Origin of the sequence: Pseudomonas jessenii (assembly GCF_002236115.1) — a bacterium.
In the GTDB taxonomy this organism is placed as follows: domain Bacteria; phylum Pseudomonadota; class Gammaproteobacteria; order Pseudomonadales; family Pseudomonadaceae; genus Aquipseudomonas; species Aquipseudomonas jessenii.
Genome location: NZ_NIWT01000003.1, coordinates 1 through 57671, shown reverse-complemented (window position 1 = coordinate 57671; position 57671 = coordinate 1). Strand labels below are relative to the sequence as shown.

Annotated in this window: 48 protein-coding genes; 18 read left to right on the top strand and 30 right to left on the bottom strand. The window is 61.5% G+C overall.

What is annotated here, in order from left to right; all coding sequences use genetic code 11:
- Positions 1-19: 19 nt before the first annotated feature.
- Positions 20-334 (bottom strand): hypothetical protein, encoded by a 315-nt coding sequence (locus PSJE_RS31575; RefSeq protein WP_224795438.1) that lies wholly within the window; start codon positions 332-334, stop codon positions 20-22.
- A 208-nt stretch (positions 335-542) separates the two neighbouring features.
- Here PSJE_RS31575 and yegS point away from each other — a divergent pair, with 208 nt between their 5' ends.
- Positions 543-1460, top strand: a complete 918-nt coding sequence (yegS, locus tag PSJE_RS09345; protein WP_090457034.1) for a lipid kinase YegS — start codon at positions 543-545, stop codon at positions 1458-1460.
- Here the strand turns inward: yegS and PSJE_RS09340 are convergent.
- The 3 genes from PSJE_RS09340 to PSJE_RS09330 all read right to left on the bottom strand — a co-directional run bounded on the left by PSJE_RS09340 (position 1444) and on the right by PSJE_RS09330 (position 3862).
- Positions 1444-2103 (bottom strand): response regulator transcription factor, encoded by a 660-nt coding sequence (locus PSJE_RS09340; RefSeq protein WP_057713845.1) that lies wholly within the window; start codon positions 2101-2103, stop codon positions 1444-1446. The two genes, yegS and PSJE_RS09340, sit on opposite strands and share 17 nt — an antisense overlap.
- On the bottom strand, positions 2100-2993 hold the full coding sequence (locus PSJE_RS09335) for a sensor histidine kinase (protein ID WP_057713846.1): 894 nt from the start codon (positions 2991-2993) through the stop codon (positions 2100-2102). Before PSJE_RS09335 ends, PSJE_RS09340 begins: the two co-directional genes overlap by 4 nt.
- Before the next feature lie 398 nt (positions 2994-3391).
- Entirely contained in the window at positions 3392-3862 is a 471-nt protein-coding gene (locus tag PSJE_RS09330) for a hypothetical protein (protein ID WP_057713847.1), read from the bottom strand.
- 463 nt (positions 3863-4325) lie between these two features.
- On the opposite strand from PSJE_RS09330, the gene PSJE_RS09325 reads away from it, so the two are divergent.
- Positions 4326-5261: a chemotaxis protein CheV gene (locus PSJE_RS09325; RefSeq protein WP_007973464.1), complete on the top strand. Its 936-nt coding sequence runs from the start codon at positions 4326-4328 to the stop codon at positions 5259-5261.
- Between the two features lie 194 nt (positions 5262-5455).
- Positions 5456-6262, top strand: a complete 807-nt coding sequence (locus PSJE_RS09320; RefSeq protein ID WP_090457032.1) for an MOSC domain-containing protein — start codon at positions 5456-5458, stop codon at positions 6260-6262.
- 71 nt (positions 6263-6333) lie between these two features.
- Here PSJE_RS09320 and ppnP read toward each other — a convergent pair whose 3' ends face one another.
- The 8 genes from ppnP to PSJE_RS09280 all read right to left on the bottom strand — a co-directional run bounded on the left by ppnP (position 6334) and on the right by PSJE_RS09280 (position 15663).
- Positions 6334-6618 carry a pyrimidine/purine nucleoside phosphorylase gene (gene ppnP, locus PSJE_RS09315; protein WP_007940055.1) on the bottom strand — a complete coding sequence of 95 codons (285 nt, stop codon included), beginning with the start codon at positions 6616-6618 and terminating at the stop codon, positions 6334-6336.
- Between the two features lie 69 nt (positions 6619-6687).
- Positions 6688-7230 carry a 3'-5' exonuclease gene (locus tag PSJE_RS09310; RefSeq protein ID WP_057713849.1) on the bottom strand — a complete coding sequence of 181 codons (543 nt, stop codon included), beginning with the start codon at positions 7228-7230 and terminating at the stop codon, positions 6688-6690.
- 70 nt (positions 7231-7300) lie between these two features.
- Positions 7301-9262, bottom strand: a complete 1962-nt coding sequence (locus PSJE_RS09305) for an acetyl-CoA carboxylase biotin carboxylase subunit (RefSeq protein ID WP_090457030.1) — start codon at positions 9260-9262, stop codon at positions 7301-7303.
- 119 nt (positions 9263-9381) lie between these two features.
- Entirely contained in the window at positions 9382-10179 is a 798-nt protein-coding gene (locus tag PSJE_RS09300) for an enoyl-CoA hydratase/isomerase family protein (protein ID WP_090457028.1), read from the bottom strand.
- Entirely contained in the window at positions 10176-11333 is a 1158-nt protein-coding gene (gene atuD, locus PSJE_RS09295) for a citronellyl-CoA dehydrogenase (RefSeq protein WP_057713852.1), read from the bottom strand. The genes PSJE_RS09300 and atuD overlap by 4 nt, the downstream gene beginning before the upstream one ends.
- 25 nt (positions 11334-11358) lie before the next feature.
- Positions 11359-12975, bottom strand: coding sequence for a geranyl-CoA carboxylase subunit beta (gene atuC / locus PSJE_RS09290; protein ID WP_057713853.1), 1617 nt, complete (start codon positions 12973-12975; stop codon positions 11359-11361).
- A gap of 3 nt (positions 12976-12978) precedes the next feature.
- Positions 12979-13848 carry an SDR family oxidoreductase gene (locus PSJE_RS09285; protein WP_057713854.1) on the bottom strand — a complete coding sequence of 290 codons (870 nt, stop codon included), beginning with the start codon at positions 13846-13848 and terminating at the stop codon, positions 12979-12981.
- Between the two features lie 12 nt (positions 13849-13860).
- Entirely contained in the window at positions 13861-15663 is a 1803-nt protein-coding gene (locus PSJE_RS09280) for an acyclic terpene utilization AtuA family protein (protein WP_090457026.1), read from the bottom strand.
- Positions 15664-15841: 178 nt separating this feature from the next.
- Between PSJE_RS09280 and PSJE_RS09275 the strand changes: the two genes are divergently transcribed.
- The 3 genes from PSJE_RS09275 to PSJE_RS09265 all read left to right on the top strand — a co-directional run bounded on the left by PSJE_RS09275 (position 15842) and on the right by PSJE_RS09265 (position 18470).
- Positions 15842-16468: a TetR/AcrR family transcriptional regulator gene (locus PSJE_RS09275; protein ID WP_090457024.1), complete on the top strand. Its 627-nt coding sequence runs from the start codon at positions 15842-15844 to the stop codon at positions 16466-16468.
- A 94-nt stretch (positions 16469-16562) separates the two neighbouring features.
- Complete coding sequence (locus PSJE_RS09270) at positions 16563-17381, top strand: substrate-binding periplasmic protein (protein ID WP_090457022.1); 819 nt, start codon at positions 16563-16565, stop codon at positions 17379-17381.
- A 75-nt stretch (positions 17382-17456) separates the two neighbouring features.
- Positions 17457-18470, top strand: a complete 1014-nt coding sequence (locus PSJE_RS09265) for a GNAT family N-acetyltransferase (protein ID WP_090457021.1) — start codon at positions 17457-17459, stop codon at positions 18468-18470.
- Between the two features lie 131 nt (positions 18471-18601).
- On the opposite strand, the gene PSJE_RS09260 is transcribed toward PSJE_RS09265, so the two are convergent.
- Positions 18602-19150, bottom strand: coding sequence for an RNA polymerase factor sigma-70 (locus PSJE_RS09260; protein ID WP_057713859.1), 549 nt, complete (start codon positions 19148-19150; stop codon positions 18602-18604).
- 377 nt (positions 19151-19527) lie between these two features.
- On the opposite strand from PSJE_RS09260, the gene PSJE_RS09255 reads away from it, so the two are divergent.
- Positions 19528-32526, top strand: a complete 12999-nt coding sequence (locus tag PSJE_RS09255; protein ID WP_090457019.1) for a non-ribosomal peptide synthetase — start codon at positions 19528-19530, stop codon at positions 32524-32526.
- Positions 32527-32745: 219 nt separating this feature from the next.
- Positions 32746-33558, top strand: coding sequence for an alpha/beta fold hydrolase (locus PSJE_RS09250; RefSeq protein WP_090457017.1), 813 nt, complete (start codon positions 32746-32748; stop codon positions 33556-33558).
- A 94-nt stretch (positions 33559-33652) separates the two neighbouring features.
- On the opposite strand, the gene dsbG is transcribed toward PSJE_RS09250, so the two are convergent.
- The 3 genes from dsbG to dsbD are packed head-to-tail and all read right to left on the bottom strand — an operon-like array spanning position 33653 to position 36986.
- Positions 33653-34420 carry a thiol:disulfide interchange protein DsbG gene (gene dsbG, locus PSJE_RS09245; protein WP_057713862.1) on the bottom strand — a complete coding sequence of 256 codons (768 nt, stop codon included), beginning with the start codon at positions 34418-34420 and terminating at the stop codon, positions 33653-33655.
- On the bottom strand, positions 34396-35250 hold the full coding sequence (locus PSJE_RS09240) for a TlpA disulfide reductase family protein (protein ID WP_090457015.1): 855 nt from the start codon (positions 35248-35250) through the stop codon (positions 34396-34398). The genes dsbG and PSJE_RS09240 overlap by 25 nt, the downstream gene beginning before the upstream one ends.
- The gene (gene dsbD, locus PSJE_RS09235; protein WP_090457013.1) at positions 35250-36986 is read right to left on the bottom strand and encodes a protein-disulfide reductase DsbD; all 1737 of its coding nucleotides are present in this window, start codon (positions 36984-36986) and stop codon (positions 35250-35252) included. Before dsbD ends, PSJE_RS09240 begins: the two co-directional genes overlap by 1 nt.
- 154 nt (positions 36987-37140) lie before the next feature.
- Between dsbD and PSJE_RS09230 the strand changes: the two genes are divergently transcribed.
- From PSJE_RS09230 to PSJE_RS09215, 4 genes are all read left to right on the top strand, one after another.
- Positions 37141-37821, top strand: coding sequence for a response regulator (locus tag PSJE_RS09230; RefSeq protein WP_057713866.1), 681 nt, complete (start codon positions 37141-37143; stop codon positions 37819-37821).
- The gene (locus PSJE_RS09225; protein WP_090457011.1) at positions 37818-39143 is read left to right on the top strand and encodes an ATP-binding protein; all 1326 of its coding nucleotides are present in this window, start codon (positions 37818-37820) and stop codon (positions 39141-39143) included. The genes PSJE_RS09230 and PSJE_RS09225 overlap by 4 nt, the downstream gene beginning before the upstream one ends.
- 197 nt (positions 39144-39340) lie before the next feature.
- Entirely contained in the window at positions 39341-40741 is a 1401-nt protein-coding gene (locus PSJE_RS09220; RefSeq protein ID WP_090457010.1) for an aspartate aminotransferase family protein, read from the top strand.
- An 81-nt stretch (positions 40742-40822) separates the two neighbouring features.
- The gene (locus tag PSJE_RS09215; RefSeq protein WP_057713869.1) at positions 40823-41050 is read left to right on the top strand and encodes an MbtH family protein; all 228 of its coding nucleotides are present in this window, start codon (positions 40823-40825) and stop codon (positions 41048-41050) included.
- A gap of 185 nt (positions 41051-41235) precedes the next feature.
- Here PSJE_RS09215 and PSJE_RS09210 read toward each other — a convergent pair whose 3' ends face one another.
- The 10 genes from PSJE_RS09210 to soxR all read right to left on the bottom strand — a co-directional run bounded on the left by PSJE_RS09210 (position 41236) and on the right by soxR (position 48811).
- Positions 41236-42138 (bottom strand): metal ABC transporter substrate-binding protein, encoded by a 903-nt coding sequence (locus PSJE_RS09210; RefSeq protein ID WP_090457008.1) that lies wholly within the window; start codon positions 42136-42138, stop codon positions 41236-41238.
- Positions 42139-43038, bottom strand: a complete 900-nt coding sequence (locus tag PSJE_RS09205) for a metal ABC transporter permease (RefSeq protein WP_003226663.1) — start codon at positions 43036-43038, stop codon at positions 42139-42141. It lies immediately after the preceding gene.
- A complete protein-coding gene (locus tag PSJE_RS09200; protein ID WP_167362898.1) occupies positions 43038-43796 on the bottom strand; it encodes a metal ABC transporter ATP-binding protein in 759 nt (252 codons plus the stop codon). Before PSJE_RS09200 ends, PSJE_RS09205 begins: the two co-directional genes overlap by 1 nt.
- Before the next feature lie 83 nt (positions 43797-43879).
- Positions 43880-44806 carry a metal ABC transporter substrate-binding protein gene (locus PSJE_RS09195; RefSeq protein ID WP_090457004.1) on the bottom strand — a complete coding sequence of 309 codons (927 nt, stop codon included), beginning with the start codon at positions 44804-44806 and terminating at the stop codon, positions 43880-43882.
- 35 nt (positions 44807-44841) lie between these two features.
- The gene (locus tag PSJE_RS09190; RefSeq protein WP_090457002.1) at positions 44842-45417 is read right to left on the bottom strand and encodes a DUF6162 family protein; all 576 of its coding nucleotides are present in this window, start codon (positions 45415-45417) and stop codon (positions 44842-44844) included.
- Positions 45414-45743: a hypothetical protein gene (locus PSJE_RS09185; RefSeq protein WP_057713874.1), complete on the bottom strand. Its 330-nt coding sequence runs from the start codon at positions 45741-45743 to the stop codon at positions 45414-45416. The genes PSJE_RS09190 and PSJE_RS09185 overlap by 4 nt, the downstream gene beginning before the upstream one ends.
- The gene (locus tag PSJE_RS09180) at positions 45740-46282 is read right to left on the bottom strand and encodes a thiamine pyrophosphate-binding protein (RefSeq protein WP_090457000.1); all 543 of its coding nucleotides are present in this window, start codon (positions 46280-46282) and stop codon (positions 45740-45742) included. The genes PSJE_RS09185 and PSJE_RS09180 overlap by 4 nt, the downstream gene beginning before the upstream one ends.
- Positions 46279-47481 carry a PepSY-associated TM helix domain-containing protein gene (locus PSJE_RS09175; protein ID WP_090456998.1) on the bottom strand — a complete coding sequence of 401 codons (1203 nt, stop codon included), beginning with the start codon at positions 47479-47481 and terminating at the stop codon, positions 46279-46281. The genes PSJE_RS09180 and PSJE_RS09175 overlap by 4 nt, the downstream gene beginning before the upstream one ends.
- Before the next feature lie 289 nt (positions 47482-47770).
- Positions 47771-48229, bottom strand: a complete 459-nt coding sequence (locus PSJE_RS09170) for a VOC family protein (protein ID WP_057713877.1) — start codon at positions 48227-48229, stop codon at positions 47771-47773.
- A gap of 126 nt (positions 48230-48355) precedes the next feature.
- Positions 48356-48811, bottom strand: a complete 456-nt coding sequence (gene soxR, locus PSJE_RS09165) for a redox-sensitive transcriptional activator SoxR (protein WP_090456997.1) — start codon at positions 48809-48811, stop codon at positions 48356-48358.
- A 96-nt stretch (positions 48812-48907) separates the two neighbouring features.
- On the opposite strand from soxR, the gene PSJE_RS09160 reads away from it, so the two are divergent.
- From PSJE_RS09160 to PSJE_RS09140, 5 genes are all read left to right on the top strand, one after another.
- Positions 48908-49279 carry an antibiotic biosynthesis monooxygenase gene (locus PSJE_RS09160; protein ID WP_090456995.1) on the top strand — a complete coding sequence of 124 codons (372 nt, stop codon included), beginning with the start codon at positions 48908-48910 and terminating at the stop codon, positions 49277-49279.
- A gap of 117 nt (positions 49280-49396) precedes the next feature.
- Positions 49397-49666 (top strand): hypothetical protein, encoded by a 270-nt coding sequence (locus PSJE_RS09155; protein WP_057713880.1) that lies wholly within the window; start codon positions 49397-49399, stop codon positions 49664-49666.
- 101 nt (positions 49667-49767) lie between these two features.
- Positions 49768-50382, top strand: coding sequence for a LysE family translocator (locus PSJE_RS09150; protein ID WP_090456994.1), 615 nt, complete (start codon positions 49768-49770; stop codon positions 50380-50382).
- Positions 50383-50588: 206 nt separating this feature from the next.
- On the top strand, positions 50589-51746 hold the full coding sequence (locus PSJE_RS09145) for a cysteine desulfurase family protein (RefSeq protein WP_090456992.1): 1158 nt from the start codon (positions 50589-50591) through the stop codon (positions 51744-51746).
- 65 nt (positions 51747-51811) lie between these two features.
- Positions 51812-53620, top strand: coding sequence for an aminopeptidase P family protein (locus PSJE_RS09140; RefSeq protein ID WP_090456990.1), 1809 nt, complete (start codon positions 51812-51814; stop codon positions 53618-53620).
- A gap of 108 nt (positions 53621-53728) precedes the next feature.
- Here PSJE_RS09140 and PSJE_RS09135 read toward each other — a convergent pair whose 3' ends face one another.
- Complete coding sequence (locus PSJE_RS09135; protein WP_057713884.1) at positions 53729-54319, bottom strand: 2-hydroxychromene-2-carboxylate isomerase; 591 nt, start codon at positions 54317-54319, stop codon at positions 53729-53731.
- A 38-nt stretch (positions 54320-54357) separates the two neighbouring features.
- Positions 54358-55086, bottom strand: a complete 729-nt coding sequence (locus tag PSJE_RS09130) for an SDR family oxidoreductase (RefSeq protein WP_057713885.1) — start codon at positions 55084-55086, stop codon at positions 54358-54360.
- Between the two features lie 93 nt (positions 55087-55179).
- On the opposite strand from PSJE_RS09130, the gene PSJE_RS09125 reads away from it, so the two are divergent.
- Entirely contained in the window at positions 55180-55740 is a 561-nt protein-coding gene (locus PSJE_RS09125; RefSeq protein WP_090456989.1) for a TetR/AcrR family transcriptional regulator, read from the top strand.
- Between the two features lie 14 nt (positions 55741-55754).
- Here the strand turns inward: PSJE_RS09125 and PSJE_RS09120 are convergent, their stop codons facing one another.
- Together PSJE_RS09120 and rhtA are read right to left on the bottom strand one after the other, a co-directional pair.
- Positions 55755-56036, bottom strand: coding sequence for a hypothetical protein (locus tag PSJE_RS09120; protein WP_090456987.1), 282 nt, complete (start codon positions 56034-56036; stop codon positions 55755-55757).
- A 169-nt stretch (positions 56037-56205) separates the two neighbouring features.
- The gene (gene rhtA / locus PSJE_RS09115) at positions 56206-57093 is read right to left on the bottom strand and encodes a threonine/homoserine exporter RhtA (protein ID WP_090456985.1); all 888 of its coding nucleotides are present in this window, start codon (positions 57091-57093) and stop codon (positions 56206-56208) included.
- Between the last annotated feature and the right edge of the window lie 578 nt (positions 57094-57671).

The window sequence follows — 57671 nt, the reverse complement described above, 5'->3', positions numbered from 1 at the left end:
TCTTGTGTGGGGGGGCCACTCAATGGGCCAGAAGCAATGAAATGACCTGCTCGAAACGGCTATTGGCGATCCAGCCAAGGAGACAGAGGATCACGGCTGTTCCGCAGGCGGAATAGACAAGCCGGTGCCTGATGGACTTGACGTCATCCCGGGCTTCTTCAATGTCCCGGCGTATGCACTTGAGGTGTGTCTCCAGCTCGGTGACGCGAGGTTCCATATCAATTTCTCCCGTGGCTTTTGTGCTGTTGCGGCATTCAGCTCGATGGCCTGTATTTTTGTTATCTGCGAGCGGCAAGACCAGGATGGCCGGTGATGCGAGGTTTTGGTGTTGCATGGCACGTCCTTGTGATGTCCAGCTGGATCCTCAAAGTCTACCAATTCAGATTTTCGGTCAATTGAGCCGATTCCTAACGTTTTGTAAGAAAAGTCCTGCCGTGTGGGGGCCAAGGCTTTCCGACTGGAAATAATTCGATTTCTGGCGACTTTTACCGGAGCCTTCGCGGTCAACATCTCCCAGATGCCATTCAAACCGGGAGTGAGTAATGAGCGATCGCAAGGCGCTATTGATTCTGCATGGCAAGCAAGCGCTCAACGAGGCGGTTCGCACCGCCGTCGAAAGCCAGCGTGAGCGAGGTCGGGAGCTGGCTGTTCGATTGACCTGGGAAGCCGGCGATGCGCAAAGGCTGGTGGGCGAAGCGTTGGCGGCCGGGTATCGATACATCATTGCCGGCGGTGGCGATGGCACCTTGCGCGATATTGCCGAGGCTATGGCGCAGCATTCGATAAAAGCCAGCCTGGTATTGATGCCGCTAGGTACCGCCAATGATTTTGCGCGTGCGGCGGGTGTGTCCCTGGAACCCGATCAGGCGCTGGAGCTGCTCGATAGCGTGCCGACTGCCATTGATCTGGGGGAGGTTGATGGGCAGATATTCTTGAACATGGCGACCGGTGGGTTCGGCAGTCATGTCACAGCGAACACCCCGGAGGATCTGAAGAAAATCCTCGGCGGTGCGGCGTATCTGTTCACCGGCTTGTCACGCTTCAATGAGCTGCATACCGCGTACGGTGAATTGCAGGGGCCGGACTTTCACTGGCGCGGCGATCTGCTGGCACTGGGCATCGGCAATGGTCGGCAGGCCGGAGGCGGGCGGGAATTGTGCCCGCAGGCACTGGTTGATGACGGTTTGCTGGATATCAGCATCCTGCCGGCACCGCAGGAGGTGGTCAGTACTTTGAAAAACCTGCTGACCGAAGGCTTTGGCATCGACAGCATGTTTGTTCGGGCGCGCCTGCCCTGGGTCGAGATCAAGGTTTCGGAAGGGCTGTACATCAACCTTGATGGTGAACCGCTGGAAGGGGACAGCCTGCGTTTCTCGGTTCGCCCGGCGGCTTTACTCGTGCATCTACCTGAGAATTCGCCGTTGTTACGCGACAGTGAAGTGCCTAGTCATCGAGGCTGATGATTTGTTCACGTACGGCAAACAGCACCAGGCCGGCCACATCGTAGATCTGCAAGCGCTTCATGATCTGCGAGCGGTGGGTTTCGACGGTCTTGACGCTCAACCCCAGGCCGTTGGCGATCTCTCGGGTGGATTTTCCGCGAACGATCAACCGCAGGATTTCCAGCTGACGTGCCGTCAGGTTGTGCGAGTCGGCAGGTTCGGGTCGGTGCTTCTGGTTTCGGGTCAGTGCCTGAGTGATCACTGTGTGGGCAATGGCCGGGCTCAGATAGCGCTCGTTGTTGCGCAAGGCTTCCAGCGCGTGCTCGAGTTCGGTCGCCGTGGTGTCCTTGAGCAGGTAGCCATGGGCTCCGGACTCCAGCGCCTGCATGATCAGGGCAGGGTCGGTGTGCATCGAGAGGATCAGGACCTTGCTCTGCGGGCGCACCCGCTTGAGTTGCTGCAAGGCTTCGAGGCCGCCGGTCTGGCGCATCGAAATATCCAGCAGGATAATATCCGGGGAGAGACGCCCAACCATTTCGAGCAGCTGCGAGCCGTCACTGGCCTCACCGATGACGGCATAGCCGGGCAGATCCATTACCAGGGCGCGCACGCCAGCCCTGATCAGCGAGTGGTCATCCACCAGTAGTAAGTTACAAGTCAATGCATAACCTTATTCGAACTGGCCCGTTCGAGCGCACGGGGCGCCCAGGGAAAAAGAGCTTCGATTTGAGTGCCTTTGCCCGGCTCGCTGGTAACGGTCAGTGTGCCGCCCAGTTGATCGATCCGTTCCGACATCCCGGCCATACCGCGCTGCCCTTCACGACCAGGGTCTGTTGCGGGCGCGAAACCCTGACCATCATCGCTGATCTGCAACTTCAGGCCTTGAGGCAGGCGCTGCAGGCATACCAGCAGGTTCTTGGCCTGGGCATGTCGCAGGATGTTGGTGACCGCTTCCTGGGTAATACGGAAAGCTGCCACGGCCATTTCCTCCGGTATGCCGGTCAGGCGCTGCTGGCATTCCAGGCTCCAGTGCACCGGGGTGTTGGCCAGGGTCTTGAGCAGGTGTGCCCGCAGACTGGCTTCCAGCCCAAGGCTGGTCAACTGCCGGGGATTGAGAATGGCGGATACGTCACGAACTTTGGCCAGGGTTTCTTCCAGCGTGTCGCAGAGGACCGCGCATTGTCCCTGGAGCTCTTCGGGCATCCGGCGTTTGAGCCAGTCGCTTTGCAGTTTGGCGGCGGTCAGCAATTGACCGATGTCGTCATGCAGTTCGCGGCTCAGCCGGTGACGCTCGTTTTCCTGGACCTGCAACAGCCGGTCCGCCAGTTCCTGAGGCTGGAATTTGATCGATTTGCGCGAGAGGCAGTACTGCACGGCAACACTGGTCAGCGCCGCAACGTTGAGCACCAGCAATGACAGGGGCAACGGAATGGACAAGCCATGGACCAGCAAGCTGCCGAGGGTCGAGCAGGCACATAGCAACAGCGTGAATAGGCGTGCATTTGCTCGGGAGGGTGGCCACGTGGCGATTGACTTGAGGCTGGCGTGCATAGCGGATGGAGCCAATGGATGTTCGCTGCGGGCTGACCGGTCATGCTGGCTGACAGGCCCCTGTTTTTTTATGTGGAGCGCCGACGAGTTCAGCTGCGAACTGCAGCGACCTGTATTCGGCTGCGATCACACTGCCATTAATTGGCGTCAACTAACAGGCGGCATAGTAGCACCTAAGATACCGTTGGTCGCGTCCGTATGTATGTCCGAAAAGTCAGGAATCCAGTCGTTTTGACGATGCTTCCATAATGGAACAAGTGGGTTGTTGCCGTCGCAAAATGCCAGTTGTTTAAAAGTGTCGCTTATAGCTACGAAGTATTCATTTGCGACGTGTGCGCACTCAAGTTACAGCGCGGTATTGATAACCAAAACACGCCATGCGGCATGGTGTGGAAAGTTCAGGCCTGTCGCTCTGAATAGGATACGAGGGTGAAGGGCCTGGAGTTGACAGGTGGTTGAAACCGGCTTTGCCCGACCTGAAAGGCAAAGGCTTCGATCAGGGTGACCTGCTCGCTGTCGTCGAGACTGAGCTGTCCGGTGGTCTGGTCGATGAGCTCGAGTTGCCAGGCAACCAGGGTCAGGCAGTCTTTCAGGGCACTCAGCGCCTCGTCGTGCAGACACATGGTGTTCTGTGCGTGGTTCAGCAGGCCATGAATATGCAGAGAAAATTCAGACACGGCCGCCAACGCCAGGGCATCAGCCTTGTTGGCCAGCTTGAGCAGTGTGCTGAGCAAACAGTCGATGGCGTCCTTGTCATTGCTGATCAACTGCAGATGACTCAGGCATTCCTCGGTTTTAGCCAGGAGTGTTTCAGCCTCGACAAGAAACCCCGTGAGACGCTGGGCCCACTCTTTACGGTCGTTCGGCATACTTATCTCCACAACGTCATGTCAAATGAGGGGATATCGTGTGTGTCGACGAGGGCGGTCGGAACTCCGGCATTACCGAGTCGTCGGATGAACGAGTAGCGGCTGGCCCGGAAACAGGCTGGGGGACACGAGAGGGTGGTTGGCCACTGACTTGCGATCGCACACAAAAGCCTGACTCCGTTCATGCAATGAGAATGGCGTCACATTAATGGCTATCGGATATTGCGAATATCAGGTTGCGCCTGATTATTGATAGGGGAATCCCTTACGCAGTGGAACTTTTCGCTCGAACAATGGTCGCGGGGCGCAGAAGTGCAGCAGATGTAATCACCGCGCCAGTAAAGCATGATGTTAATGTGACATCAATGGCCGGGCGTGGCATTTTAGAGAGGGTCAAGCTTCGGCAAAAACAGCCGATAACCTTCCTTGAGTGAATTCATCCGAACAAGACCTGGAGTCATTGATGGCCGGCATTCTCGACACGGTAGACCAACGCACGCAACTGGTGGGTGAGAATCGCCTGGAAATTCTCATGTTCCGGCTCGCCGGACGGCAATTGTTCGCGATCAACGTCTTTAAAGTACAGGAAGTCCTGCAGCTGCCAAAGTTGACGCTGATGCCGCAGCGGCATCCTTTTGTGTGCGGCGTGGTCAACCTGCGTGGCCAGACCCTGCCGGTGATCGACCTTTCCCAGGCCATTGGCATGCGCCCGCTGGTGCCGGGGCCTGGCAGCACGATTATCGTCACCGAATACAACCGTTCGGTTCAGGCCTTCCTGGTCGGTGGCGTGGACCGGATCGTCAACATGAACTGGGAAGCCATCCTGCCGCCCCCGAGCAGCGCCGGCCGCCAGCACTACCTGACGGCCATCAGCAAGGTCGATGATCAACTGGTGGAAATCATCGACGTCGAAAAGGTTCTGGCCGAAATCGTCCCGTACAACGCCAAAGTCTCCCGCGACAAGCTCGAAGATCCGGTGCTGGAACGTGCCCGTGGCCGTGAGGTGCTGCTGGTGGATGACTCGAACGTGGCCCTGGCGCAATTGCGCGATACCCTGGGACAGCTGGGCGTGAAGATGCATATTGCCAGCGACGGGTTGAAGGCCTTGAACATGCTCAAGGCCTGGGCTGATACCGGCGTGGACATGACCGAAAAACTGCTGATGGTCTTCACCGATGCGGAAATGCCGGAAATGGATGGCTATCGCCTGACCACCGAGATCCGTAACGACCCGCGCCTGCGCGGCTTGTACGTGGTGCTGCACACCTCGCTGTCCGGCAGCTTCAACGACTCGATGGTGAAGAAGGTCGGCTGCGACAATTTCCTCTCCAAATTCCAGCCGGACAAACTCGTCGACGTGGTGCGCCAGCGTTTGATGCTCGACGAAGTACCGGCCTGATCAGGCCATGGTCAACCTGTAGGATGTAGGAGCGAGCTCGCTCGCGATGGTCTTGAACGATAACGCGTAAAACCAGATGCCCGGCGGCGTCCTTGGGTTTTTCGCGAGCGAGCTCGCTCCTGCAGGGTTTTTGCACTTTGATTCGCTGACCAAGCTCGTATAGGGTGGCGTTTTTACCTACCAGGGAGCTGGCCATGTTGCGTCTGAGCGCGCTGTATCGTTATCCGTTGAAATCCGGCAAAGGCGAGGTCTTGCAGCAAGTCGGCCTCGACAAGCTGGGGCTGGACGGCGATCGACGCTGGATGCTGGTGGATGAGGCCAGCGGGCGTTTCCTGACCCAGCGTGCGGTGGCGCAGATGAGCCAGTTGTCGGCGCTGTGGAATGCCGAAGGTGGCTTGACCCTCAGCGCGCCCGGCCAATCGCCGATCGACATTGCTGTGCCCGGTAACGATGCAGAACTGCGTGGCGTGACGATCTGGCGCGATACCTTGCGCGTCCCCGATGCAGGCGATGAAGCAGGGGCCTGGGTCAGCCAGTTCATCGGCAAACCGACACGCCTGGTGCAAGTGCCACTGGATCGGGCGCGGATGACGGAAGCTGGCTACGGCAAGGATGACGACCAGGTGGCGTTCGCCGACGGCTATCCGCTGTTGCTGATTGGTCAGGCCTCCCTCGAGGACTTGTCGCAACGGGTCGGGCGTCCGTTGGAGATGCTGCGTTTCCGGCCAAATCTGGTGATCGAAGGCAGTGCAGCCTTCGCCGAGGACGGCTGGAAGCGTATCCGTATCGGCGAGGTCGAGTTCCGCGTGGTCAAGTCCTGTTCACGCTGCATCCTGACCACCATTGACCCGCAAACCGGGGAGCGCAGCGATGATCGCGAACCCTTGGCCACGTTGCAGAAGTATCGCTCGCAGGCAGACGGTGCAATGTTCGGCCAGAACCTGGTCAACGACGGCAACGGACGACTCGAAGTCGGCATGCCGGTGGAGATCCTCGAGTAATTTTGCGCAGAATAAAAAATGCCCGTGTCGAAAAACACGGGCATTTTTTATTGCAGTGAAGCCTGCGGGTTTTAGCCGCGGTATTCGCACAGGTAAGCGGTGTCGACGGCGACTTTCAGCTGGAACTTGCTGTTGGCCGGCACGTTGAACTGGCTGCCGGCGGCGAAGGTTTCCCAGTCGCTGCTGTCGGGCAGTTTGACGGTCAATGCGCCGCTGACCACGTGCATGATTTCACGCTGGCTGGTGCCGAATTCGTACTCGCCCGGAGCCATGACGCCGATGGTCGCTGGACCTTCTGCGGTGCCAAAGGCGATCGACTTGACGGTGCCGTCGAAGTACTCGTTGACTTTAAACATGGGCGATTCCTCGAAAAGGGCTAAAAAGGGCTGGCCAGTATGCACAAGGCCCTTGGCGTCGTCACCTGTCTAAAGCGGCAGAACCAGCGGCAGCAGGCGTGCGGTATTGCGCGCATCTTCCAGCGCCCGGTGTTGTTGGCCGTTGAACTGCAAGCCGGCCAGTTGCAACGCGCCGTTTAATCCCAACGGACGTTCCAGGCGCCTGGCCTTGGCAAAACGCTGTTTGAGGTTCATGTGCGGTACGTTGGCCAGCATGCTGGCGAGTCCCAGTTGCTGCCAATCCTGAAGCAGTTGCTTGCGATCGTAATCGCCCCAACTGGCCCAGCCCTCAAGTCGCGTGTGGTGTTGGCCGAGCCAACGTTCGAACGCCGGCCAGACTTCGCCCAGCGGTTGCGCGGCATCGATGTTGGCTTGGGTGATGTGCGTCAGCTCGCGGCAAAACGGCGTCAGCAACGGCCGCCGAACAGGGCGGACGAAGCGCTGGAACTGGTCCAGTTCACGCCCCTTGCGGTCCACCAGAGTGGCGCCGATTTCAATGATTTCCATATCTGTTACGGGCCATCCACCCTCATCGGTGGTGGCCTCCAGATCAATGACCAGCCAATGAGGCATTGCAGGGTTCCTGGTATCCGCATCCTGATAGCTTTGAGCGTAGCCAAACCCGGCGGTTCCGCCTAGCGCCTTATTCGACCTCCAATAGAATCTGCCGGTTTTTCACCTGATCCCCGACTTTCACTTGCAAGCGCTTGAGAACACCGTCGATGCCCGATTTCAATGGGTGCTCCATTTTCATCGCCTCCAGTACCACCAGCAGTTGGCCCTTGGTCACCTGGCTGCCTTCGTTGACCAGGACGTCGACAATCGCCCCGTCCATCGGTGCCTTGAGGGTGCCGGAGCTGACACTGGCCTGGCCGGTAACCTGCACCTGGGTGCGATCCACGAACTGCAGACTGCCCGGTCGGGTGAACAGCCAAAGACGCCCGGCCTCCAGGCGATAAGCGTGGCGTTGGCGAACGCCTTCGATATCCAGGGTGGCCCAGCGTCCGTCGCTGTGGATGATCTTCAGTTCGAGGCTGCGCTCGGCGACCTGAATGCGTAACGGCTCGCCCGGGATCGCCTGCAACGCTACCGGCCAGTCCTGATCCTCAAGGCCGATGCGATAGTGCAGCGGCACGCTGGCGTTGTTGCGCCAACCGCCAAGCGGGGACAGGTGAGCCTGCGCCGCAGCCTGATAGAACAGGGCGGCGGCGATGGCCAAGTGGTGCGCGCCAGGGGTTTCGGGATGCAGGCAGGCGTGATCGGTGAAGTGCTGCGCGATGAACCCGGTACTGAAATCACCGCTGGCGAACTGCGGATGTTCCAGCAGGCTGGCAAGCAGGCGTTGATTGCTTTTCAGCCCCAGCAGCACGCTGTCTTGGACCGCCCGCAACAATTTGCGACGGGCTTCTTCGCGGGTGGCACCGTGAGCGATGAGCTTGCCGAGCATCGGGTCGTAGAAAGGGCTGATGACCTGGCCTTCGATCAGGCCGTGGTCGATCCGCACGCCGTCCTGCAATGCCGGTTCCCAGGCCACGACGCGCCCGGTTTGCGGCAGGAAACCCTGGGCCGGGTCTTCGGCATACAGGCGCACTTCCATGGCGTGGCCCGTGAGTTGCACCTGTTCCTGACGCAAAGGCAGCGGTTGCCCTTCGGCGATGCTCAACTGCCAGGCCACCAGATCCAGCCCGGTGATCAGTTCGGTCACCGGGTGCTCCACTTGCAGCCGGGTGTTCATCTCCAGGAAGTAGAACTGCCCGCGCGCATCCAGCAAAAACTCCACGGTGCCCGCGCCGACGTACTTTACCGCTCGCCCGGCCTTGAGCGCCGCTTCGCCCATGGCCTGGCGCAGCTCGGCGGTCATCACCGGGCAGGGCGCTTCCTCGATGACTTTCTGATGCCGGCGCTGCACTGAACAATCGCGCTCGCCGAGGTAAATCAGGTTGCCATGCCGGTCACCGAACAGCTGGACCTCGACGTGACGGGGTTCGACCAGTGCCTGTTCGAGGATCAGTTCACCGCTGCCAAAACCGTTCAGGGCTTCGGAGCGCGCGGTGCGAATCTGCTCCAGCAAGTCGCTGGCGTCGTGCACCAGGCGCATACCGCGTCCCCCGCCGCCGGCGCTGGCCTTGATCATCAACGGATAGCCGATGCGCTCGGCTTCACGGCCCAGGGTGGCATCGTCCTGCCCGGCGCCTTGATAGCCGTTGATGCACGGCACACCGGCTTCGATCATGGCGATTTTCGACAGGCGCTTGCTGCCCATCAGTTCAATGGCCTCGGGGCTGGGGCCGATGAAGGTGATGCCAGCGTCCCTGCACGCGAGGGCAAACCCGGCGTTTTCCGAAAGGAAACCGTAGCCCGGATGGATCGCATCCGCGCCCGTGCGCCGGGCTGCGTCGAGGATGGCCTGGATGTTCAGGTAAGACTGTTGCACCGGGGCCGGACCGATGTTGACCGCCTCGTCGGCTATCCGCACGTGCAGTGCATCGGCGTCAGCGTCGCTGAACACGGCGACCGTGCGATAGCCCAGCGTCTGGGCCGTGCGCTGGATGCGGCAGGCGATTTCACCGCGGTTGGCGATGAGGATTTTTTTGAGTCCGGGCATGGGTAGGCTCTCTGATTTTTAGCGGTGTCTGGTCGGGCCTCATCGCGAGCAAGCTCGCTCCCACAGGGTTTATGAACGGCATAAATCCAAGGTGGGAGCGAGCTTGCTCGCGATGCTTTTCAGGAGGCCCACCCCGGTTTGCGTTTTTGCACGAAGGCCATCGTTCCCTCGATGCCTTCGGCTCCGGTCACCGCTTCGCTGAACCATTCGGCAGCCTGATCCAGTAGGGCATCGGAGGGCTGACCCGCACTTGCGAGCAAGAGTTTCTTGGTCGCCGCATTCGCCCCCGGCGCGCAACACAACACATGGGCCAACACCTCATCGAGACGTTCGGCCAGGGCCTGCGGATCATGTTCGACAAAATGCACCAGGCCCATGCGCCGTGCCTGGTGGCCATCAAAACGCGCCGCCGTCAGGGCCAGGCGCCGGGTCTGGGTCAAGCCGATGCGTTGCACCACGAACGGTACGATCTGGGCCGGCAACAGGCCGAGACTGGTTTCCGGCAGGCCGAATTGCGCCTGGTGATCGGCCAGGGCGATATCGCTGACACAGGCCAGGCCGAGACCGCCGCCGAGCACCGCGCCCTGCAGCACGGTAATCACCACTTGCGGAGCGTGTTGCACTTCTTGCAATAGCGTGCCGAACACCCGGTTCAGATCCCGGTGCGCAGTTGGGCCTTGAGCGCGGGCGTTGGCCATGTCCTTGATGTCACCGCCGGCACAGAAGTGCCCGCCGACGCCGCCGATCACCAGTGCGCGAACCCCTGGTTTATCGCGTACCGCGGCCAGCACCGAGCGCAACTCGGCGACCATTTGCAAGCTCATCGCATTGCGGCTTTCGGGGCGGTTGAGGGTGATGTGCAACACGCCGTTGTGCAGCTCCAGCAGCAAAGTCTGGCAAACCGGCAGGCTGTTCATTTCTTTTTCCCCGGCAGAATGCCCATGAGTTTGCAGATGATCCCCAGCATGATTTCGTCGGCGCCGCCGCCGATCGACACCAGCCGTACATCGCGGTAAGCCCGGGCCACCGGGTTGTCCCACATGAAGCCCATGCCGCCCCAGTATTGCAGGCAACTGTCACTGACTTCGCGGCCCAGCCGCCCGGCCTTGAGCTTGGCCATGGAGGCCAGGCGCGTGACGTCCTGGCCTTTGATGTATTGCTCGGTGGCTTGATAGACCAGCGCCCGCAGGCATTCGATTTCGGTTTGCAGTTCCGCCAGGCGGAAGTGGATCACCTGATTGTCGATCAGCGCGTTGCCGAAGGTTTTGCGCTCCTTGCAGTATTCAATGGTGCTGTCGACGCAGTACTCCAGGCCCTTGATCATGTTGGCCGCGCCGAACAGGCGTTCCTCCTGGAACTGCAGCATCTGCATCATGAACCCCGCGCCTTCATGGCCGATGCGGTTGCGCTGCGGTACGCGCACGTTGTCGAAAAACACCTGGGCGGTTTCCGAGCTGCGCATGCCGAGCTTGTCCAGGTGCGAGCTCAAGCTGATGCCCGGTGTGTTCATCGGCACCATGATCAGCGACTTGTTGATGTGCGGTTTGTCGTCCGAGGTGTTGGCTAGCAGACAGATGAAGTCGGCGCTCGGCGAGTTGGTGATCCACATCTTGCTGCCGTTGATCACGTAGTCGTCGCCGTCCTTGCGCGCCGTGGTTTTAAGCCCGGCAACGTCAGAGCCGGCGCCGACTTCGGAGACGCCGATGCAGCCGACCTGCTCACCGCTGATGGCCGGGCGCAGGAACTCCTCGCGCAGTTCATCGGAACCGAACCGAGCCAGCGCAGGCGTGCACATGTCGGTCTGCACGCCGATGGACATCGGAATGCCACCGCAATGGATGGTGCCGAACTCTTCGGCGGCGACGATCGAATAGCTGTAGTCGAGCCCCATGCCGCCGAATTTTTCCGGTTTCGAAATACCCAGCAATCCGAGGTCGCCGGCCTTGCGGAAGATATCGTGGATGGGGAAGCGCCCGGCCTTTTCCCATTCCTCGACATGCGGGTTGATCTCGTGCTCGACGAACTGGCGAACGGTGCGGCGCAGTGCTTCGTGTTCCTGGGTGAAGATCATTTTTATTGTTCTCCTGATAGTCGGCTTAGAACCGCGCCACACCGAAACTGTTGGCTTGCAATGGCCGCACCTCGGCCTCGTGACAGATATCCAGCAGGTAACCCAGCAAGGTCCGGGTATCGCGCGGGTCGATCAAACCATCGTCCCAGAGGTTGGCGCTGCCATAGAGCGCCGTGGATTGGCTGTCGAGTTTCTGCGCGGTGACCTGTTCGAGCATGTCGAGCATTTTCGGATCGGGCACCAGGCCGTCCTTGGCCTGTTTGGCCTCGGTGACGATGCGCAGCACCTTGCCCGCTTGCGCGCCGCCCATCACGGCGGTACGGCTGTTGGGCCAGGCGAAGATGAAACGCGGGTCGAGACCGCGACCGCACATCGCATAGTTGCCCGCGCCGTAGGAGCCGCCAACCACGATGGTCAGCTTCGGCACCCGGGCGTTGGCCACCGCCTGAATCATCTTCGCTCCGTGCTTGATCACGCCTTGCTGTTCCGATTCGGTGCCGACCATGAACCCGGTGGTGTTGTGGAAAAACAGTAGCGGCGTCTGGCTCTGGTCGCACAGCTGGATGAACTGGGCGGCCTTGCTCGCGCCTTTTGGCGTGATCGGGCCGTTGTTGCCGATGAAGCCACAGGCGCGGCCCTGAATTTTCAGATGACCGCACAGGGTCTGCTGATCGAACTCGCCCTTGAATTCAAGAAAGTTCGAAGCGTCGGCGAGGCGGGCGATGATTTCGCGCGCGTCGTAGGGTTTTTTCGGATCATCCGGGATCAGGCCCAGCAGTTCGTCGATGGGGTAGAGCGGCTCCTCCCAGCGACGTTCGGGTAGTGGAGGCAACTGCTCGTTCCACGGCAGCAGGCTGATAATCTCGCGTACTTGTCGCACGCCATCGGCGTCGTTTTCAGCCAGGTATTCGGCGGTGCCGGCGGTTTGTGCGTGCATCTCGGCACCGCCCAATTCTTCATCGGTGGCGACTTCGCCGGTCGCGGCTTTGAGCAGTGGCGGGCCGGCGAGAAACAGCTTGGCCTTGCCGCGCACCACCACCACGTAATCCGACAGCCCCGGCTGATAGGCGCCACCCGCCGTGGCGGAGCCGTGCACCACGGTGACCTGCGGCAACCCCATGGCCGACATCCGCGCCTGATTGGCAAAGCTGCGCGCGCCTTCGACGAAAATTTCCGCCGCGTAATTGAGGTTGGCGCCGCCGCTTTCGGCGAGGGTGATCACTGGCAGTTTGTTTTCCATGGCGATCTGTTGCAGGCGCAGGGATTTCTTCAAGCCGCTGGGGGAGATGGTCCCGCCCCTGATCGCGCTGTTGTTCGCCACCACCAGCACGCGCACGCCGGACACGTAGCCGATACCGGCGATCAAGCCGCCACCGGCGGAGCTGCCATCCTTGTCGTCGTGCAGCTTGTAGCCGGCCAGGCTCGCCAGTTCGAGAAACGGTGCGCCGGGGTCCAGCAGCAGGTTGAGGCGCTCGCGAGGCAACAATTGGCCGCGTTTTTCGAACTTCGGCCTGGCTTCGGCAGCCTTGTTCAGCAGGTTCTGTTCGAGCACGCGAACTTGCTCGATGGCGCTCAGCATCGCCGCACGGTTCTGGGCGAACGACTCGCTGTGGGGGTCGAGTTGCGACTGAATCACCGGCATGGGTTATTCCTTGTCCTTCAATACGTCTGGTATGTAGGCGCGGTGGAAACCGTTGTACGACTCGCTGTTGGTCGCCTTGTGGATCGGCCAGGCGCGGCCGCCGAGGCTGGCGGCGCCGTCGATGCGCAAGGTGCTGCCGCTGACAAACGCCGCTGCCGGGCTGAGCAGGAAAACTATCGCCGCGCTGACTTCCGATTCGGTGCCGATGCGCTTGAGCGGCACGTGTTCGCGCAGGGTCGGGATCACGGCCTTGAAGGCGCCTTCGTAGGTGTCCATGCCGCTGGAGGCAATCCAGCCCGGCGCCACGGCATTGACCCGCACCCCGGCATGACCCCATTCGTACGCGGCGGTCTTGGTCAGGTTGTCCATGCCCGAACGTGCCGCGCCGGAGTGGCCCATACCGGGCATGCCGCCCCACATGTCGGCGAGCATGTTGACGATGGCCCCGCCGTGCTTGCTCATGGACTGGTTGAACACTTCCCGGGCCATCAGGAAGCCGCCCACCAGATTGGTACGCATCACGGTTTCGAAACCCTTCTGATTGATCGAGGCCAGGGGCGAGGGGTATTGCCCGCCAGCATTGTTGACCAGGCCGTGGATCGGACCGTGCTTGCGGATAAGCTCGCTGACCAGATGCGTCACCGCTTCTTCCTCGCGGATATCACAGGTGCTCCAGTCGGCCTTGCCGCCGTCGTCGGCGATCTCCGCCGCAACGGTTTTCAGCTTGTCGGCATTGCGCCCGACCAGCAGCACATGGGCGCCGAGGGCCGCCAGTTCGTGGGCAGTACAGCGGCCGATACCACTGCCGCCACCGGTGACGATGATGTTTTGGCCAGCAAACAAATCGGCTTTGAAAATCGAATCGTAGGCCATGGCGGCAATCCTCTAATTGAACTGGTCGGCGATGCGCTGCGGCACCGGGATCTGGATTTCCAGCAGCTGCTGGGCGAAGGCCTTGCCTTGCGGATCGATTCGCAGGCTGGCGACACCGCCGCCGCCGAGGGCGTTTTCCAGCAGGAAATTCAGGCTGTGGCTGGCAGGCAAGTACCAGCGCTCAACCCGTCCGTGGATTGGATCGAGGACGTGGCCCATCCAGTCGACGATCACTTCCGGGGTCAGGGCTTCGGCGATCCATGGCAGGAATTCGGGCTCGCGGGCCATGACGCCGATATTGCTGTGGTTGCCCTTGTCGCCAGAGCGGGCGACCGCCAGTTTGACCAGGGCCACACTGGCGTCGGCCAGGCCATCCGGTTTCGGTGGCGCGAGCAGGGCTGGCAGGTCCAGCGGGTCGAGCACATCGAGGGCGGGCAGGGCACACGGGTGGCGCTGGCCCATGAAATCAATGTCCAGCGTGCAGGCGGTTTTGTCGATCAGGAACGAGAACAGCCGGATCAGCGGGTACACCGTCGGCCGGCCACCGACAATGCCGGTCAGCCCCGGCGCCATGCCGGTGGCGGCCTGGGCGATTTCCCGGGAGAACACGATCAAAGCCTGCTTGTCCGGATGGCGTACCGCGAGTTTGATCACCACTTCGCGGCTGTCCTGACGCTGGCCGTGGGGGCCGTAGGTGGCCTCGCTGCCCAGCAACTCGATACTCACGTCGCTGTACGGTGCCCAGCCGCGCTGGCGGAACATTTCCGAGGTCTTGTTGATGATCGCATCGCCGACACGCCGCGCCTTGGCGACGGCATCGATGCCGGCGATCAGGCAACTGGCGGTGCAGCGAAAACCATCGGGGTATGTGGCGCTGACTTTGTATTGAGCCGTCGGCGGCAAGCCTTTGGCGCCGTGCACCTGCACCGCGTTCTTGCCTTGTTGCAGCAGTTTGACCTGAGTGAAATCGCACACCACGTCGGGCAGCAGATACGCGCGCGGGTCACCGATTTCGTACAGCATCTGTTCGCCCACCGTCAGCGGCGTGACCAGCCCGCCCGTACCTTCGGGTTTGCTGACGATGAACTGGCTGTCGGCGCTGACTTCGACGATGGGAAAACCGATGTGTTCGTAGTCGGGCACGTCGCGCCAGTCGGTGAAGTTGCCGCCCGTGCACTGGGCGCCGCATTCGATGATGTGCCCGGCCAATGCCGCCTGGGCGAGCTTGTCATAGTCGTGCCACGACCAACCGAACTCATGCACCAGCGCGGCGCTGACCACCGCACTGTCGACCACCCGCCCGGTGATCACGATGTCCGCCCCCAGGCGCAGGGCTTCGACAATGCCGGGTGCGCCGAGGTAGGCGTTGGTCGAGACGCACATCGATGGCAGGGGTGCGCCGCTGAACATTTCATGAATGCCCAGGTTGCCCGGCTTTTTGAATTGCGGCTGCAGGTCATCACCCAGCAGCACGGCGATCTTCAGCGCCACCCCGGCCTTGTCGCAGGCCGCTTGCAGGGCGGCGGCGCAGGCTTGGGGGTTGACCCCGCCGGCATTACTGATGACCCGGATGTTTTGCTGCGCGAGTTGCCCCAGCAAGGGCGCGAGCACTTCGATGAAGTCGCCCGCATAGCCGGCCTGGGGATCTTTCATCCGCGCGCCGGCCATGATCGACAGGGTGATTTCGGCCAGGTAATCGAAGACCAGATAGTCCAGATGCCCGTGTTCCACCAGTTGCGCGGCAGCGGTCGAGGTATCGCCCCAGAAGGCGCTGGCACAACCGATGCGAATTGTTTCAGGCGCAGTCCATTCCATAGCCACCTCCAACCGAAGTGCGTCGACATTACCAAGCAAGCGCTTGGTTTGTAAATGACTTGATTATCTTCTGCCCAAGCGCTTGCTTGGTTGCATCCATGCGCTTAAATTGCCCGCGCAACCCCGTTGTTTTCGGGGGGATCGGCGTTATTGATTGAACGACTGTAGGAGAGAACGGGTGGACGAGCAAAAAGCCCTGAGGGTGATGCGCCAATTGGTGGACGACGGCCAATTGACCGACCCGGACAGCGCCCGTGGCAAATTGCTGCAAGTGGCGGCCCACCTGTTCCGCAATAAAGGCTATGAGCGCACGACCGTGCGCGACCTGGCCGGCGCCGTGGGCATTCAGTCCGGGAGCATTTTCCATCACTTCAAGAGCAAGGACGAAATCCTGCGCGCCGTGATGGAAGAAACCATACGCTACAACACCGCGTTGATGCGTGCGGCCATCGCCGAGGCCGGCAGTGTGCGCGAGCAGGTGCTGGCGCTGATCCGCTGTGAATTGCAGTCGATCATGGGCGGTAGCGGCGAGGCCATGGCGGTGCTGGTCTACGAATGGCGCTCGCTGTCCGAAGAGGGCCAGGCCAAGGTCCTGGCGCTGCGGGACATCTACGAAGACATCTGGCTGCAAGTACTGGGCGAAGCCAAGACCGCCGGGTTTATCCGCGGCGATGTGTTCATCACCCGACGCTTCCTGACTGGCGCATTGTCCTGGACCACCACCTGGTTTCGCGCCGGTGGCAGCATGAGTCTCGATCAGTTGGCCGATGAGGCGTTGATTCTGGTGCTGGAAGACCGGCAATAAGCTTGTGTTGGCCAGCATTAAACTGGCTAACTGGACAAAACCGCCTAGCTTGAATGCATTGGTACCGTTTTATTAGGGGAGTGGGGACGTTTTGATGGGTTCGCCAATTCGGTCAGCCTCGCGGCTTTTGCTGACGATGCTTGCGGTGTCAACGATGATGCCGTCCCAGGCTGCGCAACTGGTGCGCATCGGTGCCGCGCACTTTCCGCCCTACACCGTGCGCCCGGAATCCGGGGCCGATACCGGGTTGCTGCCGCAACTGGTCGAGGCCCTGAACGCATCGCAAACTGACTACCAGTTTGTCCTGGTGCCCACTTCCATTCCCCGGCGCTTCGGTGATTTCAAGCAGGGCCGGGTCGACATGGCCATCTTCGAAAATCCCGCCTGGGGTTGGGAAGAGATCCCCCACACAGCCGTCGACATGGGGCTGGAGGACGCCGAAATTTTTGTCGCGCAACGCCTGCCCGATCGACAGCAAAGCTATTTTGCCGACCTGAACGGCAAGCGCCTGGCGCTGTTCAGCGGCTATCACTACGAGTTCGCCAATTTCAATGCCGACCCCCTGTACCTCGCGAAAAACTACAACGCCACGCTGACCTATTCCCATGACAGCAATCTGCTGATGGTATTGCGCGACCGGGCCGACATCGCCCTGGTCACGCGTTCGTACCTGAGCGACTACTTCCTGCGCAATGAAAAAGTCGCCGGCGAGTTGCTGGCGTCCCAGCGCATCGATCAGGTCTATCACCATTACGCCATCCTGCGCCCGACGGCTCCCATCAGCGGCGAGGCATTCGCCAAGGTGCTGCAAGGCTTGCGGGACAACGGCCAGATGTTGAAGATTTTCGATCCGTACAAGATTGCGCTTGTGCCGGTCCCGCACAACGAACCGGCATCACAAGTCGCCAAATGATGGTCTTTTCCTAAATTTCCCGCTGTGGCTGACGTCACCTCGTTGAACTGTCGACGATTATCGTGAGCCCGACCCATGCCCAATCTCAATGACCTGACTGCCCTGTGTCTGCCGACAGGCAGTCGTCTTGCCGCCGATGAAACCGATTGCCGCCTGAGCCTCAGCCTGGAAGGGCAACCGTTGCTTGCCCTGCGGCTGAATCGTGGCCCCGAGTTGCACGTGCAACTGGAGCAGCGTTTCAGTCGCCCTGAAGGACAGGCATTGTGGGCGGCCTGTTACTGGCTGTTCGCTCGCAACCCCGACTGTCAGCGCCTGGTCTGGCAACTGCAAGAGGTGCCGGACGAAGCCGTGTTCAGCGGTCTGCTGATTCCGACTCCCGTCAACGGCCAGTATCACTGCGAGCGCACCTTGTTCTGGCAGTTGCCGCAGCCTTGGCTGGGACATTCCCTGACCGGCAGCTACCCGCAGCAAATGCTCATCACCGACGGCAAGCGTCATCCACGGCGGCCGGTCAAACCTCGTGGTGAAGTGTATCAACGCTTCGATGCGCGGCTGGGTGCCCGGGTTTCCCTGCGCACGCTGGACATCGAGCAAGACCTGGTGCGCTTCAATCGTTGGCAGAACAGCCCGCGTGTCGCGAGTTTCTGGCAGGAGGAGGGCAGCCTCGAACAGCATCGCCAATACCTGAGCAAACTCGAAGCCGACCCGCACACGCTGACGCTGATCGGTTGTTTCGACGATCAGCCCTTCGCTTATTTCGAAGCCTACTGGGCCAGGGAAGATCGCATCGCGCCGTTCTACGAGGCCGGCGATTACGACCGTGGCATTCACATGCTGGTGGGCGAAGAAAATCACCGTGGTCCGCACAAGGTGGCGAGTTGGTTATCGGCGCTGGTGCATTATCTGTTTCTCGATGACCCGCGCACGCAGCGCGTGGTTGCCGAGCCTCGTGCCGATAACGCGAAGATGATCGGATACATGCAAGAGCAGCGCTTTCACTGCGAGAAAGAGTTCGACTTTCCGCACAAGCGCGCGGCCCTGATGGTATTGGGGCGGGAGCGGTTTTTTGATCGGTGCGCACTGGCCTGAGGCTTGAGGCTAAATATCTTCGGCGCTCTTGAGTGCCCCATCGCGAGCAGGCTCGCTCCTACATTTTCCTGTGTGCGCTGAACCTGTGGGAGCGAGCTTGCTCGCGATGGGCGCGATGCAGATTTCAGAACTTAGTGGCGAGCAGCCATATCGCCACGCTGGCCCGACACCTTGCGGCAGTGCACCAGCGCATCACGGATCATGAAGTTCACCAGGGTCGGCGAGACGCCGAGTTCCTTGGCGATGTCTTTTTGCGGTACGCCGTGCAGGCGGTACATCTCGAAGGCGTAGCGGGTGCGGCTCGGCAACTCGGTCAACGCATCGGCGATGTGCTCCAGCGTCGAGAAATTGATGTGCGACGTTTCCGGTGACGCACCCTGGATCACCACATTCAGCCCTTCCTCTTCAGGGCCGGAATACTTCTGCTCCAGCGCCTGTTTGCGGTAGTGGTCGATCGCCAGGTTGCGCACGATCTGGAACAGGTAGCTGAGCTGAGCCTTGATCGAACTGGTGATGGGCGGGGCCGATTGCAGCCGGAAGAATGCATCCTGCACAACATCTTCGGCACGTGAGCGGCAACCGGTAATTCGGGCTGCGATCTTCACCAGAATCAATCGATTGTCGACGAATGCCTGAAGTAGCGGTGTATCGCACCTGCTTGTGGATACTGGTTCCATCATGGAAATCACCTTGCTGCCAAAAGGTTAGTGGGACGGCGAATGAGCCGGGGGGGCCGTCCTACACATCGAGCGACAAATTAGGCTTAATGATAATGATTGTCAAATGAGAAAAAGAACTAATGCGTTACAAAGGTAAAGAGTGAGAACTGCGACACGCTGACTCACTTCAGTCCGCTTTGCGTTCCAGCCTGGCGACTAATTATTTCCAGACGTCATCCGTTCTCATTGGTGAATTGCACAGCGCAACCCTCATCACCCTGTAGGAGCGAGCTCGCTCGCGATGGTCGTCAACGATGGGCGCCTGACACCCCGCGGCGTTCTTCGGATTTTCGCGAGCAGGCTCGCTCCTACCAAGCCGAATTCAGGCAGGAAACCTCATGACCGACGCGTTCGAACTCCCCAGCACAATGGTCCAAGCCCTTCAGCGCCGCGCGGCGCTGACGCCGGATCGGGTGGCCCTGCGCTTTCTCGCCGAGACCCCGGACCAAGCTGTGGTGCTCAGCTATCGCGAACTGGATCTGCGGGCACGGACGATTGCCGGCGCGTTGCAGGCCCAGTCGGATGTTGGCGACCGCGCGGTGTTGCTGTTCCCCAGTGGCCCGGATTACGTCGCGGCGTTCTTCGGTTGCCTGTACGCCGGGGTGATCGCGGTGCCGGCCTACCCGCCGGAGTCGGCACGCCGTCATCACCAGGAGCGCCTGTTGTCGATCATCAGCGACGCCCAGCCGCGCTTGCTGTTGACCAGCGCCGGGCTGCGCGATGGGTTGCAGCAGATCGAAGGCGCGCCGCCGCTGCTGTGTGTCGATACCCTCGACGGTGCACTGGCCGAGCGCTGGGTCGCGGTGGACTTGCAGGACGATCACATCGCCTTCCTGCAATACACCTCTGGCTCCACCGCGCTGCCCAAAGGCGTGCAAGTCAGCCACGGCAATCTGGTGGCCAACGAATTGCTGATTCGCCACGGTTTCGGCATTGACCTGAACCCCGACGACGTCATCGTCAGCTGGCTGCCGCTGTATCACGACATGGGCCTGATCGGTGGCTTGCTGCAGCCGATTTTCAGCGGCGTGCCTTGCGTGTTGATGTCCCCGGCGTATTTTCTCGGTCGGCCGTTGCGCTGGCTGGAGGCGATCAGCGAATACGGCGGCACCATCAGCGGCGGGCCGGATTTTGCCTATCGCTTGTGCAGTGAGCGGGTCAGCGAGTCGGCCCTGGAACGGCTCGACCTGAGTGGCTGGCGTGTGGCGTATTCCGGTTCCGAACCGATTCGCCTCGACACCCTGGAGCGCTTCGCCGGGAAGTTCGCGACCTGCGGCTTCACCGCGGACAGTTTCATGGCCTCCTACGGTCTGGCCGAAGCCACCTTGTTCGTGGCCGGCACAGCGCGCGGCCAAGGCATCGGCAACCTGCGGGTTGATGATCAGGCCCTGGCGCAGAACCGCATCGAAGCGGGCGAGGGCAGCCCGATCATGAGTTGCGGTATCAGCCAGCCGGCGCACGCGGTGTTGATCTTCGATCCTGTCTCGCTCAGCGAACAGGCCGACAACGTCGTCGGCGAAGTCTGGGCCAGCGGGCCGAGCATCGCCTCAGGCTACTGGCGCAACCCCGAGGCGTCCGCCAAGACCTTCGTCCAGCACGCCGGGCAGACCTGGCTGCGCACCGGTGACCTGGGTTTTCTGCGCAACGGCGAACTGTTTATCACCGGGCGCCTGAAGGACATGCTGATCGTGCGCGGGCACAACCTGTACCCGCAGGACATCGAGCAGACTGTCGAGCGTGAAGTGGAAGTGGTGCGCAAAGGACGCGTCGCCGCCTTCGCCGTCACGGTTGACGGTCAGGAAGGCATCGGCATCGCCGCTGAAATCAGCCGCAGCGTGCAGAAAATCCTGCCGCCTGAATCCTTGATCAACGCCATTCGCCAGACCGTCGCCGAGGCGTATCAGGAGGCACCGAGCGTGGTGGTGCTGCTCAATCCGGGCGCGCTGCCCAAAACGTCCAGCGGTAAATTGCAGCGTTCGGCGTGTCGCAATCGCCTGGCGGACGGCAGCCTTGACAGCTACGCGGTGTTCCCGTCGGCCAGCAACGAAAGCACGGGCAATAGCGAGTCGGGATCGACGCTGCAAAGCTTGATCGCACGTATCTGGTGTGAGCAGTTGCAAGTGGCGCAGGTGGGCGCCGACGATCATTTCTTCCTGCTTGGCGGCAACTCCATTGCAGCGACGCAAGTGGTGGCGCGTCTGCGGGAAGAGTTGGGTCTGGAGTTGAGCCTGCGCCTGCTGTTCGAAGCGCCGACCCTCGGCGCATTCGCCGATGTCGTGACCCGTCTGCAACAGGACGGTGGTCTGGCCCAGGGCGCGATCACGGCACTGTCGCGCCAGCAACCGATGCCGCAATCCCTGGCACAAAACCGTCTGTGGATCACCTGGCAACTCGACCCACATAGCAGTGCCTACAACATTCCTGGCGGCTTGCGCCTGCGCGGCGAGCTGGATGAGGACGCCTTGCGCGCCAGTTTCCAGCAGTTGATCGAGCGCCACGAATCCCTGCGCACGCGATTCTTCGAGCGTGATGGCGTGGCGCTGCAACAGGTCGATCCGGCCGGTGAGTTCAACCTGCAACTGATCGATATCAGCGACCTGCCGGCCGCCGAGCGTGAGGCCCGGGCGCAGCAGATCCGCGAGGACGAAGCACGGACCCGGTTCGATCTGGAGAAAGGCCCGTTGATGTGGGTGACGCTGGTGCGCCTCGACGACGAAGACCATCAGTTGTTGGTGACCCTGCACCACATCATCGCTGACGGCTGGTCGCTGAATGTGTTGATCGACGAGTTCTCGCACCTGTATGCGTCCGCCTCCCAGGGCTTGCAAGCGGTGCTGGCGCCATTGCCGACGCAGTACGCCGACTACGGCAGTTGGCAACGGCAATGGTTGGCGCAAGGGGAAGGCGAGCGGCAACTGGCTTATTGGAAAGACCGCTTGGGTGATGAACATCCAACCCTGAGCCTGGCCACCGACCATCCACGCTCAGCACAACAACTGCACAGCGCCGCTCGCCACACCGTGCGTCTGGGCGCTCCCCTGAGCGATGCGATTCGTCAGACTGCCCAGGCCCATGAATCGACCGTCTTCATGTTGTTGCTGGCTGCGTTCCAGACCTTGTTGCACCGCTACAGCGGCCAACGAGATATCCGCATCGGCGTGCCCAATGCCAACCGTCCACGCCTGGAAACCCAGGGGCTGATCGGCTTCTTCATCAATACCCAGGTGCTGTGTGCCGAAGTGGACTCAAGTCTGCCATTCGTTGAGTTGCTGGCGCAGACCCGTCAGGCGGCGTTGGGTGCGCAAGCGCATCAGGACTTGCCGTTCGAGCAACTGCTCGAAGCCTTCCCGCAGGCCCGTGAACAGGGCCTGTTCCAGGTCATGTTCAACCATCAGCAACGCGACCTTGGCGCCTTGAAGCGCCTGCCGGGGCTGTTGGCCGAAGAGTTGCCGTGGCATAGCCGCGAAGCCAAGTTCGATGTGCAACTGCACAGCGAAGAAGACCGCAACGGTCGCCTGACCTTGTCCTTCGACTACGCCAACGAACTGTTCGACGCCGCGACCATCGAGCGGCTGGCCGACCATTTCAGCAACCTGCTGCGGGCTGTCTGCGATCAAGCGGACATCGCCATCGGTGACTTGCCGCTGTTGACGGCCGCCGAGCAGCATCAGCAATCGGACTGGGCCAGCGCACCCTGCGCAGCGGCCAGTCAATGGCTGCCCGAATCGCTCAACCAACAAGCCCGGCTGACACCTGGGCGCCCGGCGTTGATCTGGGAGGGCGGCCATATGGACTTCGCCGAACTCCACACCCAGGCCAACCGTCTGGCCCATTACCTGCGCGACAAAGGCGTCGGCCCGGACGTCTGCGTGGCCATCGCCTGCGAGCGTTCGCCGCAACTGCTGATCGGCCTGCTGGCGATCATCAAGGCCGGTGGCGCCTACGTGCCGCTGGACCCGGATTACCCCGCCGAACGCCTGGCCTACATGCTCAGCGACAGCGGTGTTCAATTGCTGCTGACGCATACCCGACTGCTCGAGCGCTTGCCGGCCAGCGAGGGTGTCAGTGTGATCGCCATGGACACCCTGCACCTGGACAGTTGGCCAAGCCATGCGCCGGGGCTGCATCTGCACGGCGACAATCTTGCCTATGTGATTTATACCTCCGGTTCCACCGGCCAGCCCAAAGGCGTCGGTAACACCCACGCGGCGCTGGCCGAGCGCCTGCAATGGATGCAGGACACTTATCGCCTGAACGAAACCGACGTGCTGATGCAAAAGGCGCCGATCAGTTTCGACGTGTCGGTGTGGGAGTGCTTCTGGCCGCTGATCACAGGCGCACGTCTGTTGATCGCCGGTCCCGGCGAACACCGCGATCCACATCGCATCGCGCAGCTGGTGCAAACGTACGGCGTGACCACGTTGCACTTCGTGCCGCCGCTGCTTTCGCTGTTCATCGACGAACCGCTCAGTGCTGAATGCACCAGCCTGCGCCGGCTGTTCTCCGGGGGCGAAGCCTTGCCCGCGGAGCTGCGCAATCGGGTGCTGGCGCAGCTGCCGGCGGTGCAACTGCACAACCGTTACGGACCGACCGAAACCGCGATCAACGTCACCCACTGGCAATGCTCCAGCGCCGATGGCGAACGCTCGCCGATTGGCCGGCCGCTGGGCAATGTGATCTGCCGCGTGCTCGACAGCGATCTGCATCCCGTTCCGGTCGGTGTGCCGGGTGAGTTGTGCATCAGCGGCGTTGGCTTGGCCCGTGGTTACCTCGGTCGCCCGGCGTTGACCGCCGAACGATTTGTGGTCGATCCGTTGGGCGAGCCGGGCGCACGCCTGTATCGCACCGGCGACCGGGCACGCTGGACGGCGGATGGCGTGATCGAATACCTCGGTCGTCTCGATCAACAGGTCAAGTTGCGCGGGTTCCGGGTCGAGCCGGAGGAAATCCAGGCACGGCTGCTGGCCCAGGACGGCGTTGCGCAAGCCGTGGTGCTGGTGCGCGACACCATGGCCGGGGCGCAGTTGATCGGTTACTACACCGCTGCGGACAATGCCGGGGACGAGGTCGAGCAAACCGCGCGCCTGAAAAGCGCATTGGCCGCCGAACTGCCGGAATACATGGTGCCGGCGCAACTGATGCGCCTGGACCAAATGCCCCTCGGCCCGAGCGGCAAGCTCGACCGCCGCGCGTTGCCGGAACCGCAGTGGCAGGTTCGCGAGCACGTCGAGCCTGTGACAGAACTGGAACAACGCATCGCCGGCATCTGGCGCGAAGTGCTGGGTTTGACGCAAGTCGGTTTGCGCGATGATTTTTTTGCCCTCGGCGGTCACTCGCTGCTGGCCACACAAATCATCTCCCGCACCCGCCAGGCCTGCGACGTCGAGTTGCCGCTGCGGGCGCTGTTCGAGCACAGCGAACTCGGTGCGTTTGCCGAACAGGTTCGCCTGATCCAGGCCAGTGGCAGCACCAACAAACAGCCGCCGATTGAAAAAATCGACCGCGGGCAGCCGGTGCCGCTGTCCTATTCCCAGCAGCGCATGTGGTTCCTCTGGCAGATGGAGCCCGACAGCCCGGCCTACAACGTTGGCGGCATGGCGCGGCTGCGTGGCGTGCTTGACGTGGCGCGCTTCGAGGCCGCGCTGCAAGCCCTGATCCTGCGTCACGAAACCCTGCGCACCACGTTCCCGAGCATCGACGGCGTCGCCCGCCAGCAAGTACACGCGCAAACCGGCGTGCGCATGGCGTGGAAGGATTTCACCGCGCTGGATGCCGAGGTCCGCGAGTGGCAGGTCCAGCAACTGGCCGACGACGAAGCGCACCAGCCGTTCGATCTGGAGACCGGACCCTTGCTGCGCGCCTGCCTGGTCAAGACCGCCGAACAGGAACACTACTTCGTTCTGACCCTGCACCACATCGTCACCGAAGGCTGGGCGATGGACATTTTTGCCCGGGAGCTCAGCGCGCTGTACGAAGCGTTCGTCGATGACCGTGAATCACCGCTGGCGCCGTTGCCGGTGCAGTACCTGGATTACAGCGTGTGGCAGCGTCAGTGGCTGGAGTCCGGCGAGCGTCAGCGCCAGCTCGATTACTGGACAACGCAACTGGGCCGCGAACACCCGCTGCTGGAGTTGCCGGCCGACCGTCCGCGTCCGCCGGTGCAAAGCCATCAGGGTGAGTTGTATCGCTTTGACCTGAGCGACGACCTCGCGGCACGGGTCCGCGCCTTCAATGCGCGACACGGCCTGACCCTGTTCATGACCATGACCGCCGCCCTGGCTACGCTGCTGTACCGCTACAGCGGCCAGACCGATCTGCGCATCGGCGCGCCGGTGGCCAACCGCATTCGCCCGGAAAGCGAAGGGCTGATCGGTGCGTTCCTCAACACGCAAGTGCTGCGCTGCCAGCTCGACGGGCAGATGTCCGTCGGTGAGTTGTTCGAGCAGGTGCGCCACACGGTGATCGAAGGCCAGTCCCATCAGGACCTGCCGTTCGATCATCTGGTGGAAGCCTTGCAACCACCCCGCAGCGCGGCCTACAACCCATTGTTCCAGGTGATGTGCAACGTGCAGCGCTGGGAGTTCCAGCAAAGCCGCACCCTGGCCGGCATGACGGTCGAGTACCTGGCCAACGATGCCCGCGCGACCAAGTTCGACCTCAACCTGGAAGTCACCGACCTGGACCATCGCCTGGGTTGCTGCCTGACCTACAGCACCGATCTGTTCGACGAGCCGCGCATTGCGCGCATGGCCGGGCATTGGCGCAACCTGCTGGAGGCGCTGATTGCCGATCCGCAGCAGCGCTTGAGCGACCTGCCGCTGCTGGCGTGTGGCGAACAACAACATCTGCTCGACAGCCTCGGCGTCGAGCCGGGCGAGCATCGGCTGGACCAGTGCATCCATCACCTGTTCGCCGAGCAAGCCTTGATGCGCCAGGACGCTCCGGCCCTGACCTTCGCCGGGCAAACCCTGAGCTATGCCGAACTCGACGGCCGGGCCAATCGCCTGGCCTGGATGCTGCGCGAGCGTGGTGTCGGACCGCAGGTTCGTGTGGGGCTGGCACTGGAGCGCTCGCTGGAGATGGTCGTCGGCCTGCTGGCGATCCTCAAGGCTGGCGGCGCCTATGTGCCGCTGGATCCGGAATACCCGCTGGACCGCTTGCATTACATGATTAATGACAGCGGCATCGGTTTGCTGCTCAGCGACGCGGCGATGTTCAAGGCCCTGGGCGAGTTGCCGGCGACCGTTGGCCGCTGGTGTCTTGAAGAAGACGCCGCTGCACTGGCCAATTACCCGGCCACCGAATTGCCGTTGATCAGCCTGCCGCAGCATCAGGCCTACCTGATTTACACCTCGGGTTCGACCGGCAAACCGAAAGGCGTGGTGGTATCCCACGGCGAAATCGCCATGCACTGCCGCGCGGTGATCGAGCGTTTCACCATGCGCCCTGACGATTGCGAACTGCACTTCTATTCGATCAACTTCGACGCCGCGACCGAGCGTTTGCTGGTGCCGCTGCTCAGTGGTGCGCAAGTGGTGCTGCGGGCTCAAGGGCAGTGGGACGCGGAAGAAATCTGTGGCCTGATCCGTCGTCATCAGATCAACGTCCTCGGATTCACGCCGAGCTATGGCAGCCAGTTGGCGCAGTGGCTGGCAACGCAAAATGAAACCCTGCCGGTGCGCATGATCATCACCGGCGGCGAAGCGCTGACCGGTGAACACCTGGCGCGCATTCGCGCAGCCTTCAAGCCGAGCCTGTTCTTCAACGCCTACGGCCCGACCGAAACCGTGGTCATGCCGCTGGCCAGTCTCGCCCCTGAAGTGCTGGAAGAGGGCGCTGGCAGCGTGCCGATCGGCAGCATCATCGGCGACCGCGTGGCCTACATTCTCGACGCCGACCTGGCGTTGGTGCCGCAAGGTGCGACGGGCGAGTTGTACGTCGGTGGCGCGGGTCTGGCCCAGGGCTATCACCAGCGTCCGGGCATGACCGCGGAGCGCTTTGTGGCCGATCCGTTTGCCGCCAACGGCGGACGTATCTATCGCACCGGCGACCTGGTGCGTCAGCGCGCCGACGGCCTGGTGGAATACCTCGGACGCATCGACCATCAAGTGAAAATTCGTGGTTTCCGCATCGAACTGGGCGAGATCGAAACCCGTCTGCTGGAGCACGAATCGATTCGTGAAGCCGTTGTGCTGGCGCTCGATGCACCGAGTGGCAAGCAACTGGTCGGCTATCTGGTGACTGACGTCGCCGAACAGAACGAAGCACAGCAATCGGTCTTGCGCGAGGCCCTCAAGGCGCATCTGAAATCGCAACTGCCAGACTACATGGTGCCCACGCACCTGATCCTGCTGGGCCGCATGCCGCTGACCGCCAATGGCAAACTCGACCGCCGCGCTCTCCCGGCGCCGGACCCGGAGCTGAATCGCCATCACTACGTAGCGCCGAGCAACGAGCTTGAAGTCAGCCTCGCGCAGATCTGGTGCGAAGTGCTGAACGTCGGACAGGTCGGCCTCAACGACAACTTCTTCGAGTTGGGCGGTGACTCGATCCTGTCGATCCAGGTGGTCAGCCGGGCACGGCAGCAGGGCATTCACTTCAGCCCTCGCGACCTGTTCCAGCACCAGACCGTGCAGACCCTCGCCGCCGTGGCCAGCCGCAGCGAGCAGGTCAGCGCCGAGCAGGGCTTGATCATGGGTGAGTCGCGTCTGACGCCGATCCAGCACTGGTTCTTCGACACTGACATCCCGCAGCGCCAGCACTGGAACCAGGCGTTGTTGCTGCAACCGACCGCACCTCTGGAGCCCCATCGACTGGAGCAAGCGCTGCTGGCGGTAATCGAACAGCACGACGCCTTGCGTCTGCGCTTCAGCAAGGTCGCCGGTCAGTGGCAAGCACAGCATCAGCCGATTTCCGAGGCTCCGGTGTTGTGGCAGGTGCGCGTTTCGTCGATGGACAAATGCGCGGCCTTGTTCGCCGATGCCCAGCTCAGCCTCGACCTCGAAGAGGGACCGCTAATACGCGTGTTGCTGGTCGATGGTCCCGAGGGCCAGCAACGGCTGTTCATCGCGATTCACCACTTGGTCGTCGATGGTGTTTCATGGCGCGTACTGCTGGACGACCTGCAAACCGTGTACCGCCAACTGGACGCACAGCAGTCGGTGAAACTGCCGGCGAAAACCAGCGCCTTCAAGGACTGGGCCGCACGGCTGCAAGCCTACGCCGGCAGTGAGTCCCTGCGCGAAGAACTGGGCTGGTGGCAGGCGCACCTGGCCGGGCCCACTGCCGATTTGCCCTGTGATCACCCCGCAGGCGGGCGGCAGAACCGACATGCACAAACCGTCAGCGTGCGCCTCGACAGCGAGCGTACCCGGCAGTTGCTGCAACAGGCACCGAGTGCCTATCGCACCCAGGTCAACGACTTGCTGCTGACCGCATTGGCCCGCGTGCTGTGCCGCTGGAGCGGTCAGCCATCGGCGCTGATTCAGCTGGAAGGCCACGGCCGCGAAGCGCTGTTCGACGAGATCGACCTGACCCGCACCGTCGGCTGGTTCACCAGTGCCTACCCACTGCGCCTGACGCCGCTGAACATCGAAGAAGCCGCCGGGCAGGGCGTGTCGATCAAGGCGATCAAGGAGCAATTGCGTGCCGTGCCGCACAAAGGCCTGGGCTATGGCGTGCTGCGTTACCTGGCCGATGACCTGAGCCGTCACAGCATGGCGCAGTTGCCGGTGGCGCCGATCACCTTCAACTACCTCGGCCAGTTCGACCAGAGCTTCGGGGCAGACGCGCTGTTCCATCCACTGGATGAAGCCATTGGTGCGGCCCACGATGCCAATGCACCGTTGCCCAACGAGCTGAGCGTCGACGGTCAGGTGTATGGCGGTGAACTGGTACTGCGCTGGACTTTCAGCGCCGAACGCTTCGATGGGCAAACCATCAACGAGTTAGCCGATGCCTACCTCGGTGAGTTGAACAGCCTGATCGAGCATTGCCTGCGCGACGACGCGGGTGGCCTGACGCCGTCGGATTTCCCGCTGGCGAATCTCAGCCAGGCTCAACTGGATGCGCTGCCGGTCCCGGCCGCCGTCATCGAAGACGTCTACCCGTTGACCCCGATGCAGGAAGGCATGCTGTTGCACACCTTGCTGGAGCCGGGCACCGGCCTGTACTACATGCAGGACCGCTACCGCATCAACAGCGAACTGGACCCGCAGCGTTTCGCCCAGGCCTGGCAAGCAGTGATCGCCCGCCACGAAGCATTGCGCGCGTCGTTCTGCTGGAACGTCGGCGAAGACATGCTGCAAGTGATCCACAAACCGGGCAGCACGCCGATCGAATACCTCGACTGGAGCAATCTCGCCGAAGCCGAGCAAGAGCCGAAGCTGCAAACCTTGCTCAAGGCCGAACGCGAGGTGGGGTTTGATCTGCTCAACCAGGCGCCGTTCCACTTGCGTTTGATCCGTGTGGGCGCGGCGCGTTACTGGTTCATGATGAGCAACCACCACATCCTCATCGATGCCTGGTGCCGTTCGCTGCTGATGAATGATTTCTTCGAGATCTACAGCGCCCTCGGCGAAGGCCGGGAAGCGCAGCTGGAGGTACCACCACGTTATCGCGACTACATCGGTTGGCTGCAGCATCAGAGCCTGGCCGAAGCACGGCAGTGGTGGAAAACCAACCTGCAGGGGTTCGAACGGACCACGCCGATCCCGAGCGACCGGCCATTGCTGCGTGAACATGCCGGCGACAGCGGCGGCATGATCGTCGGCGACCGCTATACAAGGCTCGATGCCCGTGACGGTGCGCAATTGCGCGAACTGGCCCAGGCCCATCAGTTGACCATCAACACCTTTGCCCAGGCGGCGTGGGCCCTGGTGCTGCGGCGCTTGAGCGGTGATCGCGACGTGCTGTTCGGCGTCACCGTGGCCGGGCGTCCGGTGGACATGCCGCAGATGCAGCGCACCGTCGGCCTGTTCATCAACAGCATCGCGCTGCGGGTGAAAATGCCTGAGGACGGCCAGCGATGCAGCGTGCGCCAGTGGCTCACCGGTCTGCTCGACAACAATATGCAACTGCGTGAATACGAATACCTGCCACTGGTGAACATCCAGGAGCAAAGCGAACTGCCCAAAGGCCAGCCGCTGTTCGACAGCCTGTTCGTGTTCGAAAACGCCCCGGTGGAAGTCTCGGTGCTCGACCGTGCGCAGAGCCTCAACGCGACCTCGGACTCGGGCCGAACCCATACCAACTTCCCGCTCACGGCCGTGTGCTATCCGGGCGATGACCTGGGCTTGCACCTGTCCTACGACCAACGCTACTTCGATGAGGCCACGGTCGAGCGCATGCTCGCTGAGTTCAAGCGTCTGCTGCTGGCATTGGTGGAAGGTTTCCATGGCGACATGGCCGACCTGCCGTTGCTGGGGACTGAGGAGCAGGACTTCCTCATCCATGGCTGCAACCAGAGCGAACACGATTACCCGCTGGAGCAGAGCTACGTTTCATTGTTCGAAACGCAGGTCGCCCGGCATCCACTGCGAATTGCCGCCGGTTGTCTGGACCGGCAATACAGTTATCTGGAGCTGAACCAGCGCAGCAACCGCCTCGGTCATGCATTGATCGCCGCCGGTGTCGGGCGCGATCAACCGGTGGCCTTGCTGGCCGAACGCAGCCTCGATTTGCTGGGCATGATCATCGGCAGCTTCAAGGCAGGGGCGGGTTACCTGCCGCTGGATCCGGGTTTGCCGGGTCAGCGTCTGAGCCGGATCATCGATCTGAGCCGCACGCCATTGCTGGTGTGCACGCAAGCCTGTCGTGAGCAGGCGCAAGCCTTGCTCGAGGAGTTCGGCTGCTCCAGCCGGCCACGGCTGCTGGTCTGGGAAGAAGTCCAGGCCCTTGCGCTGTCGGCGGACAATCCTGGTGTCTACAGTGGTCCGGACAACCTCGCCTATGTGATCTACACCTCTGGCTCCACCGGTTTGCCCAAAGGCGTGATGGTCGAACAGCGCGGCATGCTCAACAACCAGTTGAGCAAGGTGCCGTACCTGAACCTGAGCGACGCCGACGTGATCGCGCAAACCGCGTCGCAAAGCTTCGACATTTCCGTGTGGCAGTTCCTCGCCGCGCCGTTGTTCGGCGCCCGGGTGGACATCGTGCCGAACACCATTGCCCACGATCCCCAGGGTTTGCTGGCCCATGTGCAAAGCCAGGGCATCACCGTGCTGGAAAGCGTGCCTTCGCTGATCCAGGGCATGCTCGCCCAGGAACGCATGAGCCTCGATGGCCTGCGCTGGATGTTGCCGACGGGGGAGGCGATGCCGCCGGAACTGGCGCATCAATGGTTGCTGCGCTATCCGCAGATCGGCCTGGTGAATGCCTATGGCCCGGCGGAGTGCTCGGATGACGTGGCGTTCTTCCGCGTCGATATGGCTTCGACTCGCGGCAGCTACCTGCCGATTGGTACGCCGACTGACAACAACAAATTGTACCTGCTCGACGGAGCGCTGGAACTGGTGCCGCTGGGCGCGGTGGGTGAACTGTGCGTGGCGGGGACCGGGGTCGGTCGCGGCTATGTCAGCGATCCGCTGCGCACGGCACCGGTGTTTGTGCCGAACCCGTTCGGCGCACCGGGTGAGCGCCTGTATCGCACCGGCGACCTGGCCCGCCGTCGCAGTGACGGCGTTCTGGAATATGTCGGCCGGGTCGACCATCAGGTGAAGATCCGCGGTTACCGCATCGAGCTCGGTGAAATCGAAGCTCGCCTGCACGAACAACCGCAAGTCCGCGATGCGGCGGTGGGTGTGCAGGAAGGGGCGAACGGCAAGCACCTGGTGGGCTATCTGGTCGCGGCGGATGTTGCGCTCGATCCGGCTGAACGCCTGGAGCGCATCAAGCAACGCCTGCGCGCCGAACTGCCGGAATACATGGTGCCGCTGCACTGGTTATGGCTGGACAAGCTGCCGCTCAACGCCAACGGTAAACTGGACCGCAAGGCCCTGCCGACGCTGGAGATCGGTCAATTGCAAAGCCAGGATTACCAGGCGCCGCGCAATGAGCTGGAGCAGACCCTGGCAGACATTTGGGCCGAGGTACTGAAGGTCGAGAGAGTGGGCGTTCGCGACAATTTCTTCGAGTTGGGCGGGCATTCGCTGCTGGCCACGCAAATCGCCTCGCGGGTGCAGAAATCCCTGCAACGGGATGTGCCGCTGCGGGCGATGTTCGAATGCAGCACGGTGGAAGAACTGGCCCGGTACATCGACGGGTTGGCGGCCAGCGAGCTCACCGAGGAGAAAGTGGATCGCTTGAATGACCTGATGGCGGAGCTGGAGGGGCTTTGATTCCCTGGCGTCAGTACTGGCCCCATCGCGAGCAAGCTCGCTCCCACAGTGGGTGGTGAACACATCATTTGTGATCAGCATGAATCCCTGTGGGAGCGGCGGTGCGGCGATCCGACTTGCCCGCGATGGCGGTTGTACAAACGCATACATTCTCGCGATTGACTGCGATCCGTCAGCCGCTCAGTCTTCGGGCTCCCTTTGTGCTCGCGGAGACAGTCGATGCCCTTCGTAACGATAGACGGACAAGCCCTCCACTACATCGATCAAGGTACCGGCCCGGCGGTACTGCTGGCCGGTAGTTACCTGTGGGACCAGGCCATGTGGGCGCCGCAGATTGCCGCGCTCTCGCAACAGTATCGTGTGATAGCCCTGGAGCTGTGGGGGCACGGCCAATCCGGGCCGTTGCCTGTCGGTACGACGTCGCTGGATGACCTGGCGCGTCAGGCATTGGTCCTGCTCGACCATCTGGACATCGAGCGGGTCACGCTGGTCGGCCTGTCGGTCGGCGGCATGTGGGGCGCGCGCCTGGCGTTGTCGGCAGCGCACCGGCTCAATGGCCTGGTGTTGATGGACACCTACGTCGGCGCCGAACCGGAGCCGACTCGCCAGTATTACTTTTCACTGTTGAAGCAGATCGAAGAGGCGGGTGTCATCACGCCAGCGCTGCTGGATATCGTGGTGCCGATTTTCTTCCGGCCGGGCATTGATCCGCAATCGGCGCTCTACCGGGATTTTCGTGCTTCCCTCGCGGCTCTACCCGCGGATCGCCTGCGTGAAAGCATCGCGCCGATGGGGCGGATTACATTTGGGCGCGATGACCAGTTATCGCGTCTGGGCGAACTGGACGCAGCGACCACGCTGGTGATGTGCGGCGATCAGGACAAGCCTCGGCCACCGGGTGAAGCCCGTGAAATGGCTGAGCTGATTGGCTGCCCGTGGGTGCTGGTGCCGGAGGCGGGGCATATTTCCAATCTGGAGAACCCAGGGTTTGTGACGGAAACCTTGTTGGCATTTTTGGCCGACAGAAATTAGTCGAATCTACCGATGCCATCGCGAGCAAGCTCGCTCCCACAGGTGATCACCTTTCCCTGTGGGAGCGAGCTTGCTCGCGATGGGGGCGCTGAACTCACTTCGGCCCGAGAATCTTCGCCAACTTATCCGGCGACGGAGCGCCTTGCTGCTGTTGCAGATTGCCCTTGTCATCCATGTAGAAAATCGCCGGCGTCGCCTGCAACTCCAGCTCTTCCATCAATTGCATGTTGGCCGCGAACTTTGCCTGAATCGCCGGCGGCACTTCCTTCAAGGCCTTGAGCGAACTCTCCTTGCCAGCGGCTTCGTGATCCTGCAGGGCTTTTTCCGGGTCTTTGGCGGCGAGCAGCGCGGCGGATTTCCCCGGGCTGTCTTCGCGGATGATGCCCACCATGATGTGGCGCAACTGCACTTTGCCGGCCTTGACCCACGGTCGGGCCTGTTCCCAGAACATGTTGCAGTACGGGCAGTTCGGGTCACTGAACAGGTACACCACGCGCGGCGCATCCTTCTTGCCGTCGCCGATCCAGTTGCTGGTTTCGAACTTGGCCCAGACTTCCTTGGCCATCGGTGCATACACCAGTTTCTGCAAAGGTGCGCTGCTCAGGTCATTGCCTTCGGCGTCATACAGGTTGCCCAGCAACACGTGTTTGCCATCCGGGGTCAGGTACAGCGCCATGCCGCGGTTCTGGTATTGCGCGGCATAACCACGCAAGCCGTCGGGGGCGTCGAACTGGCCGACGATTTTCGCGCCTTTGGCCTCGATTTTCTTGATGGCATCGGGCAACTCTTCGGCCTGCACCGATGGCAGGTGCAACAGGGCAGCACCAAGGCTCAGGGTCAGCAGGTGGCGGAGGCGGGGCATGGCAGTTTCCTTGAAGAGGTGGCGGGTACGGTGTCGAAGTTTTCCAGCGCGCGGGCCAGGCTGGCTTCCGACAACTCGCCCAGATGGCTGCCCAGCAGGCGACCCTCGGGGTTGTAGAACAGCGTAGTCGGCAATGCCATGGAACCGACGGCCTGGCTCAGACGCCCACTGCCGTCGAACAGCACGTTGGACAGGCTCAGGCCCTGGGTTTCCAGAAAGATCGCGACGCTTTGCATGCTTTCTGACTGATTGACGAACAGGAACGTCAGGTCCGGCCGTTGTTGCTGGGCGTTTTCCAGCACCGGCATTTCCCGGCGGCACGGCGGGCACCAGGTGGCCCAGAGATTGATCACCAACGGGCCTCCCTTGTAGTCGGCCAGTTGCACGGTTTCGCCGGCGGCGTTGCGCAGGGTGATTTCCGGCAGGCGTGTGCCTTGTTCATAAATCGACAGGGAGAACGTCGCCAACAGCCAGAACGCCAGGCCACTGGCCACGCCAAAGCCCAATGGACGGCGCAGACCCGGGCGACGCCAGCCGCGATACAGCGTGGCGAGCAAAACGACCACGACCCCCGGCCAGGCGAGGAAACCGCCATCGCGCAGGTCGATGACCTGCCACGGATCGTTGCGATAGTGCACCCAATAGGCCGCCACGAAACTGATTCGGGCTGCCAGCATGCCCATCAGAAACAGGCTGAACAGCACCGACTCAGGGTTTTCACCACCACGCTTGGCGACCCGCCAGCCGACAAAAGTGGCCAGCGCCAGCGCACTGATCAACAGCAGGTGATTGAGCGCGATGGCAAAGGTGCCGAGGGTGAAAGTCAGCATTAACGGGCGTCTCGGGTGGTGGTCCAGCGTTGCAGGAATGTATCGGCATCGACCTCGCCGGTGATGCGCTGGCTGCGCCGCTCTTCACCGTCCACACCAATCCATAGCAGGCTCGGTGGCCCTGGCACTTGGTAACGGCCGAGCAGTTCACGGCTGGCGGCATTGTCGGCGGTGACGTCCAGTCGCAGCAAGCGCACATCGCTCAAAGCCTCGAGGACACGGGTTTTGCCGAAGACCTGTTTCTCCATGACCTTGCACGACACGCACCAGTCGGCGTAGTAGTCCAGCAGCACCCACTGACCCTGAGCCTGTGCGGCGTCGAGTTCCCGTTGCAGTGCCTGCGGATCCTTGATGGTGATGAAGGCATCGTGGCCAACCGGCACGGCGGCCACAGCCTGGTTCGAGGCGCGGTAGACCTGCAATGGCTTGAACGGATCATCGCCGCCACCGGCTGCACCGATCACCAACAGGCCACCCCATAAACCGAGCAGTAACGAACTGGCGCCAAACAGGTGCGCGATACGGCCAAAACCTTCCGACTGCTTCCAGGCGCTGTAGGCCGCGATCAACAGCAGCGCACCGCACAAGCCGACCCACAGGGATTCGTCGAGCACCGGACGCAGCATCAACAATGCGGTGGCGAGGAACAGGAAGCCGAAAATGCCTTTGACCAGGTTCATCCAGGCGCCTGGCTTGGGCATGAAACGATTGCCGACGGTCACCAGCAGCAACAGCGGCACACCGATGCCGATGCCCATGGCAAACAGAATCAATCCGCCATGCAGCGCGTTACCGCTTTGCGCGATGTAGAGCAGGGCGCCGGCCAGTGGTGCGGTCATGCAGGGGCCAACCAGCAGACCGGACAGCGCCCCCAGCACCCCGGCGCCGATCAGACTGCCGCCGCGTTGATTGCGCGAGACGTTTTCCAGGCGATCACGCACGGCCACCGGCAGTTGCAGTTCGAAGAAACCGAACATCGGCAGCGCCAGCAGCACGAAAATCGCCGCGAAACTGCCCAGCAGCCAGGGGTTCTGCAACCAGGCTTGCAGGTTCGCCCCGAGGGTGGCGGCCAGGACACCCATCGCCGCATACACCAGCGCCATGCTGACCACATAACTGCTGGCCAGGGCGAATCCGCGTCTGGGCGTGGCGCCACTGCCGACGATCAACCCAGCCAGAATCGGCAGCATTGGCAGTGAACAAGGCGTGAAGGCCAGCAACAGGCCCAGGCCGAAGAACAGCACAAGGCTCCAGCCCAGCGCCCGTTGTTGCAGGCTGCTGGCCAGCGCCTGGTCCGGCGCTTCAGTGGCCGCATTCAGTGCATTGGTATTGCCCAGGTCCACGACTCTGGTTTGTGGCGGATAACACAAACCGGCATCGGCGCAGCCCTGGTAACTGACCTTGACCTGACCGCTGGCACCCGCCGGAATTTTCAGTTCCAGGCCCTGACGGTAGACTTGCTGTTCACCGAAAAACTCGTCGCTGTGGGCTTCGCCTTCCGGTAGCACAGGATGCTGGTCGGCAGGCAAGCCATCGAACTTCAAGCGTTTCTGATACAGGTAATAGCCGTCGGTGATCTGCCAATAGAGCTGGGTTTCACCGGATTCCAGGCGTTCAGAGGTAAACGCGAAGGCTTTATCAACCGGGAGGAATTCAGGTTTGGTGTCGAACGGATTGGTTCCCGCCTGGGCCAGGCCCACGATCAAGAGAGTAAAAAGTAAAAACAGACGACGCATGGATAAGCCTTTGTCCTGTGCTAATGAGGTGCACAGTGGCGGGTGGCGATTAACCGATGATTAACCGCCCCGGCCTTGTGGCGGTGGCGCTTGCGGCATAATGTCGACTTAATCGGTCAACGGCTTAATAGGCTTTATTTCTACGAGGCTCCCCATGCACGTACTGGTTTGCGAAGACGATGAATTGATCGCCAGCGGTATCGTCGCCGGCCTGACCGCCCAGGGCCTGACCGTGGAACACGTCGCCACGGCGTCCGCCGCCCGGGCGATGCTCAAGGTCGCGGAGTTCGACGTGATGGTGCTCGACCTTGGGTTGCCGGACGAGGATGGCCTCAAGCTGCTGCAGCAGTTGCGCCATCAAGGCCTGGAGTTGCCGGTTTTGATCCTCACTGCCCGGGACTCGGTCACTGATCGCGTCGATGGCCTGCAAGCCGGTGCCGACGACTATCTGCTCAAACCGTTCGACTTGCGCGAACTCGCTGCACGCTTGCACACGCTGTTGCGGCGGGTGGCGGGGCGCAGCGTCAACCTGATCGAGCATGGTGCCCTGACCTACGACCCGAGCAGTCGCGAAACCACGCTCGCGGGGCAACCGGTGGACCTGTCGCGCCGTGAGCAGTCATTGCTGCAAGCCTTGCTGCATAACCGTGGCCGTGTGTTGTCCACCGAGCAACTCAAGGACAGCGTCTACGGTTTCAACGACGAACTGGAAAGCAACGCCCTTAACGTCCATATCCATCACCTGCGGCGCAAGCTTGGCAACGGCATTGTCGAGACCGTGCGCGGCCTGGGCTATCGCCTGGGGCCGGCTGATGGCGGAGAAAAATCGAAGTGATGAGTTTGCGTTTGCGCCTGAGTCTGACGCTCGGCGCCGCATTTGCCTTGATCTGGGCCCTGGCCGCGGCCTGGATGCTCAGCGATCTGCGCAATCAAATGATGTTTTCCCTCGACCAGCGCCTGGTGGCCTCGGCACGCATGGTCGCCGGCCTGATGGAGCAACTGCCGCCCGTGCCGAGCAAGGGCGAGGGCACCCACTTCAGTGCCGAACAGCTGAACATTCCGGGTGGCATGGCGTGCCAGGTCAGCTCGTTGCGCGGCGAAATCCTTGCCCGCAGTCACTCCGATCCGCAGCAGACCCTGGAGGCCGAGAAACTCGGGTTTCACGATCAGATGATCGACGGCGCGCCGTGGCGCAGTTTCACGTTGGCCCGGGGCGATCTGCGCATCACCACCGCTGACCGGCAGATCGAGCGTGAGGCGTTGAACATGTCGATCCTGCTGGCCGCTTCGGTGCCGGTGGGCGTGGCGCTGCTCGGTTGCCTGTGTTTGCTCTGGCTGGGCATCGGCCAGGGGCTGGCGCCGCTCAACCGCATGCGCGATGCCTTGATGCGCCGCAGCGCCGACTCCCTCGAACCCTTGCAGATCCAGCCACTGCCCAGCGAGCTGCAACCCTTGCTGGAAACCCAGAACCAGTTGCTCCAGCGCATCGGCAAGACCATTGAGCGCGAACGTCGCCTGACCGGAGACGCAGCCCACGAACTGCGCAGCCCGCTGACCGCGATCAAGACCCACCTGCAAGTGGCGCGGATGACGCAAGGCAGCGCCCGGGACCAGTCCCTGGCCCGGGCCGAAGAGGGCGCCGACCGCATGCACCGGACCCTCGAACAATTACTGTTGTTGGCGCGCGTCGAGGGCAGTCTGTCATTCGACGACGGTGTGCAGTGCAACGCCGAACAAGTGGCGAAACTGGCGATCCAGGACGCGGCAAGCGGCGATCGCCAGCGCATCAGGTTTCAGGCACCGGGCAAGGTTTCCGCGGCGCCGGTACAAATGCCCGCCGTGCTGTCGATTGCCGCGCTGCGCAACTTGCTCGACAACGCACTGCGCCATACCCCCGCCGACAAAGCGGTGGAGTTGAGCCTGGAAACCACCGGCAATCGTGTGCAGTTTGTGGTGCGCGACCATGGGCCAGGGATTGCCGAAGAAGATCTGCAACACCTGACCCAGCGCTTCTGGCGCAACGGTCAGAGCACAGGCTGTGGTTTGGGCCTGGCGATTGTCCAGGCCATCGTTCAGCGTTGCGGTTGCACGTTGCATTTCGATAGCCGACCGGACGGCTTGCGGGTTGAGCTGACAATGCCGCTGCAACCGGCCTGAAAAACACCCCTCCCCTGTAGGAGCGAGCTCTGCTCGCGATGGTCGATAACGATAACGCGTGCTTTCTGAATGCACGCGCTGTTCTTGAGTCCATCGCGAGCAGAGCTCGCTCCTGCAAAGGTTTCCGGGTTACCGCCTAAATCCCTCAAGCGCTGATGCGTTTCCAGAACAGGAAAACCTTATTGAGGGGTCGAGAGATGTCAGTCGCTACCAACCTTATCGAAGAGCAGCCGGCGACGTCCGCCGAGACGCTTTATCAATTCAACGAATCGCCATTGCTCGCCCGTCAGAGCCGGCAGGAATCCAACGCCCGCAGCTATCCGCGACGCATTCCCCTGGCACTCAAGCGCGCCAAGGGCATCTACGTCGAAGATGTCGAAGGCCGCACCTTCATCGATTGCCTGGCCGGAGCCGGAACCCTGGCCCTGGGGCACAACCACCCGGTGGTGATCGAAGCCATCCAGCAAGTGCTGGCCGATGAGCTGCCGCTGCACACCCTGGACCTGACCACGCCGGTCAAGGACCGGTTCGTCCAGGATCTGTTCGGGCTGCTGCCGCCTGCCCTGGCCGCTGAAGCGAAGATCCAGTTTTGCGGCCCGACCGGCACCGACGCCGTGGAAGCGGCACTGAAACTGGTGCGTACCGCCACAGGTCGCAGCACCGTGATCTCGTTCCAGGGGGGCTATCACGGCATGAGTCAGGGCGCGTTGAGCCTGATGGGCAGTCTGGGGCCGAAAAAGCCCTTGGGCGCCTTGCTTGGCAGCGGCGTGCAGTTCATGCCGTACCCTTACGATTACCGCTGCCCGTTCGGGCTCGGCGGCGCGCAAGGGGTCAAAGCCAACCTGAGTTACCTGGAAAACCTGCTCAATGATCCCGAGGCTGGTGTGCAATTGCCGGCGGCGGTGATCGTGGAAGTGGTGCAGGGCGAGGGCGGGGTGATTCCGGCGGATCTGGACTGGTTGCGCGGTGTGCGGCGGATCACTGAACAGGCGGGTGTCGCGCTGATCGTCGATGAAATCCAGAGTGGCTTCGCCCGCACCGGCAAGATGTTCGCCTTCGAGCATGCCGGGATCATTCCCGATGTCGTGGTGATGTCCAAGGCCATCGGTGGCAGCCTGCCGCTGGCGGTGGTGGTCTATCGCGACTGGCTCGACACCTGGCTGCCGGGCGCCCATGCCGGGACGTTCCGTGGCAACCAGATGGCCATGGCCGCCGGTTGCGCGGTGATGCGTTATCTGGTCGAACACAAGGTCTGCGAGCATGCCGCCGCGATGGGCGAGCGTCTGGCCGAGCACCTGCGCATCCTGCAGCGGGACTTCCCGCAACTGGGGGACATTCGCGGACGTGGCTTGATGCTCGGCGTCGAACTGGTGGACCCGACGGGCGCGCTGGATGCCCAAGGCCATCCGCCGGCTTTCGCCCGCCTGGCACCACTGGTGCAGCGCGAATGCCTCAAGCGTGGCTTGATCCTGGAACTCGGTGGCCGCCACGGCGCGGTGGTGCGCTTCCTGCCGCCACTGGTGATTACCGCTGCGCAAATCGATCGCGTGGCCGAGATTTTCGGGCGAGCCCTGGCCGCCGCCACGGCCCATCCTTAAATTTTCCGCCCTGCGGATCGTTCCTTCTACATAACGGTTGCGTGCACAACGCAACCCGCCCGAAAACGATGGAGAGACAGCATGACGTCAGTATTCGACCGCGAGGACATCCTCTTTCAGGTCGTGGTCAACCACGAAGAGCAATACTCGATCTGGCCCGACTACAAAGCCGTGCCACAAGGCTGGCGCACCGTGGGTAAAAGCGGGCTGAAAAAGGAATGCCTGGCCTACATCGAAGAAACCTGGACCGACATGCGTCCATTGAGCCTGCGGCAGAAGATGGACGAGCAGGCGGCTGTGGCGCACTGATCCGTCATGCAAAAAGAAGCCCGCTGGACTGGTGACAGTCAGCGGGCTTTTTCAGGTCTGGAGTCTTGTGTCGCCTATCAGGCCGCTATCGCGAGCAAGTTCGCTCCCACAGTGATCTGCGGCATGGCACATATCCTGTGGGAGCGAGCTTGCTCGCGATGAACGATAACGCGGTCGTACAGACCTTAAACGCCGCTCAACCCCTTGATCAGCAAATCCACATTCCCCTCCAGTTCCGCGACCGGGTCCTCGGCATCGGTACTCAGCACCACCAACCGGCTACCCGACCCGGCAATCACCGCTTTCAGCGCATCCGACGGCTGCCGGTGATGCAGCACCACCGTCACGTCATTATCCTTGAGCGTTGCGCCCAATTGCTTCAGCGCCTCCGGTGTCCACTCGGCATCGGCGCGTGCATCCTGGCCGATCAATTCCAGATTGAGACCGCCGATCAGGTAGCCGAAGTGATCGCTGAGACTCATCACACTGAGGTTGTCCACATTGGCCAACCGCGCTTCGCTGTCGGCACTGAGCTTGAGCAAACGCTGCTTGAGCGATGCCAGGTTGGCGTCGATCTTCGGCTTGGCCTTGGGGGCCAGGCGCACCAGGTCCGCCGCCATCACATCGGCCATGCGCCCCATGTTATTGCTGGAGAACCACGGCTGACTGTTCAGCCCGTCGACCTTGTTGTCGGGCTGTACGGCTATGCCGGGCAGGGCGCCGTCCACGGGGCGAGCGGCGTCGACTTCGACGATGCGGATATTGCTGCGCCGGGCGATCGGGTACAGCGGGTCATCCGGCCACAGTGAGCGCAGGCCGATCACCGCATCGGCGTCGCTTGCCAGTTTGGCCAGCGCCGGGGCGCCACGGCCGGTGAAGTAGGCGGTCTGGCGGCTGCCGGGCAGGTTGGCCGGGGTCGCGCGTTCGAGGCTGACATCGGTGCCCTTGAGCAAGACCTCACCCAGGCCATAGGTAATCGGCAAGGAGGCCAGCACACGCAGCGGTTTGCCGTTGTCGGCGGCCATGGTCGTTGTCGCCAGCCCGCACAGGGCGACGGCGAGGGTCAGTTGGCGCAGTGAAAAAATCATTTATCCAAGGTTCCCTTTCAGGCTGGGGACGACGCCGCGCGCGATGGCGGCCAGGGCGAAGGCGATACCGGCCACTAGGATGATCGCGGCGCCGGACGGGATCGGCAGGTCGAAGACAATCGGTGCAAGAATCCCGCACAGTGTGCTGACCGTGGCGATCAGCACCGAACACCAGAAAAAGCCCTTCAGCGATTGGCTGAGCAGGCGTGCTGCGGCGGCCGGAATCACCAGCAGGGCGCCCACCAGAATCGCGCCGATGACCTTCACGGCGGCAACGGTAATCAGCGTCACCAGAATCACGAACAGATAATCCAGGGTTTTCACCGCCACCCCGCGCACCGCCGCCAGTTGCGGGTTGAAACTGGCGAGCATGATGCGGTTGTACAAAGGCAAGGCCAGGGCCATGACCAGCGAACCGACGATGGCCAGCACCAGCAGGTCATTGCCATTGACCGTCAGCACCGAGCCGAACAGCACGTTTTCCAGAATGTGTACGTTGATCTTGCCCGCCAGAATCAGCAGCAGGCTCGCGCCCAAGGCGAGCGACACCGAGAGAAACACGCCGATCAAGGTATCTGGCGCCAGACCGGTGCGGTTGCGCAGGTAATTGAGCAGGATGCCGAACAGCAGGCAGTAGCCGAACAGGCTGCCGTAGGGGCCGGTGTAGGGTTCGCCGAGCAGGATGCCGATGGCCACGCCGGTCAGGGCGGCGTGACCGACCGCCTCGGAGAAAAACGCGAAGCGCTTGACCACCACCAACGTGCCCAGGCCTCCCAGTACCGGGCCGATCAACAGGCCGGCGAGCAGGGCGTTAACCACGAATCCATAGGCCAGCGCCTCGGGCAGATAACCCGACGACGCCCAGCCCTGGACCATCAGGCGAAAAGCTTCGTAACTCATCAGGCAAGGCTCCGTGGGTGGGTCGAGAACAGATTCAACAGACGCTCCGGTGTCAGCGCCTGTTGCGGCGTGGCGTCGAACAGCACCCGGCGATTGAGCCCGGTGACGTGATCGGCCAGGCGCCCGACCGCTTCCAGGTCGTGCTCGATCCACAGTACGGTGATGCCCGCCGCTCGCCAGTCGCCGAGCAAGCGTTCGAACACCCGGATGCCGGCCTCATCGAGGGCCGACATCGGTTCGTCGAGCACCAGCAATTGCGGAGGCGGAATCAGCCCCTGGGCGAGCAACACCCGTTGCCGTTCGCCGCCGGACAGCGCGCCCATGCGGCGCTTGCGTTTGTCCTGCATGCCGACCCGCTCCAGCGCCTCGCCAATCGCCGTCGCGTAGTGTTTGCTCAAGCCGAGAAAGGCCGGGCGACGCTGGCACATGGCGGCCATGAAATCGTCGACGGTCATTGGCAAGCCCCGGTCGAACTCCAGTGCCTGTGGCACATAGCCGATGGTCCCCGGCTCGGCTGGCCAATGCTGGCTCAAGCGGCCCTGGTGAGGCATTTGCCCGAGCAGGGTCTTGATCAGCGAACTCTTGCCACCGCCATTGGGGCCGACCAGTGCGTGCACACTGCCGGGGCGGACCTGAAAGGTAACGTTGTCGAGGATCGTCGTGCGCCCGAGGGTCAGGCTGACGCCTGCAAAATCCAATGTCGGCCCCGAAACCTGTGGGAGCGAGCTTGCTCGCGATGGCGGTGTATCAGGCAACATGGTGGTCGACTGACACGACGCCTTCGCGAGCAAGCTCGCTCCCACAGGGGATTCTGCATCGGCCAGGATGGTTTCTTTCGATGTCATTGGCCCGACTCCTGAATCGCCCGCACCACAGTGTCGAGGTTGCCGGTCATTTCCTTTTCGTACTTGTCGGTGGTGTATTCGCCGTAGGAAATATGCGACAGCGGATACAGCTTCACGCCGGATTCGCGCTGGATGGTGTCGACGTAAGTGGAAGGAAAGTCCATCTCCGAGAAGATCACCTTCACGTCCAGTTCACGCAGTTGATCGATGGTTTTTTTCAGCTGGCTCGGGCTTGGCTCGATACCGTGGGCGGGCTCGACCACGGCCGTCACTTCGAGGCCGAATTCGCGCAGCAGATAGTCGTAGGCCGCGTGTACCGTGGCCACCCGCAGTTCCGCGTTCGGTGCCTGGGTCAGTTTGGCCAGGGCGTCGGCGCGCATCTTGCGCAGGCGCTTGCCGTAGGCGCGGGCGTTCTCGGTGTAGGTTTTGGCATTGGCGGGATCGAGCTTGCCTAGCTCCCGGGCAATGTTGTTGACCTGGGCAATCGAGGCGCTGATCGACAGGAAGGTGTGCGGGTTCACCACCTTGCCGGCACCGCGTGCGGCCACGCCGGTGGCGGCCAGTAGCGGTACGTTCTCGTTGGCTTCGATTACCGGCACGTTCGGGGTTTCGCTGGCGGCGATCATGCGGTCGGCGAAGTCGTCATGGCCGACACCGTTGAGCACAATCACGTCCAGCCCGCTGATGCGCTTGATGTCTTCGGCGCGGGGCTCGTAGGCATGTGGGTTGAAACCGGCCGGAATCAGCGGCACCACCTCGGCCTTGTCGCCGACGATGTTCGCCACGTAGCTGTAGTAGGGATGCAGGGTGATGCCGATGCGCAGGCGCTTGGCTTCGTCGGCGCTGGCCAGGGATGGCAGCAGGCAGGCGAGCAAACCGACCAGCAGCAGGCGCAAAAAAGAACATTGAGATGAATTGGGCATGGGAAAGCGGTCTTCTCTCGGAAAAAGGCGAGGGTTCAGTGCCGGTGCTGGCGGGTCACACCGGCATCGAATTGCGCGATGACCTGCTGCCAGCCGGCGCTTTCGAGCGCGGCATCGCTGAGGTCGGCCGGTGCCGTGAGCGTGCTGGTGCGGTTGAGCCAGATGTCCGGTGCAGCGTCGGCGGTTGCGCTCAGGCGCAGCAGAAACGAACCGGCGACCGTCGGCATCTGGCTCCGGCCGAAATAGGCCTTGGCGTCGAGCATTTGCCAGGCATGGCCACCCCGGCTGACGGAGCTGGCGTCCCGGGCAAACGGGGCAAACCCTTCCTCGGCCAGCAACTCGGGTGTCGGCAGCGCTTGCTGTTCCTGGCGCAGCAAATGGATCTCGTCCAGCGTCACCCGCAAATCGGCGTAGATACCTTGCTCGGATGCACTGAGGTCACGGCGCGCATCCAGTTGATGGCTGCTGACGCTGCTCACCTCATGGGATTCACCGCGCCAGAGCACCACCGAGCCGGCCACCGCCAGGATCGTCAGGCACAGCAGCAGAACATAGAGGGTTTCGTGACCGGCCCCGGCCGGGCGCACGACTTGGGTCGTTGGAGTGCTCATGGTGCCTCGATGTCCGCTTGGTCGATTTCCACGACGTGACCGGGGCCGGCATCGAACAGCACATAGAACTCGGCGCCGGGCTTCTTGAAGGTCAGGGTCGAATCAGGCCCGAGCTTGCCCGGCACCAGGATGGTTTCGTCGTAGCCGATCACATCGAGGGTCACGCCAGGAGCGCCGCTGCCGTCGGAAAAACCGCCGGTGCACTTGATCTGCTCCGCGTCGATGGCCTTGCATTCGCACATCGGATTGTGGGCCAGGGCGGCGGCGCTGAAGCCGGCGCAGAGCACCAGCAACACGGCGTTGAGCGGGCGAAGAGGGGTGATCATGGTTTGCCTCCTTGTTTGTTCAGCCAGGCGATAGTGGCGGGGGAGGCCTGGCTCAAAGGAATGGATGCCTGATGCATGGCGCCGTCCCAGCCTTCCATGGTGATCCACAGTTCGGCGTCGGCCGTGGTCTTTTCCGGGACGGGCAGCGAGGCACCCATGCGGTACGGGGTGCCGAAGAAAATCACCCCGGCGGCGCGCAGGCTGCGGGGCTTGCCGATACGCAGGTAAGTGGCCTTGACCTGGCCGATACAGGCCTCGCACAACGCGGCGTTGAAACCTTTCATGTAACCGGCCGGGCCGTCGAGCATGGGCGCGGCGTTGCGCAATTCCGCCAGGCGCAGGCTCCAGGGACCGACCCGGACTTCGCCGACCTCCCGTTCGCCAAGGCCACTGTCGCCGCGCATCAATGCCTCGTCGGCGAAGTACTTGGGCATGAAACCCAGGGGAATCAGCAGTAACAGGACGTTCAGGTGAAAGCGCCATTTGTGCCAGAACACGTGCAGGCGCGAGGGTTGCGAGACCGCAGTGACTTTGCTCACAGGTGGGCCTCCGACGGTTCGTTGTTCGTGACCGGTTGCGCCGCGCTGCTACGCTGTTTTTTGTTGCTGCGCTTGAAGGCATTGGCCGTGGCCAGTGCCGTGCGTTTGGTCCAGATCAGCAGACCGCTGAGCACCATCATGCTCAGCAACAGGCCGAAGAACGCCCAGATCAGCTTGATCCACAGGCCACCGAAATCGCCGGTGTGCAACGGGCGCATGGACTCGGTGACGAACTCCAGGGTCGAACGGTCCGAGATCAGGCGCGAGGCGGCGATTTCGCCGTTGTACGGGTTGATCGTGGCGGTCTGGAACATCAACGGATACCAACCGCGTCCGCCGACATCCAGGTGGCTGTAGGCATTGCCCGGCAAACTGACAAAGCTGGCCTCCAGCCCGGAGATTTTCTGCGTGGCGATTTCAATCGCGCGGTCGAGGTCGATACGCGGCGGGGGCGAGCCATCGGCTGACAGCGGCACCGCTTCGCGGGACATCGCCGGGATGATCTTTTCCGTGGAAATGGAAATCTGGTTATCGAACAGCAATGCCTGGATCAGGAACCAGGTGCCGGTGATGGAAATCACCGCGATGAACCAGATCGACCAGATGCCGCTCAAGCGGTGAAAGTCGCCCCAGAAAATCCGCGCGCCGTGGCGAATACGCAGGGTTGGCCGAAAAAAGCCTTTCCAGAAGCGTTTGTAGACCACCAGCCCCGTGACCAGCGACGCCAGTAGCGGCAAGCCGAGAAACGACACCAGGTACCAGCCCCAGCTGTAACCGTTGGTGAACGGCACCAGCCACCAGCCGTGCAGCGCCCGGGTGAAGGCGCGGAAGTTGAACTCCGGCGCGACACCCTGGATCACGCCGCTGTACGGATTGACATAAATCACCACCGAGCGCCCGTCGGGGTAGCTGACTTCGACATCCAGGGCGAAATGCGACTCGTCGGGGCGGCTGATGCTCTGCACCACGGTCTGCGGTTCGGCCTTGTTGATGGCCTCGATGACCTGCTGATAACTGAGTAGCGGGGCGTCGTCCGAGGGCTGGCTGGCGCGCATTGGCGGGTTGGTCAGCCAGACGATCTCCTGACTGATGACGGCCAGGGTTCCGGTTACACAGACGATCAGCACGAAAAACCAGATCGGCAATGCCAGCCAGCTATGGACCAGAAACCAGATTTTTGAACGGGACTTCTTTGACATGTTGGAGGTCTTGCCTGGATGAGGGGCAGCTCGGCTGCGGGCTTCGCAGGGATGAGCGCCCAGAAGGTCCGGTCGTGGCTTTTGCCTACGCGAAAGGACTGCATCTAAGTAGGACGGATGAGCAGGGGAAATCCCGAAAGGGGAAATGAAAGAAAATGTTTCTCATTGTCGACAGGTCGCGGGCGGGCTTGCTTGCGCAAGTGATTGGCATGTCGGCGGTGCTGCTGAAGACGGGACCCTTGTGGGAGCGAGCCTGCTCGCGAAGAGGCCCGCTCCAGCACCAAAGATATCAACCCTGGGCAAACATCTCCTTGGCCCGTTGTTCGATCTGTTCCTGAGTCAGGTCTTCCTTGTGCGTGGCCAGGAACCACAGGTGCCCGTAGGGATCTTTCAAGGTCCCTGAACGGTCGCCGTAAAACTGATCCTTGACCTCCGATACAACGGTTGCGCCGGCATCGATCGCCTGTTTGTAGGACTTGTCGACATCCGTCACGTACAAATGCAGACCCACGGACGGCGAATTGTCCGGGTTGCTCAGCGGTCCTTGATCGCATGGCGTGCCCAGCATGATCGGGCAATCGCCGATGCGCAGTTCCGCGTGGCCGACACCGCCATCGGGCATGTCCAGGCGCATGATTTCAATGGCGCCGAAGGCTTTTTTGTAGAAGGCGATGGCTTCGGCGGCTTTGTTGATGCCCAGATAGGGGGTGACGCTGTGATACCCCTCTGGAATGGGTTTGACGCTCATGATGGAACTCCCTGTTGTTGTTTTGTGAATGGAAAGTACCTGTGCCGTTGTACGACCGAATAAATATAGGCCAGCCTCTTTCGCCTCACCGAGTGCCCGACGAGCAGCAGCGCCATTCAAGTGCCATCAAGTTGGCTCCAACCAGTGCGCTCCTGGCCCGCGCTCTCCCAGCACATCGCCTGCGTTGCGCAATGGACAAGCCTCCATCGACAGGCAACCACACCCGATGCAGCCGTTGAGGCGATCGCGCAGCAGGGTCAGTTGGTTGATGCGCTCATCCAGTTCCCGGCTCCATTGCGCCGACAGCATTTTCCAGTCCGCCGCCGTCGGTGCCCGGTTGTCGGGCAGCGACTTGAGGGCTTCGCCGATCTCCGCCAAAGGAATTCCCAGGCGCTGGGCAACCTTGATCAAGGCCACCCGTCGCAGCACTTCCCTGGGATAGCGGCGCTGGTTGCCTTGATTGCGGTTGCTCTTGATCAGCCCCTTGGACTCATAGAAGTGCAGCGCCGTGACCGCCACACCGCTGCGCGCCGCGACTTGGCCGACGGTAAGTTCCTTGTGCAGGTTTTCCGGGGTGATCATTTAAAAATTGCCTCTTGACCTCTAGTTAGCTTGAGGTTTTACCCTGCACACCTTCGGATCGCAAGATTCGCCTTACATGTGAGTGGGGGACATTTCATGCAAGCCTCAGAGAACAATCGCAGCTTTACTCAACTGATCGAATTCGAGATCGAGCCGCATCAACAACCCGCGCTGGTATTGGCATTGTCGGCGCAGACCGAACATCTGGCCCGGCAGCACCGCGGCTTTCTCAGTGCCAGCATCCAGGCCAGCGATGATGGCCGGCGGGTACTCAATTATCTGCAATGGCAAACCCGCGAAGCCGGGGAGGCTGCGTTCCGGTCCTTTGAAAGCGGCGAAGAGGATTTCTGGCAGTTGATCCGCGCCCATCAGGCGAAGGCCGTGACCTTCGGCTCGTTCCAGGTCCTGCACAGCCTGGAGCGCAGCCACGACAATGCATTGCACTGCAGCCTGGTGGGCTGGCGCTGACAAGGGCAATGATCGCCATTTCTTGATAGCCACTATTGAAAGCGTTGATTTCTGCTGCCCGGGAGGCGCGGGTAGCCTGTGTTCATTGCCTCGAACCCAGTCGCCAGGACGCCAGAAATGAAACCGATGATCGCCACTTTGCTGATGCTCGCCGTCTCCGTACTCGCCGGATGTGCCAGCCATGTTTCCCCTGAGCTTCGGCCTTACACTGCTGAAGAAAGCAAGGAACTGGCGCTGGAAGCGCTGAACCGCCGCGGATTGTCCTTCGACGAGTACCACGCGAAAAAAGCCGAGCTGCTCGGTCAGCCGCAAAAGTCGTTCGGTTTCGACAACCAGGGTGAAATGAACGTCGGGCGATCTGTACAGCTTCACGGTCGTCCGAGCTGAGGCGAAACTGTACTGCTCCAAGTTTCGCGTAACTGTCCATGGGTTTCGCCGAAGGTGTGCGATAGGGTCAACACCTGACCGACCCTGACGGACTGCCACCCATGACGCTCTCACTCGACCTGCTGCTGGGCTTCGCCCTGTTTGCCCTCGTCACCTCGATCACGCCCGGCCCGAACAACACCATGTTGCTGGCCTCCGGGGTGAACTTCGGCTTCAACCGCACGATTCCGCACATGCTCGGCATCACTTGTGGCTTCTTCATACTGGTGGTGGCGGTCGGCTTTGGCCTTGGCGCGGTGTTCCAGACCTACCCTTTGCTCTACACCGTGCTGCGTTATGTGGGGGCGGCGTATTTGCTGTATCTGGCGTGGAAAATCGCCCATTCCGGGCCAATGTCGGAGAGCCAGCAGGGCGAGGCGAAACCGATCAGCTATCTGGGTGCCGCCGCGTTCCAGTGGGTCAATCCCAAGGCCTGGATCATGGCCATTGGCGCTATCAGCACTTACACGCCGATGCAGGGATACTTCACGAATGTGATCGTGATCGCGGCCGTCTTTGCGATCATCAACCTGCCGAGCGTGGGTGTCTGGGCCGCTTGCGGCACGCTGTTGCGCAATGTTCTGAAGGATCGCCGCTGGCTGCGCCTGTTCAATTGGGGCATGGCTGCGCTGCTTGTGGGTTCGCTGTATCCGCTGATACTCGAAAGCTTTAGCTGACGCATTGCTTCAACCGGTTGCCCGATGCCTGTTAAGCTGACTTTTCAGGAGCGTTCCTACGCACTTTTAAATGAAGTAATTCTTCTTTAACGGCATCCGATCAGGTATTGGTAACGTTCTGAAAACCGCGCGCAGCTCACAAGGCTGCGCTTTGCCGTTTGCAGTCACGAGCTTCCTGATCCCGGAACACGCTCTGCGAGTCTTTTATGAATAAACGTCCGTTGTATTTCGATTACGCCGCCACCACGCCGGTGGATGAGCGGGTCATCAAGGTGATGATCGAGTGTCTGGGCTTTACCGGCAATTTCGGCAACCCTGCTTCCAGTTCCCACGTCTTCGGCCAGCAGGCCCGGCAATCAGTCGAACAGGCGCGACGCCAGGTCGCCGAACTGGTCGGCGCGACACCCGGGCAGATCGTCTGGACCTCCGGCGCCACCGAATCCAACAACCTCGCGCTCAAAGGCGTGGCCCAAGCCCGCCGCATTGGCGGTGGCCATATCATCACCAGTCAGATCGAACACAAGGCCATTCTCGATACCGCCAGGCAACTGGAGGATGCCGGTGTCGCGGTGACCTACCTGGTGCCGGACGCCGAGGGCCTGATCACGGCGCAAGCAGTCAGCGAAGCCATGCGCGAAGACACCTTCCTGGTGTCGCTGATGCTGGTCAACAACGAACTGGGCACCCTCAACGACATTCCCGCCATCGGTCAGATCGTGCGTGATCGCGGGGTGTTGTTCCATGTCGACGCCGCACAGGGCGCGGGCAAAGTGGCGATCGACCTCGCACTGTGGCCGGTGGACCTGATGTCGTTTTCCGCGCACAAGCTCTACGGCCCCAAGGGCATCGGCGCGTTGTACGTCGGTCCGCGTGCACAACAGCGTTTGCAGGCGCAGATCCATGGCGGCGGGCATGAGGGCGGTTTGCGCTCCGGCACACTGGCGACCCATCAGATCGCGGCCATGGGCGCGGCCTTTGCACTGGCGGCGGCTGCGTTCGATGAAGAGAAAGCCACCATCGTGCGTTTGCGTGAACGCTTGCTCGAGCAGTTGCAGAGCGTTCCCGGCGTGCGTCTCAACGGCAGCCCGACCCGGCGCATTCCCCATACCCTGAGCCTGACCTTCGACGAAGGCGAGTTCAACCCGGCGGCGTTGCTGGCCTCGATCGCGTTTTCCGCGACCTCGGCCTGCAATTCCGCGAGCAATACCCCATCCCATGTACTGCTGGCCCTGGGGCACGATGCCCGCTCGGCCGGTCGCACCATCCGCTTGAGCCTCGGGCGTTTCACCACCGAGCAGGACATCGATCAGGCGGTTCAACTGATCAAGGCAGCCTGCGCCAGTGCTCCGGCATTCTGGCAATAGGGCGACGAAGCGCCGACATTGATCGGCACTCAACAATAATGATGAAGTGGTTAGCAGGAGACACGATGAATACGCAGCTTTCGATCAATGGATCGGTGCCCCAGCGCCTGGCGCAAACCCGCGAACTGATGAGCCGGGAGGGCATTTATGCCTTGCTGGTGCCGTCGGCCGACCCGCACCTGTCCGAATACCTGCCGGGTTACTGGCAGGGGCGCCAGTGGTTGTCGGGTTTCCATGGTTCGGTCGGCACCCTGATCGTGACCCCGGATTTTGCCGGCGTCTGGGCCGACAGCCGTTATTGGGAGCAGGCGACCAAGGAGCTCAACGGCAGCGGCATTGATCTGGTCAAGCTGCAACCGGGTCAACCCGGACCACTGGAATGGCTGGCCGAGCAAACCCCCGAGGGTGGCGTTGTCGCGGTCGATGGCGCGGTCATGGCCGTGGCTTCGGCACGGACCCTGGGCGGTAAACTGGAAGAGCGTGGCGCTCGCCTGCGCACCGACATCGACCTGCTGAGCGGCGTCTGGAGCGACCGCCCAGGCCTGCCGAACGAACCGATCTATCAGCACTTGCCACCACAGGCGACCGTCAGCCGTGGCGAAAAACTCGCCAAACTGCGTGAAACCCTGCAGGCGCGGGGTGCCGACTGGCATTTCATCGCCACCCTGGATGATATCGCCTGGCTGTTCAACCTGCGTGGCGGCGACGTTTCGTTCAACCCGGTGTTTGTTTCTTTCGCCTTGATCAATCAGCAACAGGCCACGCTGTTTGTCGCCTTGAGCAAAGTCAGCGCCGAACTGCGCGCCATCCTCGAACGGGACGGGGTGACCTTGCGCGATTACAGCGAAGTCGCTACTGCATTGCGTGCCGTACCGAGCGGCGCGAGCCTGCAAGTCGATCCGGCGCGGGTCACGGCAGGGTTGCTGGACAACCTCGACAGTGGGGTGAACCTGATCGAAGGCCTGAACCCGACCACCCTGGCCAAATCGCAAAAAAGCCTGGCCGATGCCGAACACATCCGTCAGGCCATGGAACAGGACGGCGCAGCACTGTGCGAATTCTTTGCCTGGCTGGATTCGGCGCTGGGGCGCGAGCGCATCACCGAACTGACCATCGACGAAAAACTCACCGCGGCCCGTGAACGTCGTCCGGATTATGTGTCTCTGAGTTTCAACACCATTGCCGCGTTCAACGCCAATGGCGCGATGCCGCATTACCATGCCACCGAAGAAGAACACGCGGTGATCGAAGGGGACGGCCTGCTGCTGATCGACTCCGGCGGCCAGTACCTGGGCGGCACCACCGACATCACGCGCATGGTTGCGGTGGGAACACCGACCGATGAGCAAAAACGCGATTGCACCCGCGTGCTCAAGGGTGTGATTGCCTTGTCCCGCGCGCAGTTCCCGAAAGGCATTCTGTCGCCGCTGCTCGATGCCATCGCCCGTGCGCCCATCTGGGCGGAAAGTGTCGACTACGGTCACGGCACCGGTCATGGTGTCGGTTACTTCCTGAACGTCCACGAAGGTCCGCAAGTCATTGCTTATCAGGCCGCGCCTGCCCCGCAAACCGCGATGCAACCCGGCATGATCACCTCCATTGAACCGGGCACCTATCGTCCGGGTCGTTGGGGTGTGCGTATCGAAAACCTGGCGATGAACCGTGAGGCAGGCAAAAGCGAATTCGGCGAGTTCCTCAAGTTCGAAACGCTGACCCTGTGCCCGATCGATACGCGCTGCCTGGAAACCTCGCTGCTTTCGGACGAGGAAAAGCAGTGGTTTAACGCCTACCACGCCGAAGTGCGCGAGCGCCTGAGTCCGTTGGTCGAAGGTGCCGCGCTGGAGTGGCTCAATACCCGCACGGCGGCTATCTGATCGGGAGCTGCTATTGGTTCCTGCGTAGCTGTTTGTTTATGTGCAGCTCAGGCGCTTTGTCCAGCGCCTGAGACATAGAGCGGCAAAGGGGCAGTTGGTGGTCGAGATTCAGCTCAAGGCTTCGAGCACGAAGTCCAGTCGATCCTGGCCGAAGTACAGCTGATTGTCGACAAACATGCTTGGGGCTCCGAATACGCCTCGCTGTACGGCTTTTTCGGTGTTGTCCTTGAGCAGGGCTTTTACTTCTTCATCGGCGGTCAGGGCCAACACCTCTTGCGGATCGAAAGCGTTTTCGCTGAGCACTGCCGCGACGGTTGCCGGTTCATCCAGGCTGCGACCCTCGACCCATATGGCCTTGAACAGGCAATCGATGAAAGCTGCAAAGCGTTCAGGGTGGCGCAACTGCATGCCTGTTACGGCGCGCATGAGCATCAAGGTGTTGATCGGGAAGTGGGGATTGAATTTCAGAGGCACGCCGTAGCGTTTGGCGTAGCGGTCCAGATCCTCAAACATGTAGCGGCCTTTGGCCGGGACAGTCGCCGGAGAGGCGTTACCGGTGGCTTTGAACACTCCGCCCAACAAGAGCGGAATGTAGATCAACCGGGTGTCGGTTTGCGCGCAGATCTTCGGTAGCTGGGTGTAGGCCAGATAGGTGGCGGGGCTGCCGAGGTCGAAGTAGAACTCCACGGTTTTGCTCATGTTCAAGGCGCTCGTCTTATTGTTGTGTGTGGGGGGAATTACCAGCGTTCGCTCCAGGGACGCAGGTCCAGTTCGAAAGTCCAGGCGTCGCGGGGCTGGCTGTGCAGGTACCAGTAATTCTCGGCAATGTGTTCGGGGTTAAGGATGCCGTCCTGATCCTTGGTCGCGTATTTCTCGGGGAAGCTGTCGCGGATGAAATCGGTATCGATGGCGCCGTCGACGACGACATGGGCAACGTGAATATTCATGGGGCCGAGCTCTCGGGCCATGCTTTGCGCCAGCGCACGAATGCCGTGCTTGGCACCGGCAAATGCGGCGAACCCGGCTGCGCCACGCAGGCCTGCAGTGGCGCCGGTGAACAGGATCGTGCCCCGCTGGCGCTTGGCCATGCGTTTGGCCACTTCACGCGCATTGAGAAAACCGGAAAAACAGGCCATTTCCCAGATCTTGAAATACTTGCGGGCGGTTTCTTCGAGAATGCTGCACGGCACGTTCGCGCCGATGTTGAACACGAATGCCTCGATAGGGCCGATCTCGCTTTCTATCTGCTCGACCAGTGCGACCACGTCGTCTTCCTTGCGGGCGTCGCAGGCGAAACCGTGGGCCTCGCCACCATCGGCCTTTATGGCATCCACCAATGGCTGGAGTTTGTCCGCACTGCGGCGGGTAACGCAGGTGACAAAACCCTCCCGGGCAAAACGCTTGGCAATGGCGCCACCCGTGGCATCACCTGCACCGACGATAAGAACGACCTTCTTGTTATTCATGGGTAGATCCCTTTTGGTAAACGATCGTTAACTAAACGAACGTTATGCTATGATTCGACAGACGTCAAGGCGAGCAAGCTAGGGAGAAAGGCAATGCGTTATTCGGCCAGTCACAAGCTGGAAACCAGGCAAAGGCTGCTGGAAAGCAGTGCGGTATCGGCCAAGAAGTCCGGATTTTCAACGGTGGGCGTGGACGGCCTGATGAAAGCGATTGGCTTGAGTGGCGGCGCCTTCTATAGCCATTTCTCGTCGAAAGACGAGTTGTTCGCCAGCATTGTCGAGCGTGAGTTGGGGCAAAGCCTGACGCGACTGGGGGAGGGAAAGGACCGTGACAAGCTGGAACGCTGCTTGAAGCAGTACCTGAGCATGTCTCACGTCGAGAATCCGGAAACCGGTTGTGCATTGCCGGCATTGGGGGCGGAAATTGCCCGTTCCGACCTGACTGTCCGTCAACAGGCAGAGCACTGGATTTGTCGGCTTCAGGAAAGTTGGGCGGGTATTCTGCAAAGCGACAGCCTGGCGTGGGCGATTCTGTCGCAATGTATTGGCGCGCTGGTCGTAGCGCGCATGCTGGCTAGCCCGGATATCCAGCGCACAGTGCTGAACTCCAGCTACGAGGAAATTGGCCGTCAGATCGCAAGCCCGAGAACCTGACCCGACGGCCCTGCCTATTTGCAGATGACAATCATGCTGCGGCTGGTATAACCCGCAGGATTGAGGCCAAACGGGTAATCGCCGGGCTCTTCCACTGAATCTCCCGACTTGGCAATGACCTTGTATCCCTTGGGGGCGCAGGAATTGGCGGCGCTGGCGTAGCACTTGTCCCAGGACGAAGACAGTCCGGAACAGTTGATGTGCAGCCCTTTCTTACCGTGCTTGATCTGTGTTTCCGAAGTCGCTGCGCAGCCCGCAATTGCAAGTACGGCGATCAGCATCAAAAATCGTTTCATTACTGTCCTTATAGCGTCCCCGGATCTTGTGCCCGGGTTTGGCCGCTTTCACTTTCGCTTGACGCGTACCGATATCCCTATCTGAAATGGTCCATGTCATGACACTGGGGTGCGGGGCTAAACATGGCCTAATTGAGCGGCAAATACCAGAGCCGTTTCATATCTGCTTTCAATCCGCCGCTACGGCTGGTCTGGTGCTAGTGCTCATGGTCATGGTGGCACCGACGGATGCCAGAATGATGCACATGATTGCCATCCATTGTGACAGCGAGAGGTATTCATGAAGGAACAGCAAGCCAGATAGCGCGCCGAAGGCTGGCTCGATACTCATCAGTGTGCCGAAGGTTCTGGCCGGCATGCGGGTCAGCGCGATCATCTCCAGGGTGTAGGGGAGGGCTGTGGACAGGATGGCGACGCCAAGGGCTATAGGGATCAATGACGGGCTCAGCAGAGCTGAGCCTGCATGGACAATACCGATGGGGGCTACGAAGAGCGCAGCGATCATTACCCCCAGCGCGGCGGTTTGCACGCCATTGTCGGCCCCGGCTTTTTGACCGAACAAAATGTACAGTGCCCAGCAGACCCCTGCGCCCAAGGCATAACCGGCGCCTACAAGATCGATGCCGGTGGTCGTTTCTCCCGTCGGTATCAGTAACAGTAAGCCTGCGGCAGCCAGGGCAATCCACAAAAAGTCGATCGCGCGACGCGAGGCGTAGATCGCCACCGCCAGTGGGCCGGTGAATTCAAGCGCCACCGCGATGCCCAGCGGGACGGTTTGCAACGACATATAGAAGAGGAAGTTCATGCCGCCCAGCGCCATTCCGTAGACGATGACGGTGCGCAGGGACTTTGCAGTGAATTTTGCCCGCCATGGACGCAGTATCAGCATCATGATCACACTGGCAAAAATCAGTCGTAATGTTGTCGTCCCCTGGGGGCCCACAACGGAGAACATGCTTTTGGCCAGGGAGGCTCCGGACTGGATCGATGCCATGGCTATGAGCAGCAGCCCAACCGAGAACAGGGTAGAGGCTAGGCTGCGAGGCTGGTCATTCATTACGTGGCATCGTCCGAAATATAGGAATCAGGGCGTTTCTATTTGTGTTGGGCAATATACTGCGCATTCCTTGCAGGCGCGTCTATATATAAGCAGTGTTTTTGCACATGTCGATAGAAAACCTAAATCAATGCTTGACGGCAGATTCCAGGTGTCTATAATTCGCCCCACTTCCGGCGCAGTCGAAACGGAAAACTCCTTGGTAAACAAAGAGTTACGCAGTTTTCGACAGCAGGTTGCTTCAGTTCATCGAAGCCGAAAGGGAGTTGAAAAAGAGGTGTTGACAGCAGCGTGTAACGCTGTAGAATTCGCCTCCCGCTGATGAGAGATCTGAAGCGCAAGTGGTTGAAGTTGAAAAGGAAACTTGGAAAACTTCTGAAAATAATCACTTGACAGCAAATGAGGCTGCTGTAGAATGCGCGCCTCGGTTGAGACGAAAGATCTTAACCAACCGCTCTTTAACAACTGAATCAAGCAATTCGTGTGGGTGCTTGTGGAGTCAGACTGCTAGTCAACAGATTATCAGCATCACAAGTTACTCCGCGAGAAATCAAAGATGTAACCAACGATTGCTGAGC

Coding starts and splice junctions, on each gene's coding strand:
- PSJE_RS09335 (WP_057713846.1), bottom strand. CDS start 2,993: ATGCACGCCAGCCTCAAGTCAATCGCCACGTGGCCACCCTCCCGAGCA.
- PSJE_RS09320 (WP_090457032.1), top strand. CDS start 5,456: ATGTTGCGTCTGAGCGCGCTGTATCGTTATCCGTTGAAATCCGGCAAA.
- soxR (WP_090456997.1), bottom strand. CDS start 48,811: ATGATCACCCCGGAAAACCTGCACAAGGAACTTACCGTCGGCCAAGTC.
- PSJE_RS09330 (WP_057713847.1), bottom strand. CDS start 3,862: ATGCCGAACGACCGTAAAGAGTGGGCCCAGCGTCTCACGGGGTTTCTT.
- PSJE_RS09250 (WP_090457017.1), top strand. CDS start 32,746: ATGCCCTTCGTAACGATAGACGGACAAGCCCTCCACTACATCGATCAA.
- PSJE_RS09190 (WP_090457002.1), bottom strand. CDS start 45,417: ATGAGCACTCCAACGACCCAAGTCGTGCGCCCGGCCGGGGCCGGTCAC.
- PSJE_RS09150 (WP_090456994.1), top strand. CDS start 49,768: ATGACGCTCTCACTCGACCTGCTGCTGGGCTTCGCCCTGTTTGCCCTC.
- PSJE_RS09200 (WP_167362898.1), bottom strand. CDS start 43,796: ATGTTGCCTGATACACCGCCATCGCGAGCAAGCTCGCTCCCACAGGTT.
- PSJE_RS09240 (WP_090457015.1), bottom strand. CDS start 35,250: ATGCTGACTTTCACCCTCGGCACCTTTGCCATCGCGCTCAATCACCTG.
- PSJE_RS09125 (WP_090456989.1), top strand. CDS start 55,180: ATGCGTTATTCGGCCAGTCACAAGCTGGAAACCAGGCAAAGGCTGCTG.
- rhtA (WP_090456985.1), bottom strand. CDS start 57,093: ATGAATGACCAGCCTCGCAGCCTAGCCTCTACCCTGTTCTCGGTTGGG.
- PSJE_RS09260 (WP_057713859.1), bottom strand. CDS start 19,150: ATGATGGAACCAGTATCCACAAGCAGGTGCGATACACCGCTACTTCAG.
- PSJE_RS09265 (WP_090457021.1), top strand. CDS start 17,457: ATGCCCAATCTCAATGACCTGACTGCCCTGTGTCTGCCGACAGGCAGT.
- ppnP (WP_007940055.1), bottom strand. CDS start 6,618: ATGTTTAAAGTCAACGAGTACTTCGACGGCACCGTCAAGTCGATCGCC.
- PSJE_RS09220 (WP_090457010.1), top strand. CDS start 39,341: ATGTCAGTCGCTACCAACCTTATCGAAGAGCAGCCGGCGACGTCCGCC.
- PSJE_RS09285 (WP_057713854.1), bottom strand. CDS start 13,848: ATGGCCTACGATTCGATTTTCAAAGCCGATTTGTTTGCTGGCCAAAAC.
- PSJE_RS09170 (WP_057713877.1), bottom strand. CDS start 48,229: ATGAGCGTCAAACCCATTCCAGAGGGGTATCACAGCGTCACCCCCTAT.
- PSJE_RS09270 (WP_090457022.1), top strand. CDS start 16,563: ATGGGTTCGCCAATTCGGTCAGCCTCGCGGCTTTTGCTGACGATGCTT.
- PSJE_RS09310 (WP_057713849.1), bottom strand. CDS start 7,230: ATGCCTCATTGGCTGGTCATTGATCTGGAGGCCACCACCGATGAGGGT.
- PSJE_RS09120 (WP_090456987.1), bottom strand. CDS start 56,036: ATGAAACGATTTTTGATGCTGATCGCCGTACTTGCAATTGCGGGCTGC.
- PSJE_RS09210 (WP_090457008.1), bottom strand. CDS start 42,138: ATGATTTTTTCACTGCGCCAACTGACCCTCGCCGTCGCCCTGTGCGGG.
- PSJE_RS09255 (WP_090457019.1), top strand. CDS start 19,528: ATGACCGACGCGTTCGAACTCCCCAGCACAATGGTCCAAGCCCTTCAG.
- PSJE_RS09185 (WP_057713874.1), bottom strand. CDS start 45,743: ATGATCACCCCTCTTCGCCCGCTCAACGCCGTGTTGCTGGTGCTCTGC.
- PSJE_RS09135 (WP_057713884.1), bottom strand. CDS start 54,319: ATGAGCAAAACCGTGGAGTTCTACTTCGACCTCGGCAGCCCCGCCACC.
- PSJE_RS09230 (WP_057713866.1), top strand. CDS start 37,141: ATGCACGTACTGGTTTGCGAAGACGATGAATTGATCGCCAGCGGTATC.
- PSJE_RS31575 (WP_224795438.1), bottom strand. CDS start 334: ATGCAACACCAAAACCTCGCATCACCGGCCATCCTGGTCTTGCCGCTC.
- PSJE_RS09175 (WP_090456998.1), bottom strand. CDS start 47,481: ATGTCAAAGAAGTCCCGTTCAAAAATCTGGTTTCTGGTCCATAGCTGG.
- PSJE_RS09305 (WP_090457030.1), bottom strand. CDS start 9,262: ATGCCCGGACTCAAAAAAATCCTCATCGCCAACCGCGGTGAAATCGCC.
- PSJE_RS09140 (WP_090456990.1), top strand. CDS start 51,812: ATGAATACGCAGCTTTCGATCAATGGATCGGTGCCCCAGCGCCTGGCG.
- PSJE_RS09145 (WP_090456992.1), top strand. CDS start 50,589: ATGAATAAACGTCCGTTGTATTTCGATTACGCCGCCACCACGCCGGTG.
- PSJE_RS09130 (WP_057713885.1), bottom strand. CDS start 55,086: ATGAATAACAAGAAGGTCGTTCTTATCGTCGGTGCAGGTGATGCCACG.
- dsbG (WP_057713862.1), bottom strand. CDS start 34,420: ATGCCCCGCCTCCGCCACCTGCTGACCCTGAGCCTTGGTGCTGCCCTG.
- PSJE_RS09280 (WP_090457026.1), bottom strand. CDS start 15,663: ATGGAATGGACTGCGCCTGAAACAATTCGCATCGGTTGTGCCAGCGCC.
- PSJE_RS09300 (WP_090457028.1), bottom strand. CDS start 10,179: ATGAACAGCCTGCCGGTTTGCCAGACTTTGCTGCTGGAGCTGCACAAC.
- PSJE_RS09215 (WP_057713869.1), top strand. CDS start 40,823: ATGACGTCAGTATTCGACCGCGAGGACATCCTCTTTCAGGTCGTGGTC.
- yegS (WP_090457034.1), top strand. CDS start 543: ATGAGCGATCGCAAGGCGCTATTGATTCTGCATGGCAAGCAAGCGCTC.
- PSJE_RS09195 (WP_090457004.1), bottom strand. CDS start 44,806: ATGCCCAATTCATCTCAATGTTCTTTTTTGCGCCTGCTGCTGGTCGGT.
- atuD (WP_057713852.1), bottom strand. CDS start 11,333: ATGATCTTCACCCAGGAACACGAAGCACTGCGCCGCACCGTTCGCCAG.
- PSJE_RS09325 (WP_007973464.1), top strand. CDS start 4,326: ATGGCCGGCATTCTCGACACGGTAGACCAACGCACGCAACTGGTGGGT.
- atuC (WP_057713853.1), bottom strand. CDS start 12,975: ATGCCGGTGATTCAGTCGCAACTCGACCCCCACAGCGAGTCGTTCGCC.
- PSJE_RS09160 (WP_090456995.1), top strand. CDS start 48,908: ATGCAAGCCTCAGAGAACAATCGCAGCTTTACTCAACTGATCGAATTC.
- PSJE_RS09155 (WP_057713880.1), top strand. CDS start 49,397: ATGAAACCGATGATCGCCACTTTGCTGATGCTCGCCGTCTCCGTACTC.
- dsbD (WP_090457013.1), bottom strand. CDS start 36,986: ATGCGTCGTCTGTTTTTACTTTTTACTCTCTTGATCGTGGGCCTGGCC.
- PSJE_RS09205 (WP_003226663.1), bottom strand. CDS start 43,038: ATGAGTTACGAAGCTTTTCGCCTGATGGTCCAGGGCTGGGCGTCGTCG.